This window comes from Sinorhizobium sojae CCBAU 05684 (assembly GCF_002288525.1).
In the GTDB taxonomy this organism is placed as follows: Bacteria; Pseudomonadota; Alphaproteobacteria; order Rhizobiales; family Rhizobiaceae; genus Sinorhizobium; species Sinorhizobium sojae.
This window is the reverse complement of the sequence record NZ_CP023067.1, coordinates 1-56,900: the sequence shown is the minus strand read 5'-3', so window position 1 is coordinate 56,900 and position 56,900 is coordinate 1. Positions and strand designations below refer to the sequence as shown.

Below are 56,900 nucleotides of genomic sequence, written 5' to 3'. Positions count from 1 at the left end.
TTTCCGCCCGGGCGCAAGGAAATTGCCGATGGCGGGTCGGACCGGACCTCGACAGACTCCCGCCGAGGCGCGATTTTTCTTTGTTCTCGTTTTGATCTGGCTATCGGAAACGAATCTGTTAGGCTGCGGCCATGGAGCCCATCGCCTTTTCCTTCGACCAGCCGCTGTTTCAACTCGGCGCCCTGCCCGTCGCCGCGGGACATCTTATCACCGCTGCCGCCTTGCTGATGGCACTCCTCGCGATCATGGCCGCGCGCCGTAACCGGGCGCTTCGTGCAGACGAGCGCGCCGAGCAGATAACGGCCCTTCTTGCGGCACAGACGGAGATGCAGGGGCGGATCGCAGCCATGACGGACGTCTTCGGCGCCCGACAGGCCGAGCTCAACCAATCGCTCAGCCAGCGGATCGACGGGATGACGCACCGGATCGGCGCCTCGATCAGCGAGCAGACCAAGGCAACACACGAGAATCTCCGGCGGCTGCAGGAGCGGTTGGCCGTCATCGACAGCGCCCAGAACAACATCCAGGCGCTCGCCAAGGACATGGCCGGGCTGCAGAGCATCCTTTCCAACAAGCAGACGCGCGGTGCCTTCGGCCAGTCGCGCATGGAGGCGATCGTCGCGGATGGACTGCCGATCGGCGCCTACACCTTTCAGGCGACGCTCTCCAACGGGGGCCGGCCGGACTGCGTCATCCGCATGCCGAACGACCAGCCGCCGCTCGTCATCGACGCCAAATTCCCGCTGGAGGCCTGGAACGCCATGCGCGATGCCGCGAGCGCCGAACGGCGCCAGCAGGCCGCGCAGGCCTTCCGCCGTGACATGGAGGTTCATATCCGCGATATCGCCGGAAAATACCTGCTCTCCGGCGAAACGCAGGAGACCGCGTTTCTCTTCGTCCCGTCCGAATCGATCTTCGCCGAGATCCACGAGCATTTCGAGGCAATCGTACAGAAGGCGCATCGCCAGCGCGTCGTCATCGTCTCGCCATCGCTGCTGCTCCTTGCGATCCAGGTTATCCAGGCGATCCTGAAGGACGCACGCATGCGCGAGCAGGCGCATCTGATCCAGGGCGAGGTCGTCCGCCTGATGGAGGATCTGTCGCGCCTCGACGAGCGCGTGCGCAAGCTCCAGGGACACTTCGCCATGGCGCAGAAGGATATCGACGATATCCTCGTCTCCTCCGACAAGCTGACGCGCCGCGGCGCGAAGATCGAGACGCTGGAACTGGAAACGGTACCCCCACCCGAGCGCAGCAGCAAGGGAGAAGGGCTGAGCGAGCGGTCCATCGACGGCCGCATCGGTCAATTGAAGCTCAGAGTGGTTGACGAGGACTGACGCGCTCGGGCACTCTCCGGCAAAATCAGCAACCGACGGGCACACCCACATGATCACTATCCTTGGGTCCATCAACATGGACCTGATCGCCACGACCGCGCGCCTCCCGAAGCCCGGCGAAACCGTTGCCGGGACCGGCTTTGCCACCGCCGCCGGCGGCAAGGGCGCCAACCAGGCGCTGGCTGCCCGCCGCGCCGGCGCTTCCGTGCGAATGGCCGGTGCCGTCGGCTCGGACAGCTTCGCCGAAGGCGCGCTTGCGCTGCTCAAGGAGGCGGGCACCGATCTCGATCTTGTGAAGACGGCCGAGGCGCCGACCGGTACCGCACACATCATCGTCGGCGGCGATGGCGAGAATGTCATCGTCGTCGTCGCGAGTGCCAATGCCGCCGTCAGCGACGCCGACGCCATTGCCGCCGTCGAGTCGATGTCGCCCGGCGACACGCTGATGTTGCAACTCGAAATACCGGCTGCCTCCGTGGAGAAGGCACTTACTGAGGCCCGGCGCCGCGGCATCCGCTCCGTGATCAACATTGCGCCGCTGACGCCAGACGCGGCCCGTTTGGGCCGCATGGCCGATATTGTCATCGCAAACGAAACCGAGTTCGAATTGCTGGCCGGCAGGAGCGGCATCGCAGGCGCCGAGCGGGACGAGGCGATGAAGGCTCTGCACACGGAGACCGGGCAGACCGTGATCGTCACGCTGGGCGCCGACGGCGTCGTGGCGATCCACGATGGCGAGGTCCATCGCGCCAAGGGGCTGGCGATCGAGCCCATCGACACGGTCGGCGCCGGCGACACCTTCTGCGGCTATCTCGCCGCAAGCCTCGATGCGGGGCTCTCCTTCCCCGAAGCGCTTCGCCGCGCCGCCGTAGCCGGGTCGCTTGCCTGCCAGAAGCCAGGCGCGCAACCGTCCATCCCGCACGCCTCCGAGGTGGCGGCCCGCCTCTGACGGAGCCGCGCCAATATACCGCCATTCGCAATCCGGATAGGCTCTGTCGCGACAAGGACTCCTGCACCCCGGATATCCTCGAAAGGGCCAGGAATCGGCCGATTTGTTGCCTCTATCTTAATCTTTGATCGTTTATCCAGATTACGAAGCGAGCCATTTTTGGCCCGGTTCCTTCATGCCGGTCGGCATCACGCGCTCCATGATGGAGTTTCACCCTACAGTTCGGACTGTCGCGCCGCATCGCAAGCTGCGGACTCTCAGTGCGTGAGGATTTAATGATCAAGTTCCATGCCAAATCGCTGGCGACCAAGCTGATTGCCGTGACGGGCGGCACAATTGCCCTGGTGCTGCTTGCGTCGAATTTCGTTCTCATTTCCCAGACCCAGGACCGCGTCGAGACGCTGGTCTTTGACGGCGCGCAGGCGGAAGCACGCGCCATTGCTTCCGACATCGCCGGCAGCGTCGGCGAGCTCGCCGCGGCGGCGCGGACGATGTCAGGCGTGCTCGGGCGCGCCCACGCGGGAAAGGCCGTCGACCGCGCTGGCGCCATCAACCTTCTGAAGGCAAACCTGGACCAGCATGAATTCGCCTTCGGCAGCTGGTTTGCCGAGGAGATCAAGGCCTTCGACGGGCGTCAGCAGGAAGTCGCCAACAGCAAGGAACTCGGCGCCAACGCAGACGGCGTCTTCACGCCCTACTGGTCGAAGAACCGCGACGGCCAGGCGCAATTTTCGACCTTCGGCGCCGACTATGCTGCCGAATGGTACGCTCTGGCCGCGAAGAGTGGCAAGGGCGCGATCACGCAACCTTATCTCGCCGAGGGCACCGACGTACCGACGACGATGACGTCGATCGCCTATCCGGTGATGTCAGACGGCAGGATGATCGGTGTCTCGGGCGTCGACATTTCGCTCGCTTCGCTCGCCGACCGGCTCGGCAAGCTCAAGCCTTTCGGGTCGGGCCGCGTATACCTGCTTTCGCAGAGCGGAAAATGGCTCGCCGCGCCGATTCCCGAATTGCTCATGAAGGATTATGAGGGCGAAGGCGCCGAGATGATCGAGAATGCCCTCTCGTCAGACGCCTCCGGCACGATCAGGAACCTGAGCTATGACGGAAACGAACCCTTCGATCGCGTCGTCTATCCCTTCAAGCTACCCAATGTGAACGCCAGCTGGGTCGTGCTCGTGGACGTGCCTCGGGCCGTCATCAACGCCCCGGTCAACGACCAGACCTATATGATGATCGGTGGCGGCCTCGTCGTCCTCCTCGCCGTGCTCACGGGCCTCTATGTCGCCGTGCGCCGTTTCGTGCAGAATCCGCTCTCCGGGCTCGTGCGCGACGTAGAGACGCTCGGAAACGGTGATTATGGAAATCCGATCTCCGGCCAGGACCGCACCGACGAAACCGGCGCCGTGGCCAAGGCGCTCGAAGGCTTCCGCCACCAGCTTGCCGACAACACACGCCTGGAAAGCGAAGCCCGGCACGAACGCGAGCAGGCGGAGCGCGAACGCAGCCGCTCGGAGAGCGAGCGAGCCGAAACCAGCGCGCTCCAGCGCGACATCGTCGCACGCCTCGGCAAGGGCCTCTCGCATCTCGCATCCGGCGATCTCGCCTTTCGGATCTTGGATGAATTCCCCGGTGAATACGCGCAGCTCAAACGCGACTTCAACGCGACCATGGAGAGCCTCGAAGAGACGATCCGCACCGTCAACCAGTCCGTCGTCAACATCGGCGGCGGTACCGGCGAAATTTCGAGCGCCGCGAACGATCTCTCGCAGCGGACCGAACAGCAGGCAGCAAGTCTCGAGGAAACCGCAGCCGCCCTCGACGAGCTGACTTCGCAGGTCAATGCCAGCGCCGAAAACGCGAAGGTCGCCGCGAAATCCGTCGAACTCGCCAGCAGCGATGCCGAACAGTCGGGCGAAGTCGTGCAAAAGGCGATCGCTGCAATGCATGGCATCGAGCAATCCTCGCATGAAGTCAGCCGCATCATCGGCGTCATCGACGAGATTGCTTTCCAGACCAATCTCCTGGCGCTCAATGCCGGAGTCGAAGCCGCTCGCGCCGGCGAGGCGGGCAAGGGCTTTGCGGTCGTGGCGCAGGAAGTCCGCGAGCTCGCCCAGCGCTCCGCAAATGCCGCCAAGGAGATCAAGACGCTGATCAACACCTCGGCGGGCCAGGTGCGCGAGGGTGTCGATCTGGTCGGCAAGGCGGGCGGCGCGCTCGAAAAGATCGCAGAGCAGGTGGTCGAAATCAACGGGCTGATCCGCCAGATCTCGAGCTCCGCCTCCGAGCAGGCGGTCGGGCTCAAGGAGATCAACTCGGCCGTCAACCAGATGGACCAGGTGACGCAGCAGAACGCCGCCATGGTCGAGGAGACGACGGCGGCCAGCGTGGCGCTGAACGACGAGGCCCGCGCGCTCAGCGCTCTCGTCTCCCGCTTCCACCTGGCGGAGCAGGAGCCGGCGCAGGTCGCCGCCGATCGGCTGCGGGGCACCGCCGAGCGCATGCGGTCAGCCGAAGGTTCTGCTTCCCGTCCCCATTCCGCCGCAGACAACCGCCCGCAGCAAGGTAGTGGCTACTCCGCCCCGAGGCAGCGCACGCCGGTCCGGACCATCGGCGCCAACGCCCTGGCGGACAACAACTGGGAAGAGTTCTGACCAAAACAGGAGAAACAGCAAACGGCGCCCATTGGCGCCGTTTGCATATTCGGGGCCATCGCCCCGGGGAATACTCAGATACGCGCCAGACGATCTGTGAGCAGATCGAAGAAGCCCTCGTCGTCGATGTGCCGCATGACCCTGGCATTATGCTCGCGACCGGTGACCTGCCACCAGTCGACGACAGTCATGCCGGTGGTCAGCGCCGAAGTCGTTTCGATCTCCACATTGCAGTCGCGACCGGTGAAGAGCTCTGGCCGCAACAGATAGGCGATCACAGTCGGGTCATGCAGCGGCCCACCATCGGTGCCGTATTTCTCGATATCGAAGCGCTCGAAGAACTCCAGCATCTCCGCCAGCGCAACCGCCGCCGGGCTGCCGATGGCGCGGATCTTCTCGACACGGACCTGATGCGTGAGGACGCGGTGCGTCACGTCGAGCGGCATCATCACGATCGGGATGCCGGAACGGAAGACGATTTCGGCGGCTTCCGGATCGACAAAGACGTTGAATTCGGCCGCCGGCGTGATGTTGCCGCCCTCGAAAAAGCCGCCCCCCATCATCACCAGTTCCCGTACCCGCGGGGCAATCTCCGGCGCCTTAGTGAGGGCGAGCGCAATGTTGGTGAGCGGACCAAGCGTGCAAAGCGTCACTGCGCCCGGCGCCTCGGCCTTGAGCGTCGCAATGATGAAATCGACGGCGTGCTGGTCCTGAAGCGCTATTGTCGGCTCGCTCAGATCGGGGCCGTCGAGCCCGGTCTTGCCATGGACGTGCTCGGCGGTGACGAGCGGGCGCGCCACCGGCCTGTCAGCCCCGGCGAAGACCCTCACGTCCGTCCTGCCGCAAAGCTCGCAGACGATCCGGGCGTTGCGCGCCGTCAGCGTGAGCGGGACATTGCCTGCGACGGTGGTGATGCCGAGGACGTCGATCTCTTCCGGGCTGCCGAAGGCGAGCATGATCGCGGCCGCATCATCCTGCCCCGGATCCGTGTCGATGATGATCTTTCGCGCGTTTGACACTTGTCTCACTCCTGCCATCTCGATCCTGCGGGTTTGCCGCCAAACCCACAACCACGGCGCGGCTCGAGGCCCGCGTCTGGAGGACTATGATTTGCGTGCGCGGCGGAGGCAAGCCGCTTGCACTCGTTGCGCACAGCTACCATATTGCTTGGCAGGATGCTGCTTGGCAGGTCCTAAAGATGGTCGCTTGAGCTCGCAAGGACTTGAGGAATGAGCAGGATTACGCCTTTTACGAGCCCGCTCCTGGTGGGCTTCGACAGCATGGAAAAGACCCTTGAGCGCATCGCCAAGGCGAACGACGGTTACCCTCCCTACAATATCGAGCGCATTCACGGCGACGGCACGGCCGGCTCACCGGAACGCTTGCGCATCACACTCGCCGTCGCCGGCTTTTCCGAGGACGACCTAGACGTAACGACCGAGGAAAACCAGCTCGTCATCCGCGGTCGCCAGATAGAAACCGGCGAGAGGGATTATCTCCATCGCGGCATCGCAGCCCGCCAGTTCCAGCGCACCTTCGTCCTTGCCGACGGTATGCAGGTCCTCGGTGCGGAATTGCGCAACGGGCTTCTATCTGTCGATCTCGTGCGGCCCGAACCGGTCAAAATGGTAAAGAAAATTAACATTTCGGTCCCAGAATAGGATAACCGGCGGGTATTTCCCGCGCCGGCGACCACGGAGCACGACCATGGGACTGAAAACCATCAGCACATCGCTGTCCAAGAACGACCTCGCGCATCTCGGCGCAGGCGAAGTTGGCTATATCCGCAAGATGCGTTCGGAGGAGGTCTCCCGCTGTTTCCCGGAAGCGCCTGAAATGGGCCCCGGCATCGATCTCTGGGCCCTGTTTGCGGCCGACGGAACGCCGATCCTCTTGACCGACAATCGTTCCAGCACCTTTTTCAAAGCAGCGGAAGACGATCTGCGCACCGTAAGCCTGCATTGATTGCTGGCCCCTGTGCCGAAGCTGTGAATTGCCCTTCATCTGGTCGCGGCATCGCCCCTCATCCCGCCGCCGCGATCTTCTCCCCGCAGGCGGGGAGAGGGGCCGTGCCGCGGCCGTTCACATGCTCGCGGGCGTAGACTCTAAAGCGCCGCGCGTCTTATCAGACGCGCAAAGATTCGCTGTAGCACTTTGAATTGCTACCTGTCTTTGTCCTTAAACCGGGTCGATTTGAGGAGACATGCAGTAGCCGCAAATTGCGCCTGTGTCCCCTCTCCCCGCTTGCGGGGAGAGGGCTAGGGTGAGGGCAATGCGACCTGCGCTAAATACGCCGGAAAGTCAGATAGGCGGACTTGCGGCCCTCCCGGCGGGCCTTGGCCTCGTAGCGCGTGCTCGGCCAGCCCGGGAATGGCGACAGCCAATCGGCCGCATTTTCCGCCGTCCATTCGAAGGCTGCGTGATCGCGGCAATGGATGAGGGTCCAGTTGACGTAGCTGTCGATGTCCGAGGCGAAACAGAAGAGGCCGCCGGGTCTCAGCGCGCGGGCGATACGGTCAAGATTGACCGTCGAGACGAAACGCCGCTTCCAGTGCTTCCGCTTCGGCCAGGGATCGGGATAGAGCAGATCGATCTGGTCCAGACAGGCGGCCGGCAGCCAGTCGAGCACCTGGGTCGCATCGTCGTCGTAAAGCCGGATATTGCTGATCCCCCGCGTTTGAATCTGGCCGAGCAGCTTTGCCATGGAATTGACGAAGGGCTCCACGCCGATGAAGCCCGTGGACGGATCCTCCGCGGCGCGATGCACGAGGTGCTCGCCGCCGCCGAAGCCGATCTCCAGACGGATCCGCTCGACCGGCACGGGGAAGAGCTCGGACAGAGTGGCAGGCGCCGGACGGCCCACGTCGAGCTTCAGAACCGGCAGAAGGGTTTCCAGATTCGTGGCCTGGCGCTCTCGCAAGGGCTTGCCCTTGCGGCGGCCGTAGAAGGCCTCCGTTGCTCTGGCGCGGCGCGGTTCAGTCATGTCGTCGTTCCATTCCAACAGTCAGGGCGGATGCCCGTTTGCGAGCATCCGCCCCGATTTAGCAGAACCACGCATCCGAATCGATCCGTGGCCCGATGCTTTCCCTTGAGGGTGATTCCTGCCGACCGCTGGCAGGTCAGGCGGCGCGGCCGTTGACCGCCGCAGCGTCGAGCGCGATCGCTTCCTTGAGCGGCTTCACGAGATCGAGCTTTTCCCAGGAGAAGGAGCCGTCGCGGCCGGCCTTGCGTCCGAAATGGCCGTAAGCGGCCGTCTTGGCATAGATCGGACGGTTGAGATCGAGGTGGCGGCGAATGCCAGTGGGGGAGAGGTCCATAGTCTTGCGGATCGCCCTTTCGACTTGGTCTTCGGAGACCTTGCCCGTGCCGTGCAGGTCGACATAGATCGACAGCGGCTGCGCGACACCGATCGCGTAGGAGAGCTGGATGGTGCAACGTTCGGACAGGCCGGCCGCCACCACGTTCTTGGCGAGGTAGCGAGCTGCATAGGCAGCCGAGCGGTCGACCTTGGTCGTGTCCTTGCCGGAAAAGGCGCCGCCACCATGGGGCGCGGCACCGCCATAGGTATCGACGATGATCTTCCGGCCGGTAAGACCCGCATCGCCGTCCGGCCCACCAATGACGAACTTGCCGGTTGGATTGATGTACCAGGTGCAGTCGTCGGCGATCTTCAGGTCGGCGAGCGCTTCGAGGATATATGGCTCGACGACGGCGCGAACCTTGGCCGAATCCCAGCTCTCGTCGAGATGCTGCGTCGAAAGCACGATTGAGGTGACCTCCGCCGGCTTGCCGTCGATATAACGGACGGTCACCTGACTCTTGGCGTCCGGGCCGAGCTTGGCGACTTCGCCGTCGCCCTTTTTGCGCGCGGCGGCGAGCAGGTTCAGGATGCGATGCGAATAGTAGATGGGAGCCGGCATGAGTTCGGCCGTCTCGCGGCAGGCATAGCCGAACATGATGCCCTGGTCGCCGGCCCCCTCCTCGCCCTGCTTGTCGGCGGCACTATCGACGCCCTGGGCTATATGCGCGGACTGGAAATGCAGGAGCACGTCGATCTTGGCCGTCTTCCAGTGGAAGCCGTCCTGCTCATAGCCGATATCACGAATGGCCTTGCGGGCGGCGGACTTGAACTTCGACGGGTTGATCACGTCGTTGCCGTTCTTGTCCTTTTTCAGGAGGCTCGGCGGGAGGCGGACTTCGCCGGCAATAACGACACGGTTGGTCGTCGCCAGCGTCTCGCAGGCAATGCGCACACTCCAGGGGTCGACTCCGGACTTCGCCGCTTCGCGGTAGACCAGATCGACGATCTCGTCGGAAATGCGGTCACACACTTTGTCCGGATGACCTTCGGCTACGGATTCACTCGTGAACAGGTAGTTTGCGCGCATGCGGGAAGTCCCCTCAGTGAAAGAAGCGTCCCGAACTGTTAGTGGTTTTGCCGCCGAAAAACAAGCGAACAACGACATAAATATATGTTTATATCGGCATCACAATCTCTGGCGAGGCTGGCGTCAGGGTGCTGGCACGGAACGCGCCGACCGCATGAAAAAAGCGGCCCGGGGCCGCTTTTTCAAGTTTACTCAAAGGGTTTGCCTCAATCGCTCTCCGCCTCCGCGGCCAGCGCCTTGACGAGATCCACCAACTTGCGTCGGACCTTCGGGTCGGAAATCCTGACGAAGGCGCGATTGAGCTGCAGCCCTTCGGAGGACGACAGGAAATCGACCACATAGTTGGAACTGGACGGCTCCCCCGTTCCGGAATGTACGCCGGTTCCCTCCCCCGGGGCATCCTCGAAGAAAAACGAGACCGGGACATTGAGGATCGTGGCGATGTTCTGCAGGCGGCTGGCGCCGACGCGGTTCGTGCCCTTTTCGTATTTCTGGATCTGTTGAAAGGTGATCCCCAGACTCTCGCCGAGCTTCTCCTGGCTCATGCCAAGCATCGTCCGGCGAAGGCGAATCCGGCTGCCGACATGAATGTCGATCGGATTCGGCTTCTTCTTATTTTCGACCATTTTCGCGTTCCTAAACACGCTGTTTCATTGAGCCACAACCTCTCATTGCTTATCCTTGCATCAGAAGCACGCTGCCCGCGAAGGCAGCGCTATAGCGGCAGGTGGAGGTTGATGGTAAAAACCACTATGCAATTTTAGGGGTTTTTGGTCAATTCTTCCGATGACTGAAACTTCTGCGAGAAAAAAACGCAATCAAAAAGAGAATTCCCGTCGCAACCCAGAAAATCCGGCCGCGCGTAATAGCATCAGTCGCCGTGAGCATTTTTCCCGGTAGGGTAGTATCTACAACTCCCTTGTAATTGTATCCCAATCCTACCACTAAAACACCGCGTGCATCAATCATTGCTGATATACCGCTATTGGCGGAGCGGATCATCGGCGTCCCACTTTCGACGGTACGGAGCTGCGCCTGGTGAAAATGCTGGCGGGGACCGGGCGTATCGCCGAACCAGGCATCATTGGTAACGTTCAAGAGCGCGTCGGCCAGATGGCCGTTGCCGTCGATCTCGTCGGCAAAGATCGCTTCATAGCAGATCAGCGGATATATCGTCCCGCCCCCCGGCAGCGTCAGCAGCGGACGCGTTCGCGCCGCCGAAAAGCCGCCGGGCATCGAGGCGGCGACGGAACTCAGGCCCCAGGACGAAAGCAATTGCTCAAACGGCAGATATTCGCCGAAGGGTACCAGGTGAACCTTGTCGGCAGCGCCGACGATCTGGCCGCGGTCGTCGATGACATAGATCGAATTGTAATAGCGCGGCGGCAGGCCGGCGCCCGCATCCTCGGCGCGAACAGCGCCGGTGATGAGGATCTGCCCCTCACCGAGAACCTCGGCGATGCGAGTCAGCGCGTCGGGATTGTCCGTCAGGATGAAGGGGATCGATGTTTCCGGCCAGACCACGATGTCCGGCCTTTTAGCGCCCTCCTCCCCCGGCGCGGCGGTCAGCGCGAGATGCTCCTCGAAAACTGCGGCGCGCTCGCGGTCGTCGAGCTTCTTCGCCTGGTCGATGACCGGTTGAACCAGCCGCACCGTCGATGGCGGTTCCGTCGCCGCCGGTGCCGGCAGGGTCAGCCTGTAGTAGCCGAAGCCGATATGCGCGGCGAAGAGTGCGATGGCGGCGGCAAGACCGATGCGTGCTCCCTTGCCCGTACCGACGAGGGCGGGGGCCGCAAACACGAAGACGGCCAGCATATTGATCGTTGCGAGGTTCACGACACTTGCCGATTGCATCATCAGCGGCATCGGTATCGCCGCATAGCCAATCGCATTCCAGGGAAAGCCGGTGAAGAGGAAACTGCGCAGCCATTCCGCAAGGCCAAAGCCGAGAGCAAGCGCGGCAATACGGCCGACACCGTCGGACCAGAGACAGCGGGCCACGAGCACGGCGAAGGCATAGAAGAGCGCGAGAAAAGCAGGGAGTCCTATGACCGCCAGCGGCAGCGCCCAGGCGAAGACATCCGCCTCCACGAGAAGGGCGTTTCCGAGCCACCATAAACCACCAAGAAAATAGCCGAAGCCAAAGCTCCAGCCGATCGAAACGGCCGGCAGCAGGCGCCGGACGAGGCTCTCGTTCGGATCGGGGGCCACGCCATCGATCAACCAGACCAGAATTGGGAAAGACAGGAAGGCCGCCGCAAAGATCCCGAAAGGCGCTTGGGCGAACATTGCCACAAGGCCGGCGAGAAAGCCGACAAATGCTCTGGATACTCCGGAAAGGAGGATGATTTTACCTGCCAGTCGTTCCATTGACACTCCAATCGGCGGCCGGAAAAGCCGCACGGGAAGAACCGAATCGATCGGCGGCAGTTTTCCAAAAAAACGGCGGCTTGTCCCGCCACAGCGGCCGCTATCCTGTCAGACGTAGCAATTGCGCCGATGACTTCGCGTGGCGGTTGAGATAAGATTGATACGGGTTAACCACAGTTGCCAAATATGCTGGAGCGCAGCTATCGGTTTTCCCATTCTTGCGTACCATGTCGTCATCAGGCGTTCGACTCCGCCTGCGGCGATCAGTCTTGGGCGCCGGGACCGGGTATGTTGAGTGACAAAGGAGTCACAATGTTTGATTCCCGCGAAAAGATCGCACTTTTCATCGATGGCGCCAACCTTTACGCAGCGTCGAAGAGCCTGGGCTTCGACATCGATTACCGCAAATTGCTGAGCGCATTCCAGAAGCGCGCCTACCTGCTGCGCGCCTATTACTACACGGCGTTGATCGAAGACCTTGAGTTTTCCTCTATCCGCCCCTTGATCGATTGGCTCGACTACAATGGCTATACGGTCGTCACCAAACCGGCCAAGGAATTCACCGATGCCCACGGTCGGCGCAAGATCAAGGGCAATATGGATATAGAACTCGCGATCGACGCCATGGAACAATCCGAGGTCGCCGACCATATTGTGATCTTCTCCGGCGACGGCGACCTCACCACGCTCGTCGAGGCCCTGCAGCGCAAGGGACGCAAGGTCTCCGTAGTTTCGACCATGTCGACCCAGCCGCCGATGGTTGCCGACGACCTGCGCCGTCAGGCGGACCATTTCATCGACCTGATCACGCTCCGCGGCGAGATCGATCGGCACCCGCCGGAATATGCACCCCAGCCGGCCAAACAGAAGGACGAAGACGTCAGCCATTGACCCGGGAAGTCGCGCAGCGGTGGCGCGCACGCATGTGCGTTGAGCCCCATGCTCCGGCAGGCCGAGACATTTTCGCAATCTCAGGCGGCGATCACTCCACGGGAGGTGGAGGCTGCACGCCGGTCTGACCGCCGCCAATTGGCGTGAACGTCTCCGGCACGCCCTCCCTCTCGGTCTTGACCAGTCGCCGACGGGCCGCCGGTCGCTTGCGCATGATGCGCACGCGCTTCACGCGGCGCGGATCCGCGTCGAGGATCTGGAACTCGAAGCCGGGAATAGCCTGCACCACCTCGCCGCGAACGGGAATCCGGCCGAGCGATGCGAAGACGAGGCCGCCAAGCGTATCGACATCCTCGATCTGCTCGCGCACGTCGAAGTCCGGGCCGATCGCCTTCGCGATCTCCTCCAGCTCGACACGGGCATCGGCCAGGTAGACGTCGTCCGAGGTGCTGGCGAACATCACCTCCTCATCGTCATGCTCGTCCTCGATGTCGCCGACCACCATTTCGACGATGTCCTCGAGCGAGACGAGGCCGTCGGTGCCGCCATATTCGTCGATGACGAGAGCCATCTGGATGCGTGCGGCCTGCATACGCTGCATCAGGTCCGAGGCGAGCATCGAGGGCGGCACGAAGAGGAGTTGACGTATGATGCCGGCCTCTTCGACCGTCTTGTTCAGGTCGACGCGAGACAGGTCGAAGCCGAGCCTCGGCTGACGCGGCGCCCTTTCGCCCTTTTCGCCAGCCGTGGCGGCCGACGCCTTGCCGTTGCGGCGGCGATTGCGGGCCTGCTTCGTCACATAGGCGAGAAGGTCGCGGATATGGACCATGCCGCGCGGGTCGTCGAGACCCTCGCTGTAGACCGGCATGCGCGAGCGACCGGATTCCTCGAAGAGGACCATGAGCTCGCCGATGGTGATGCTCTGGTCCACCGCTTCGATATCGGCGCGCGGCACCATGACGTCCTCGACGCGCACCTCCCGAAAGCGGAGGATGTTGTTGAGCATCGCCCGCTCCTCAGGCGAGAACACCGTGTTGCTCGCGGCGTCGATCATCAACGCATCTGCGAGATCCTCTCGCAGGCTCGACACGTTTGCTCCGCGCAGCAGCCGTGCAGCTCGGCCCCAGAAGGATGTTGTGGATTTACTGCCCTCTGGTCGGGCGGCGGTACTACTGCCCGCCTCGGGCTCGCTGGAGGCTTCCGCCTCCTCATTCGCAACCGTGACCGGCTGTGTCTTGAAGTCGTTCATCGTTCCAACTGTCATCGCGGGGATCGGTCCCCGTAAGGGTCAGATAGGCCAAGACGCGCCAAAATGCGAGTCTCCAGGCCCTCCATTTTTTCTGCTTCGTCGTCCTGGATGTGATCATACCCGAAAAGATGCAGGAATCCATGGACGAGAAGATGGGTCAAATGTTCCTCGAAGGGCTTTCCCAACTCGGCCGCTTCGTGCTTCAACGTTTCATGGGCGACGACGATGTCGCCGAGCATCGGCCCCGGCATCTTGCCCGGAGCGAGCGGAAAGGCAGGAAACGACAAGACATTGGTCGGCTTGTCCTGCTTGCGCCATTCCGCGTTTATCGCCCTGATCGACACATCATCGGTAAAGACCAGCGACAATTCCGGCGCTAAGGCGGGGAATGGCTGCCCCTCTTCCGTTGCCAGAAAATCCGCTGCTGACTCGAGGACGCCTGTCGAAAACGACTGCAGTTCGTCCTCCGACGGCCAGTCTCCTTCCTCGACGCTGATCTGAATATGCAAAGCCGTCATGGTCGCCCGCGATCGTCAGCGATCGCTTTGCTCACTTTCGTCATGGACGGCCGTATGGCTTTCATAGGCCCTTACGATGCGTGCCACCATCGGATGGCGCACGACGTCCGCATCCTTGAAGCGGATGACCGAAACGCCTTCGACGCCCTTCAGGATCTGCAGCGCCTCGACGAGGCCCGACTTCACACCGCGCGGAAGGTCGACCTGGCTCGGATCGCCGGTCACGATCATCCGGCCATTCTCGCCGAGGCGGGTCAAGAACATCTTCATCTGCATCGAGGTCGTGTTCTGCGCCTCGTCGAGGATGACGGCGGCATTGGCGAGGGTGCGGCCGCGCATGAAGGCGAGCGGCGCGATCTCGATGACGCCGGCCGATATTGCCCGCTCTACCTTGTCGCCGGGCATCATATCGTAAAGGGCGTCGTAGAGCGGCCTCAGATAGGGATCGACCTTCTCCTTCATGTCACCTGGCAGGAAGCCCAGTCGCTCGCCCGCCTCGACCGCGGGCCGCGACAGGATGATGCGATCGATCGCCCCACGCTCAAGAAGCTGAGCGGCATGCGCGACGGCGAGATAGGTTTTGCCGGTGCCGGCGGGACCGACGCCGAAGACGAGCTCAGAGCGGTCCATGGCGCGAATATAGGCATCTTGCATCGGCGTACGCGCGGCGATCGTCTTCTTGCGCGTCGAAATCTGCGCCATGGTCAGCTTGGCCTTGCGCTCCATCGTCGGCAATTGCAGCTGGTCATCCGCCGCAACCGCCATTCGAATCGCGCCCTCGACATCGGATGTCTCGATGGCGGCGCCGCTTTGCAGCCGTCCGTAGAGGTAATCGAGCGCGCGCCGCGCCTGGTTCGTCGCCACGACATCGCCGGAGATGGCAACGGAATTCCCCCGCGGCCTTGCATGGATGCGCAGCCGCTCCTCAAGCAATTTCAGATTCTGGTCGAATTGGCCGAAGAGTTCACTGGCGAACCGGTTGTTCTCGAACGTAAGCACGAAGTGATTGGCGTCTGTCGCGGATGTCTTCGATTGGCGCGATGAGGATGAAATCATCTCGTGTCCGTTCAAGCGGTTCGGGCTCCTCGCTCTTGATCTGCAGCACCACGCCTGGACGGCAGCGCGCAGACTCTTTTAACACTTTACCGGCGTAAAAGCTCCCATTGAACTCCATTGCCGGGCACCGCGCTATTCGATCATCTCGGCAAACAGGCTGTTGGAGCCGGCCTTGGTGATTCGTACCCTGATAATGTCACCGATTTGCGATTGCTTTGCATCAACATTCACGGGCTGCAGCCAGGGCGAGCGTCCGACAAGCTGGCCGGCCAGGCGCCCCGGCTTTTCCAGAAGCAGATCGATCTCCCTTCCGACACAGACGGCGGCGAAGTCGCGCTGCTGCTGCGTAAGCAAAATCTGCAATTTTTCCAAGCGCTTGGCCTTCACATCCTCGGGAACCTGATTCTTGAGTTCCGCGCCCGGCGTGCCTGGGCGGCTCGAATATTTGAACGAGAAAGCCTGTGCATAACCGACGCCCTCGACAAGGCGCATCGTGTCCTCGAAGTCCTCGTCGGTCTCGCCCGGGAAGCCGACGATGAAATCGCCGGAGAGCGCGAGGTCCGGTTGCGCGGCGCGGATGCGCTCGACAAGGGCGAGATATTCGGCGGCCGTATGGCGCCGATTCATTGCCTTGAGGATCCGGTCGGACCCGGACTGGACGGGCAGGTGCAGGTAGGGCATCAGCTTCGCCATGGAACGATGTGCCTCGATCAGGCTGTCGTCCATGTCGCGCGGATGGCTCGTGGTATAGCGCAGGCGCGCAAGCCCCTCGATTTCTCCAAGGCTCCTCAGAAGGTCGCCAAGCCCCCAGTCGCGGCCGTCCGGGCCCGTTCCGTGCCAGGCATTGACGTTCTGGCCGAGCAGGGTGATCTCGCGGACGCCGCCCTCCACTAGCTTTTCCGCTTCGGCAAGGATCTGGGCCACCGGCCGCGACACCTCTGCGCCGCGGGTATAGGGCACCACGCAGAAGGTGCAGAACTTGTCGCAGCCCTCCTGCACCGTCAGGAAGGCGGTGACGCCGCGGGCGCGGGTCCTTGCCTTGTCGGGCTGGGGCAGATGTTCGAACTTGTCCTCGATGGCGTATTCCGTCTCGACGACGCGTTCGCCGCTACGCGCCCGCTTCAGCGCCTCGGGCAAGCGATGATAGGTCTGAGGGCCGATGACGAGATCGACGGCCGGCGCACGGCGAAGGATCTCGTCGCCTTCGGCCTGGGCAACGCAGCCGGCGACGCCGATGACCATTTCGCGGCCTTCGCTCGCCCGCGCCTTCTTGAGTTCGCGCAATCGCCCCAGTTCGGAATAGACCTTTTCAGCGGCTTTCTCGCGGATATGGCAGGTATTGAGCAGGACGAAATCCGCCTCTTCCACCGCGTCGGTCGCGACATAACCGTCACGCGAGAGCGCATCCGACATGCGGTCGGAATCATAGACGTTCATCTGGCAGCCATAGGTCTTGACGAAGACCTTGCGCACCGGAACGTGGTCGTCGCCCGCAACGGGCGCTGTGGTCAGAAGGGCGGATTCCTGGGACATGCGCGGTTCTTTAGTTCAAAGCGGCCGAAAATTGAAGCATTTTCGGGTGTGGCAACTGCGCCGTGGCTTGGCAGTACGGCAATCGCAGGGGACCGCGGCCGCGCTGCAAGAGCGTTTATCGCATTGGTCCGAAAATCGTACCCGATTTTCGGAAAGCTCGATGCGCAGACTCCTCGATACGCAGATTCAAAGACTTTTGCGCGTCTGAAATGACGCGCGGCGCTGTAATGCATGTCGCCCAAAAAGTGTGCAGCGGTTTTGGGGGCAACGACATGCACAAAACAAGGACCTAAAGCGCGTCGCACGTGTACGTTTGATCGCGGCGCGTTTTAGGCGGCGTCCTGCGCGCGGCTTGCCGATCGTCCCCTCAACCGGTCCGACAACATGCGGCGGATCCGCTGCTCGACGGTGCGGCTCACTTCCTTGCGGTTGGACCGTCGGTCGTAGTCCACGGCCTCGCCGAAATCCACTTCGACATCGAGCGCCCCCTCCCGAAGAACGCCGAGGAGATGAGGGATCAGCCCGATGTCGCCCGGCCAAGCCGCAATCGGCCGATAGTAGCGTCCCATTGGCATGCCGTGAATGCCCGTATAGGAAATCGCCACCGGCTGGACATGGACCATGCCGGTCGGAGATTGCGGCACCGCAGAGGCTGCGGCCCCGAACAGCGACGTCTTGATCTCGAGCAGGCGGTTGCCGTCCGATGTCGTGCCTTCGGGAAAGAGCACCACAACCTCGCCATCGGCGAGGCGGCGGCCGATCTCATTCGCCTGCTGGCCGGCCGAACGCTTCTGCTCGCGCTCGATGAAGACGGAGGCCTGCAGGCGGGCCAGAAGACCGAAGACGGGCCAATCCTTGACCTCGGATTTGGCGACGAAGACGACGTCGGCGATCGACGAAAGTACGAGGATGTCCTTCCAGGAGACATGATTGGAGCTGAGGAGCAGCGGGCGGCGGCGCTCCAAGGACCCGTGCACCCGCACCCGGATGCCGAGCAGACGGCAGGCGATGCGATGCCAGACACCCGGCAGAAAGCGGCGCGGCATCAGGTCGAACCGAACGCATACCAGTTGAACCGGCATCAGGACGACGGAGACGACGAGGAGCAGGATGCCGTAGAATGCGACCCGTAGCCAGTTGACCATCCGTGAACTTTCCGACCGCCGGCCCGCGGCATCGCGGCGCCCATACGAAATCTGCCTCGGCCTGCATCCGATCCACGGACGTGGGCTGGGATCGCCGTCGCAGGGAACTAGCGAAGATCGAGCCGCATGACAAGCGCGGCGGTGCGCGCGCCGGCAGGCCCTTGGTAATAGGCACGGCGCTCGCCGACTTTCGCGAAACCGAGCTTGTGGTAAAGCCCAATCGCCGCCTCGTTCGTTTCGTCGACTTCGAGGAAGAGCGCCTCGGCTCCCTTGACGAGCGCCTCGCGCATCACGGCCTGCATCAGCCGCCAGCCGAGACCGGACCGGGCAAAGCGCGGGTCGACACCGATCGTCAGGACTTCCGCCTCGCCGGCGGCGGCACGCGACAGAACGAAGCCGCCGAAGGAGGGGCGGAAGCCGGCGCTCGTCTGGCGTGCCGCGAAACCGAAGACCGTGTCCTGCGTGAGAAGCGCGTGAATTTCGCCATCGGTCCAGGGCGCGGCAAAACGGTGACGATGAAGCGTCGCCGCTGCCTCAAGATCAGCCTCCTCCAGGGGAAAGATATCGAATTCGGCGCGGCGGGTGAAATAGTCGGTAAAACTCATCGTCGTCGATTCTGCGCATCCGGCTCCACGGCGCGGTACGTCGTCGCCGACGCACCGAATTCGCCGTCACTTCAACATTGCCTCTATCCCGCAATGGCCCGTGTCACCGCGAACCCCGATTGAGGTTTCGCGTCCGGGCCGCGCAGATAAAGCGGCCTCGGCTTGGCCGAAGCTGGATCGGCCGCAGCACCCAATCGGGCGACGACGGCGATGTCGATCATGTCCGACTTGTGGCTTACCTCGCCCGCCATGACGGGAGCGGTGACGAGATGCGCGGCGGTACCACAGACGACGCCGGCGAAGCCGGAGAACCGCTCGCGCGCCAAGCCCACCGGCAGGGGTTCTGCCGGGGCCTCCGGCTGACCAAGCGCATCGAAGGACTGGACATAGACCTCGTCGCGCTTCGCATCGACCGCTGCAAGCACCGGCCGGCCAGGGTCACTCCTTCGGGCGCTCTCGGCAATGACCTGGAGCGTGGTGACGCCGACTGCCGGCTTGCTGAGTGCAAGTGCCAGTCCGCGTGCGGCCGCAACGCCGACGCGGATGCCGGTGAAGGAGCCGGGACCAATGGTCACCGCGATCCGGTCGATATCCTCGAGCCGCCTGCCCGAGGCGCGCAAGGCCTCGTCGACGAAGGCCATCAGGCGCTCCGCATGGCCGCGCCCAATATCCTCTTCCGCCCGCGCCAGAACCACTCCGGCGACGCTGTCATAGACGGCAGCCGCGCAGCCCGTCCCGGACGTATCAATTGCAAGAACAAGCATCTTGAGCCGACATGCCTCCCCGCGCCCCTCGCCGAACCGTGGTAAGGGCGCCCTCTTCCCCGCCGGGGCGGCTCGACCGTAAAGCAGCGGGCCTCGCCGGTGGTACTCCCGAGATCGCATGAGAGCGGGCGGCTCGCCGCGACCGATGTTTGGAAGGAGAGCGGCCCGTCAGCGGAACCGCTCGATCCCATACCGTCCGTCTGAACTCGATCAGACGGCTTCGACCGACTCGACCTCCGGCACGAAATGGCGCAGCAGGTTCTGCACGCCGTGGCGGAGCGTCGCCGTCGATGACGGGCAACCGGAGCAGGCGCCCTTCATGTTGAGGAACACGGTACCGTCCTTGAAGCCGCGGAAGGTGATGTCGCCGCCGTCCTGGGCGACGGCCGGGCGCACGCGCGTCTCAAGCAGTTCCTTGATCGTTGCAACGATCGCCTCGTCACTCTCCTCGTAGAACTCGCCTTCCTCATCGGTCTCTTCGGCGCGACCCGCGCCGGACATGACCGGCTGGCCGGACATGAAATGCTCCATGATCGAGCCCAGGATAGCAGGCTTCAGGTGCTGCCACTCCTGCGCCTCCTTGCTGACCGTGATGAAGTCATAACCAAAATAGACGCCGGTTACGCCAGGAATCGAGAAAAGCCGCGCCGCAAGCGGCGATCCGGCGCGCGCATCCTCTTCGCTGCGGAATTCCGCCGTACCGCTCTCCATCACGACCTTGCCCGGCAGGAACTTGAGAGTGGCCGGATTCGGTGTGGCTTCCGTCTGAATGAACATTTCCGTCTCCATTGCGGCCGGGAGCGGTCCTCGACCGGCTCTTTAGAATAGTTCAAAAATATAGGAGCTTCGGCGCAGCGCCGCAAGCGCCACCGACCGCAATCCGTCAGCTCAACGCGTCGATTTCCTCATCGGTCAGAAGATCGGGAATGACCGTCACCGGAATCGGGAAGGCGGCCGCCTTTCCTGCAATGGACGACACCAGCGGCCCCGGACCCTCCTTCGCCGAGCCGGCCGCCAGCACCAGGATGGCGATATCCCTGTCCTCTTCGATGAGCGCATGGATCTCCTCCGTGGCACTGCCCTCGCGGATGACGATTTCCGGCTCGATGCCGATCGTTTCTCGCACGTTCTGGGCGACCTTGGCGAGCGTCGCCTCGGCCTCCTCGCGCGCCTCCGCCCGCATGATCTCCTCCACGCCCAACCATTGCTGGAAGTCGCCATCGGCGATGACGTAGAGCAGCACTAGGCCGCCATTGGAATTCTTCGCGCGCATACCGGCATAATGCACGGCGCGACTGCATTCGGGCGTGTCGTCGATCACCGCCATGAATTTGCGGCGATGACCTTCCAGTCTTGAGAGTCGGGTCGAAACCATGCGGCGAACATTACATCGCCGCACGCCGCCTGCAAGATCTCATTTTCGCCGGTTACTGCAAAAAGCCGATGATCTCGCGAACTTCGCGCATCGTCTTTTCTGCCCGCGCCCGTGCGCGCTCGCCGCCCTTGCGCAAAATCGCGTCGATATGGGTCGTGTCGTCCATCAGGCGGCGCATTTCGCCGGTGATCGGCGCGAGCACACCGACGGCGAGATCGACGAGCGCCGGCTTGAAGACCGAAAATTGTTGCCCGGCGAACTCGGCAAGAACCTCTTCCTTCGTTCTGTCGGAAAGCGCCGCGTAAATCCCGACTAGATTCTCAGCCTCCGGACGCCCGTTCAGCCCCTCCACTTCGCTCGGCAGCGCGTCCGGGTCGGTCTTCGCCTTGCGAATCTTCTTGGCGATCGTTTCCGGATCGTCCAACAGGTTGATACGCGACAGATCGGAGGGGTCGGATTTCGACATTTTCTTGGTGCCGTCGCGCAACGACATGACGCGCGGCGCCGGGCCGCCGATCAAGGGCTCGACCGGGGGGAAATAGGCGTGGATCGGCTCCTCGCCGACGAGGATGTCGACGCCGTAGCCGCCACGGCGGATGTGATCCATGAAGTCGATGTTGAACTTCTGGGCGATGTCGCGGGTCAGCTCCAGGTGCTGCTTCTGGTCGTCGCCGACCGGAACATGGGTCGCGCGATAGACGAGGATATCGGCCGCCATCAGGCTCGGATAGGCAAGCAGGCCGAGCGAGGCGTTTTCGCGATCCTTGCCAGCCTTGTCCTTGAACTGAGTCATCCGGTTCATCCAGCCGATCCGGGCGACGCAGTTGAAGATCCAGGCGAGCTCCGCATGCTGCGGCACAGCCGACTGGTTGAAGACGATGTGCTTCTCGGGATCGATGCCGGAAGCGATGAAGGCGGCGGCGATCGAGCGGATCTGACCGGGCAGGTCCTCATGTACGAGCTGCGCGGTGATCGAGTGGAGATCGACCACGCAATAGATGCAATCGTGGCTCTCCTGAAGCGCGACGAACTTGCGGATCGCGCCCAGATAATTGCCGAGATGCAGATTTCCGGTCGGTTGAACGCCGGAAAATACGAGCGGCTTGAATTCGTTCATGTCGTCCCCAATCGGGCTTGTGGAGGGCCAGTTGATACCCGCCGCGCTTATGCACGGCACGCCCGATGCAATCAAGAGGCTGAAATGCGCCGTGACGTCACGCCGGCTGCAGCAGGTCCCAGCGATTGCCGAACGGATCCGCGAACACGGCGACCGTGCCGTAGGGCTCGTGTCGCGGCCCCTCCAGGAATGTGACCCCTGCGGCCAGCATCGCGACGTGGTCGCGGGCGAAATCGTCGGTGAACAGAAAGAACCCGATGCGGCCGCCGGTCTGATTGCCGACTGCCGCTTGCTGCCGTTCGCCCTCGGCCCTGGCGAGCAGCAAAGCCGTTTCCCTCGCTCCCTTCGGACGAACCAGCACCCAGCGCTTGCCGCCGCCGAGGTCGGTATCCTCAATCAGCTCGAAACCCAACCGGCCACAATAGAAGACGATGCCCTCGTCATAGTCGGGCACGAGAATGGCAATACGCGCGACGGTCTGCTTCACGACGCGTCCGGACCTTCGCCCGCGGCCGACTGCGGCGCCGCGGCCCTGCGCCTCAGGTTGCGGCGGATCATGCCGAGACTCGCGCCACCGAGGCCGAAGGCCAAGGCGAAATAGATCGCCATTGCGGCAAGCACGAGGCCGCAGACGGTCGCCGCGCGCATTGGGAGGGATGCGGCGGAGGAAAGCGGAAAGGCCAGCCAGCCGATCGCGTGATGCAGGGCCAGCGCCATGATCGCGGCTGCTGCCACGAGGCGGGGGATTCGGGTGAGAAGAGGAATGTCGCGGCCCCAATGCCCGCGCCAGACGAGCGTCGAAAAGAGCAGCAGCGCGTTCGCCCAGCCGGCGGCGATCTCGGCGATCGCAATGCCGCTTGCCCCGAGCGACGGAAAGAGCGTCAAGGCGAGAGATACGTTCACTGCCACGGATATGGCGGCAAAGATCATGGGCGTACGCGTATCCTCTCGCGCGAAAAAGCCGGGAATGAAGGCTTTGATCAGCACGAAAGCCGGCAGTCCGAGGCCGTAGATCGCCAGGATTTGCCCGACGATGACGGTCGATTCCGGCGAAAACCTGCCGCGCTCGAAGAGCAGCCGGACGATCGGCTCCGACATGACGAGCAGCGCCGCCGCCGCCGGCAGCGTCAGGAACAGCGTGAATTCGACGGAACGGTTCTGCAGGTTCGAGGCTTCGTTGAGGTTACCGGCGCGTAGCGCGCGCGCAAGCTCCGGCAGAAGCACTGTCGCGACCGCGATGCCGACGACGCCGAGCGGAAGCTGGTAGATGCGATCGGCGTAGACGAGCGACGAAACGGCACCCGCCTTTCCCGAGGCGATATTGGTGTTGATCAAGAGGTTGATCTGGGTGATGCCGCCGGTGATCGCCGCCGGCAGCGCGAGCACCAGCAGCCGCTTGACGTTTGCCGTCAGCCGCGGACGCCGGAATCCGATCCGCATCCCGGCATTGCGCACGGCAAACCAGACGATCGCGAACTGAACCAGCCCCGCCGCCATCACGCCCCAGGAAAGACCATAGCCGACGGCAATGGCGTCATGACCGCTGTACCAGGCAAAGGCGAGGACGCCGATCAGGATGAAGTTCAAGAACACCGGCGCGATCGCGGCGGCGAAATAGCGGTGCAGCGAATTGAGCATGCCCGCCATCATCGCGCCGAGCGACATGCAGGCAAGATAGGGGAACATGATGGTCGCGAAGGTGACGGTGCTTGCGAATTTCGCCGGATCGTCGGCGAAACCCGGTGCGATCAGTTCGCGCACAATGAAGGGCATCGCCAGTTCCATGGCGATTGTCAGAAGCAGGAGCATGGTGAACAGCACGCCGAAGACTTCTTCGGCGAAGCGCCTGGCGCCATCCATGCCGCGGGCCTCGATCTCCTTGGCGAAGAGCGGCACGAAGGCCGAATTGAAGGCCCCCTCGGCAAAGAGCCGGCGAAAAGTGTTCGGCAGCCGGAAGGCGGTATTGAAGGCGTCGGCCACCGGCCCGGTGCCCAGCAGCGCCGCCATAAAGGTTTCGCGTACGAAGCCGAAGACGCGGCTACCGAGCGTTGCGCCGCCAACAGTTGCGAACTTTTTGACCAGGCTCATGTTTCGGCTTTTGTCGCTTTGGATGCTTGAGACGGGCGTGCAACGGGGGCCGGCGCAATGATGCCGGAAGGCATCTGCGCCCGCGCCTCGTCCACCTCGCCCGCCAGCACGGCCTTGAGGCGGGCGGCAATATTGATCTGCCGGCTCTCGCTGGTGATTTTGTGGCCGACCAGGTCGGTTACGTAGAAAGTGTCGATCACCTTTTCGCCGAAGGTGGTGATATGGGCCGAGGCAATATCGAGGGAGAGGTCGGAAAGCACGGCCGTGACTTCCGACAAGAGGCCCGGGCGGTCGAGGCCTTCGACCTCGATGACCGTGAACTTGTTCGACAGCGTATTGCTGATCGTCACCTCCGGCGTCACCGTGAAGGCCCTGTTGCGCTTCTTGGTCCGGGTGCGGCTGGCGATGACTTCCGGCAGGCGCTTGCGGCCCGCGAGCACATCCTCGATCAGCTTGCCGATGCTCGCAGCACGGCGCGTCTCGTCATCGTCCACACGGAACTCGCGGTTGACGAGGATGGTGTCCAGCGCCCGGCCATCCGAGGTCGTGAAGATCTGCGCATCGACGATATTGGCGCCGGCAGCGGCACAGGCCCCCGCGATGACCGTCAGCAGGCGCGGATGGTCCGGCGAGAGCACCGTGATTTCAGTGATCGCGTGGAACTGGTGGGTGCGGACCATGGTCGCCAGCGTCTTGCCGGCACGGTCCGCCTCGCGGATGAACTCGGCGTGGCGGACCTGGTCCGAAAGGTCGACGGTGAGGAGGTAGGGCTGGTAGTGCAGCCGGACATAGCCGTCCCGTTCCTTGCGCGGCCAGTCCTTGAGCGCTTCCGACAACTGATGGGCGGCATGCTTGGCGCGCTCCTTGCGCGACAGTTCCGAGAAGCCGCCGGAAAGCAGAAGCTCGGTTTCGTAATAGAGCGTGCGCAGCAATTGACCCTTCCAGCCGTTCCAAACGCCCGGTCCGACGGCTCGGATATCGCAAACCGTCAGGATCAGCAGCATTCTCAGCCGGTCGAGCGATTGCACCCGGTCAGCGAAATCGACGATGGTCTTGCGGTCGTTCAAGTCACGGGTCTGCGCGACCATCGACATGGTCAGATGTTCTTCGACCAGCCAGACCACCGTCTCCGTCTGTTTTGGCGAAAGCCCCAGCCGCGGGCAGAGCTTGCGGGCCACCTTCGCACCGGCGGTCGAGTGATCCTCCGGACGGCCCTTGGCGATGTCGTGCAGCAGCACCGCGACGTAGAGCGCCTCACGGTCTTCTACGCCCGGCATCAGCGTGGCCGCAAGCGGATGCCCCTGTTCCTCCAGGCCGCGTTCTATGCGCGAGAGAACATCGACCGTGCGCAGGAGATGCTCGTCCACGGTGTAGTGATGATACATGTTGAACTGCATCATCGAGACGATCTTGCCGAAATCGGGAATGAAACGGCCGAGTACGCCCGCCTCATTCATGCGACGCAACATCAGCTCCGGGTCGCGCCGGGACGTCAGGATCGACAGGAAGAGCCGGTTCGCTTCCTCGCTTTCGCGCAGTTGCGGCGTGATCAGGCTCAGCGAACGCGTGACCTGCTTGAGCGCATTGGGATGGAATTCCAGCCCGTTGATGTCGGCGATGTGGAACAGGCGCAGGAGATTGACGGGATCCCGCTTGAAAACGTCGGGGCTCGCAAGCGCGATGCGTCCCCCGTCATCGACGAAGTCGAGTGTGCCGGCGATCTTGCGAATGCGGTTCTTGAACCGGCTGATGACGCCGGAAATTCCCGGCGCGTCCTTCGCCTGCTGATCTTCGAGTGCCGCGCAGAAGATGCGGGTGAGATCACCGACGTCCTTTGCGACGAGGAAGTAATGCTTCATGAAGCGCTCGACCGCGGTCAGGCCGGGATGGTCGTGATAGCCCAACGCCTCGGCAATCTCGCGCTGGATGTCGAAGGAGAGTCGCTCCTCCGCCTTTCCCGTGAGGAAATGCATGTGGCACCGCACCGCCCAGAGGAAATCCTCCGACTTCTGGAACAGCTTGTATTCCTGCTTCGACAGGACCCCGAGCTTGACGAGATCGGCCGGATCCTTGACCCGGTAGAAATATTTGGCGATCCAGAACAGCGTGTGCAGGTCGCGCAAGCCGCCCTTGCCTTCCTTGACGTTCGGCTCGACGAGGTAGCGGGTGTCGCCCGCCTTGCGATGGCGCTCGTCGCGTTCGGCGAGCTTTGCGGCGATGAATTCGGGGCCCGTATTGCGGATGATCTCGTGATCGAAGCGCGCCTCGAGATCGCTGGCCAGTGATTGCGAGCCGCAAATATAGCGGCATTCGAGAATCGCCGTGCGAATCGTCATGTCGGCGCGCGACAACCGGATGCATTCCTCGATCGTCCGGGTCGCATGGCCGACTTTGAATCCGAGATCCCAGAGCACGTAGAGAATGAACTCGATCGCGGGCTCCGCCCAAACGGCCTTCTTGGCGGGCAGAAGGAAGAGAAGATCGATGTCGGATCCCGGCGCCAGCGTACCGCGCCCGTAGCCGCCGACGGCAGCGACGGCGATGCGGGCAGCGTCCGGCGCCTTGGCAGCGTCGAACACCTCGTTCAGCGCGAAATCGTGCAAAACGGTGATCAGCTGGTCCTGCAGCCACGAGATTCGCTCGGCGCATTTGATGCCGGCGCCATCGGCGGCAAGCAGTTCCCGTGCCTTGGCGCGGCCTTCAGTGTTGGCCTGCCTGAAGGCTGCGAGCAGGGCCTGGCGCATCGGCTGACGCTGCTCGGCATGGGCCGATGCGATGAAACTGCACTTCGCCCGAAGCGCCGCTATATCGAGAATTTCGGGAAAAGAAGTTGCGTGGCTGGCCATGAAGTGCCGAGAGGCGTCCTGTCCGACTGAATATGTGGTTCGCTCCATGCGCAAGCGCTCCTGCATGGGTTCGGATCGGGATGTCGCCGAGGCCGGAAATATGCAGCTTTTCAAGCACTACCGCGTGCTTTCGAAGAAAGTCACGCGGCGCTGTATAGCCTTTTTGCCGGTCGATGGACAGGAAAATCATCCCGCACCGGCAAGCCCGGTTCAACGGCTGGCGAGCTCCTTTTTCAACGCATAGAGCGCCTCGAGCGCCTCACGTGGCGTCATGTCGTCCGGGTTGAGAGAGCGCAAGGAGTCCTCGACCTTGGATGGCCCGGCAGCCTTTGCCACCTCTTCCCGTCGCACCGCGACCTGGAAGAGCGGCAGGTCGTCGATCAGCTGGCTTGCCGGGTTCTTGCGATCCGCGTCTTCGAGCTTGGCAAGCACGTCGCGCGCCCGCGAGACGACCGACGCCGGCAAGCCGGCAAGCCGGGCGACCTGGATGCCGTAGGACCGATCGGCGGCACCGGGGCCGACTTCGTGCAGGAAGATGACGTCGCCGTCCCACTCCTTGACCCGCATCGTTGCATTGGACAGGCGCCCCAGCTTTTCGGAGAGCACCGTCAATTCATGGAAATGGGTAGCAAACAGGCCGCGACAGCGATTGACCTCGTGCAGATGTTCGACCGCCGCCCAGGCAATCGACAGTCCGTCGAAAGTCGCCGTGCCGCGGCCGATCTCATCGAGGATCACCAGCGAGCGATCGGTCGCCTGGTTGAGGATCGCCGCCGTCTCAACCATTTCGACCATGAAGGTCGAGCGACCGCGGGCGAGGTCGTCCGAGGCGCCGACGCGGGAGAATAGCCGGTCGACGACGCCGATATGCGCGGCGGCCGCCGGCACGAAGGAGCCCATCTGCGCCATGATAGCAATCAACGCGTTCTGGCGCAGGAAGGTCGACTTACCCCCCATGTTCGGGCCGGTGAGCAGCCAGATCGCACCGGTCTTCTCGCCGTCCGGCGGCGACAGGTCGCAGCCATTGGCGACGAACGGGTTTGCCGCCTGGCGCCGCAGCGCCTGCTCGACGACCGGATGACGGCCGCCTTCGATGGCGAACATCCGAGACCGGTCGACGGCCGGTCGGACATAGTTCTGCTCCTCGGCGAGCACGGCGAGAGCGGCAGAGACGTCGATGGCGGCCAGCGCCAGCGCCGCCGCCTTGAGGGCCTCAGCATGGGCGACCACCGCGCGCGTCATTGCCTCGAAGGCCTCGAGCTCGATCGCCAGCGCCCGGTCGGCGGCGTTGGCGATCTTGGTTTCGAGATCGGCGAGCTCGGTGGTGGTAAAGCGCATGGCATTCGCCATGGTCTGGCGGTGAATGAAACGGGCTTTTCCCGCATCCGTGTCGGTCATTGCACCGGCATTGCCGGCGGTCACCTCAATGAAATAACCGAGCACGTTGTTGTGCTTGATCTTTAGCGACTTGACGCCCGTCTCCTCGCAATATCTGAGCTGCAGACCAGCAATGACGCGGCGCGACTGGTCGCGCAGCGCCCGCATCTCGTCCAGTTCGGCATTCGCGCCCTCGCGCAGGAACCCGCCGTCCCGCTTCAGGAGCGGCAGTTCCTCGGCAAGCATTGCATCGAGACAGGCGAGCAATTCCCCCGGCAGGGCGGCGATCGCCCCTCGCGCCTCGTCGAGCTCAACCGAGAGCTCGGCGCGCGCGAGCAGTGCGGACAGGGCCTTCGCGGCGCGCAAGCCCGCCTGGATGGCGCCGAGGTCGCGCGGGCCGCCGCGACCGAGGGCGAGCCGCGACAGGGCGCGCGGCATGTCGGGGGCGCGCCGCAGGGCATCGCGGACATCCATGGCAAGGCTTGGCTGATCGACGAGGATCTCGACCGAATCCAGCCGTTGATTGATCCGATCTGGATCGGTCAGAGGCGACATCAGCCGCTCGGCGAGCAGCCGTGCGCCGCCGCTGGTTACGGTCCGGTCCAGCGCTTTCAGGAGGCTTCCTTCGCGGGCACCGGAAAGCGTCTTCGCCAGTTCGAGATTTGCGCGCGTGGCCGGATCGATGAACAAGGTCGAAGCAACGCTTTCCCTCTCCGGAATACCGAGCGCCGGACGCTCGGCGAGCTGCGTCTTCTCGACATAGGAGATGGCCGCCGAGGCTGCCGCAAGTTCGGCTCGCGAAAAGCTGCCGAACCCGTCGAGGGTCTTGACGCCGTAATAGCGGGCGATGCGGCTCTCCGCCGTCGCGCTGTCGAAGAGCACGGCCGGCTGGGGTACGGCGACGCGGCCGAGCACCTCGAAAACCGCACGCAGCTCCGGATCGTGGAAGACGGTGTCAGGCAGGATCAGTTCGCGCGGCTCGATGCGCAATATGTCGGCAAGCAGGCGGCTCTCCGCCGTCTCGGCCAGGCGGAAGATGCCGGTCGAAATGTCGATCCAGGCGAGCGCATAGGCCGGTTCAGAGCCGCTTCTGATTCGGGCCAGCGCCATCAGGTAATTCGTTTCCGACGGCGAAAGAAGCTTTTCTTCGGTGATCGTTCCCGGCGTCACCAGGCGCACCACGTCGCGGCGCACGACCGACTTGCTGCCGCGCTTCTTCGCTTCCGCCGGATCCTCCACCTGTTCGCAAACCGCGACCCGGAAGCCGAGAGCGATCAGCTTCTGCAGATAGTCGTCGGCGGCATGCACGGGCACGCCGCACATGGGGATGACCTGGCCCATGTGCAGGCCGCGCTTGGTGAGCGTGATGCCGAGCGCACGCGCAGCCTCGACCGCGTCCTGGAAGAACAACTCGTAGAAATCGCCCATGCGATAGAACAGGAGCGAATCCGGATTGTTCGCCTTGATCTCGATGTACTGCTCCATCATCGGCGTGGCTGAGGAGCGGCTCTCTTCGCTCGCCAGATCGGACACAGAGAATATCTCACCCGTTTGGCTCGATGGATCGGTCAGCAAATTCATGATTGTTCCAAAAAAAGAGATGTCACACTATCCGCAAGGATTTATAGACGACAACACCAAAGAGGCTGACCAGGAGGGTCGCCCACAGGAGGTTGAGGAAACATGCCGGCTACCGACAAGTCCGATCGCGCGATGACGAGCGTTACCGCCCAGGAGGCGCTCGATTTTCACTCCCAGGGGCGCCCCGGAAAGCTGGAGATCTCTCCGACGAAGCCGATGGCGACCCAGCGCGACCTGTCGCTCGCCTACTCGCCAGGCGTGGCCGTTCCGGTCAAGGCGATCGCCGAGGATCCGCAGACGGCCTACGACTATACCGCGCGCGGCAACATGGTTGCGGTGATTTCCAACGGCACGGCAATCCTCGGCCTCGGCAATCTCGGCGCGCTCGCCTCCAAGCCGGTCATGGAGGGCAAGTCCGTCCTCTTCAAGCGCTTCGCCGACGTCGATTCGATCGATCTCGAGGTCGACACGGAAAATGTCGATGAATTCGTCAACTGCGTGCGCTTCCTCGGCCCTTCGTTCGGCGGCATCAATCTCGAGGATATCAAGGCGCCGGACTGCTTCATCATCGAGCAGCGGCTGCGCGAGGTGATGGATATCCCGGTCTTCCACGATGACCAGCACGGCACCGCGATCATCGCCGCCGCCGGCCTCATCAACGCGCTGACATTGACCGGCCGGGACTTCAAGACGACGAAGCTCGTCTGCAACGGGGCGGGCGCCGCGGCAATCGCCTGCATCGAACTCATCAAGGCAATGGGTTTCGCCCCGAACAACATCATTCTCTGTGACACCAAGGGCACGATCTACAAGGGCCGGACCGACGGCATGAACCAGTGGAAATCGGCGCATGCGGTCGAGACCAAGGCGCGGACGCTGGCCGAGGCGGTCAAGGGGGCCGATGTTTTCTTCGGCCTTTCGGCAAAGGGCGCGCTTTCGCCGGAAATGGTGCGCTCGATGGCGGAGAAGCCGATCATCTTCGCGATGGCCAACCCAGATCCGGAAATCACGCCGGAAGAAGTCGCCCAAATTCGTGACGACGCCATCGTTGCGACGGGTCGGTCGGATTATCCCAACCAGGTCAACAATGTCCTCGGCTTTCCCTATATTTTCCGGGGCGCGCTCGACGTGCGCGCCTCGACGATCAACGATGCGATGAAGATCGCCGCGGCGGAAGCGCTCGCGCGCCTTGCCAAGGAGGACGTGCCGGACGATGTCGCCGCAGCATACCAGGGCAATCGGCCGCGCTTCGGACCGCAATACATCATCCCGGTGCCCTTCGACCCGCGCCTCATTTCGGCCATCCCGATGGCGGTCGCGAAGGCGGCCATGGAAACGGGCGTCGCCCGCAAGCCGATCGCGGATATGGACGCCTACGGACAGCAGCTCTCCGCCCGACGCGATCCGATCGCCTCGACCCTGCAGCGCATCTACGAACGCGTCCGCCGCCAGCCTAAGCGCATCGTCTTTGCCGAAGGCGAGGAAGTGCAGATGATGCGCTCGGCCATCGCCTATGCCAACCAGCAGCTGGGCACCGCCATCCTGCTCGGGCGCGAAGAGCAGATGCGCGAAACCGCCGAACGGGAAGGCATCGACCTCGACCGGCCCGGCATTCAAATCGTCAATGCCCGGCTGTCGAAGCGCGTCGGCGCCTATACGGACTTCCTCTATGCGAGACTGCAGCGCAAGGGCTACCTTTTTCGCGACGTGCAGCGGTTGATCAACAACGACCGCAACCATTTTGCCGCCTCGATGGTGGCGCTCGACGACGCGGACGGTATGGTCACCGGATTGACGCGCAATTATTCGACGGCGCTCGAGGACGTGCGCCGCTGCATCGACGCCAAGCCCGGCCACCGGGTCATCGGCGTATCGATCGCGCTCTGCCGAGGCCGCACGGTGCTCGTTGCAGACACGGCGGTGCACGATATGCCGACTGCCGAGGAACTGGCGGACATCGCCGAGGAGGCCGCCGGGCTCGCCAAGCGACTGGGCTACATGCCCCGCGTCGCCATGCTCGCCTATTCGACCTTCGGCCACCCCTCCGGCGAGCGCTCCGAACGGGTGCGCGAGGCCGTGAAGATCCTCGACAGGCGCCGCGTCGATTTCGAATATGACGGCGAGATGGCGGCCGACGTCGCGCTCAACGGCCGGGTGATGGAGCAATATCCGTTCTGCCGCCTCTCCGGCACCGCCAACGTGCTGGTGATGCCCGCCTTTCACTCGGCCTCCATCTCGACCAAGATGCTCCAGGAACTCGGCGGCTCGACCGTTATCGGCCCGCTGCTCGTCGGCCTCGACAAGTCCGTGCAGATCGTATCGATGTCGGCAAAAGATTCGGACGTCGTCAATATGGCGGCGATCGCGGCTTATAACGCCGGCACGTGAACTGGATCGTTTCGGGACGATACCGCAGCTGTCTCAAGACGATCCGAGCGATTGCACAGTAACGGCACAGCCTACCCCCAAAAATAAGAGCCCACTTCGGCCGCAACGGAAGTGGGCTCAATATATCATGGGAGGTCCGCTTCTTACGTTATGAAAATGAGAGGGAATTCATCGCGACTCCGCCCCTCGAGTCGAGTCTTGCGATCTTTCCCTTCTGTTTTACACTTTCGCTTTATGAAATTCGGCCCAACCACGGGGATACACTTCCCTCTTTCGAGGTTGAAAGTCAAATACATCCTTAACAACTGGTTAATACTATTTCTGCTTCGTAGAAAACCGACCGGAGATAGCCGGTTGCGCGGAGGCTGTGATTTGCTGATCGCTCTCGCCATTCGCCCGGAGCCGAACACGTAAATCCGCAGAAAATACGTCAGGAGGCAAAGCGTCCCGCGTCAGCGCCATAGTAATTGAGATAACGGCCAGAAATATTGCTGATCGGCAGAACGATCAGTACATCCGTCGTGCGGAAGGCGTGATCGACCACCGCACCGTCGCCGACCATGGCGCCGAGCCGCATATAGCCCTTGATGAGCGGCGGCAGGGCCGCCAGTGCCTTCTTCGGATTGATCGCCTCGGACGGCATCAGGTCCATCGTGCGGTGAAGCTCGGGCCGCGCGGCGACCGCCCAATCGTCCCGGGCGAGAACATTGTGGTGCAGGAAGGAAAGGGCAAGCGCGTGCTCCTCGGGAACGGCGCCCGGAAAGGAGCCGCAGCCGAACATCGCATCGACGCCATGCCTCAGCGCATAGGCCCAATTGCCCTGCCAGAGCAGCTCGACCGTACGCCTGGTGCGATATTCCGGCAGGACGCAGGAGCGGCCGAGTTCCATGAAGCGTTTGCCGGGGTGGCGCGCGAGCAGCGTGTCGATCGCGAACTCCGAAGCGGAATAGAAACCGCCGGTCCGCTCGGCGACATCCTGGCGCAGCAGGCGATAGGTGCCGACGATCTGCTCTTCCGGATCGCCTTCGATCGAAGTGTCGAGCACGAGCAGATGATCGCAGACCGCGTCCCAGCTATCCACATCGCGCTTGTGCAAGTCGGCTTCCGGTGCGACCTGCGCCTTCATCTCCTCGACGAAGACCCTGTAGCGCACCGCCTGTGCCGCATCGACCTCGGAGGCGGAGCGAGCAAGCCTCGTCTCGAGATTGGCGATGCGACCGAGGACGTCCGTCGTCGGGACGGCAATCGTCTTGCGGAGGCAAGCTTGCGAAGTCTCTACCACGCCTGTCGATTCCAAAAGCTCGATCGTCATTCCGTGTCACCCCGAATCGTCAGTTTCTGCCGGGCTTAGAACACGTTTGTGCAACAAGATAGTGACACAGGGTTGGTGGGCAAGCCCTAGGCGGCCTCGTGTTGGCAGGCCGACGCTTCGTCCACTTAACTCCTTGTATCGAGGCGGGTCCTGATTGGAAACCCGCGTGACACCTTCGGACCCTGCTTAGGCCTTGCCGGCCTCGATGAGCCGTGCGACTTCGGCGAGGACCCGCTCCGGTTCGGCGGGCTTCGTCAGCACCGCGTCGGCACCCGCGGCGATGAGGCTCTTGTGAAGATCGCCGCGGCCGTCGGACGTCAGCACAAGGACGGGAAGCCGACGCAGGTCCTCGAAAGCGGCTCCTTCGCGTAGCTGTCTCAGAGTGGCAGAGAGATCGCCGCCCGGCATGTTGAGATCCGTGACGACGAGCGCTGGCCTCTTGGCACCGGGCTCATGCAGAGCGGCTTCAAGCGCCGGAAAATCCGCGACGTGCTGCACGGCATGGCCATTGCGCGTGAGGATCGTTCGCAGCATCAATGCATTGACCGGATCGTCCTCGGCCAGGATGACGTGCTGGTTGGCTTTAGGAGCCTCGGCCGTCGCCGGCGTTTCCCGGAGCACCGGCCTGTTGTCGGTGATCGCGTCCCGGCTTTCGATCCCCCTCAGGCGACCGAGCAGCACCTCCACCAGCGATTTTTCGCGCAACGGCCGAATCAGCCATGCCTCGTAGCCGCCCAGGCGATGCACCGGATGGCTGCTGCGCTCTTCCGGATTGATGAGGTATATTCTTCGCAGCCTGAGGCGATCGAGCGCCGGCTGAAGCGAAAGCAGTTCTCGGAATGCATCCGCCCGGCGATGGTCGACGATTACGGCGGTCAATGACAGGCGATTGTCGAGCACGTTCGCAACGACGACTCGGGCTGCATCGAGCGTCGGGGCGCGATGACATGAACCGCCGAGCGTTTCGATGGTCGCGGCAAGCGCAGCCGATGCCGGGCCTTGGGGAGCCATGACCAGGACATGCGCGCCGGCGAGCACGCCGTTCCGGATCGGCGAGGAGGGCTCGGCGCCTTCCATCGGGAAGCGCAACTCGAATCGACTTCCCTTTCCGGCTGCGCTCGATGCCGTCAGGCAGCCCCCGAACGCTTCCATGATCCGCCGCGAGATCGCCAGGCCGAGACCGGTTCCCTTGGCGCGCTGGGCCTCGTCGCCGGCCTGCTCGAACTCCTCGAAAACGCGGGCAACCTCGTCCTCCGACATGCCCGGCCCGCTATCGTCGATCCGGACTCGCAGCATGCCTTCGGCCATGTCCGCAGAGACGAAAACGCCGCCGGTTTGCGTGAATTTCACGGCATTGCCGACGACGTTGAAGAGCACCTGTCGCAGCCGCGCCGCGTCAAAGATCATCGAGGCGGGCACGTCCGACGCAACGGTCGCGCCGATCTCGATGCCTTTCTCATGCGCCCGGTGGGAAAGCATTTCCACGACGTTTTCGATCACCAGGCGGAGATCGTGGCGGGATGGGTGCAACTGGAACCGCCCGGCGGAAAGCGAGGAGAAGTCGATCAGGTCCTCGACCAGTTGCACCAGCGCATGGCCGGATTGCTGCATGTCGGCAAGATAGTTTCTCTGCTCGGCCGAAAGTTCCGTCTGGCCGAGCAGGTGGCTCATGCCGAGAATGCCGGACAGCGGGGTGCGGATCTCATGCGTTACGGTGGCAAGCAGTCGCGATTTCGCCTGGCTCGCCTCCTCGGCGCGGTGGCGCGCCTCCTCCCTTTCGCGCGCCGTCCTCGCTTCCTCCGTCACGTCGCGGGCAATGCTGTGTCGCAACAGCCGCCCCCGGCCCGGCTCGCGCACGATCACGTCATGCCAGTCGTAGAGACGCTCCCCGTCCGCCGCTGTCAGGCGCACGAGAAAATGATCGGGATCCGGCTTCGGCTCGAAGGTCAGGCCAAGGGAGGCGCAGGTGTGTCCTTTCACATCGGGGCGCTGCAGGACCTGATGAAAAACGCCATTCGCCTGCACAATCCTGCCGTCCATGCCGCGGACGATGGCGATATCTCCGAGTGCGTCATGGATGGTCGAAAGCAAGGCCGGGGTTTCCGGCACGCCAGTCTCGTTCCACGCCGCCATTTCCCATCGGGGCTCGTTTTCGCGGGAAAGCAGCAGGAAGGCGCCAGACAGACCGCCGATGGCCGCAATCGCCGGCAAGAGATGAAGATTGACGCTGAGGCCGATCGTGAGAACGGCAAGTGCGGCCAACACACCTGCGCAGGCGCAGAGAATGCGAATGGCGGACGGCGCGCCGCCACGGGCCGTGATCCTGATCCGCTGTTCAAATCGTGAAGGATTGCTCATGCCTCAACCTAGCAGCGCAAGACTTCCGAATGGCTTCAGCGCATCGCTAAAGTTTTAGCGAGCGGTCTCTTTTCGCCTGCAGCAGCTCGTCAAGAATGATCGCGCCAGCACCGATGGTGATAAAGCTGTCCGCGAGGTTGAAGACGGCGAAAGACCAGCTGTCCGTGTGGAACAGGATATAGTCGATGACATAGCCGAACAGCAGCCGGTCCACCAGATTGCCGAGCGCGCCGGCAATGATCATCGCGTAGCCGAGATGGGCGAAGAAGCGATCCTTCGGCGTACGACGCCAAAGCCAAAGGACGAAGGCGACGACGGCCAGGCGCATGCCGACGATGAACCAACCCTCCATGCCGGAAAGCATCGAAAAGGCGACACCGTAATTGTAGGTGCGGTAAAGCGCGAGCAGCGGCATGACCGGCACCGCCTGCTGAAAGGGGAGGAAGGCCTCGACCAAATATTTGAGCAGCTGGTCGGCGGCAACCGCAATGACGATGAAGAGCGTGATCGGCAAAGGCCGGGAAAACAGGGTTTGGTGTCCGCTCATCATGCTCCGTCCAGGGATAGGAGGTGCCGGCGCGCCTCGAACAGCATGATGCCGGTGGCAATGGCGAGATTGAGCGAATCCGCGCGCCCCGCCTGCGGAATCCGGGCGAGTGCGCCGGCCTCGCGCGCAAGCTCCACCGGCAGGCCTGCCTGCTCGTTGCCCATCAGCAGGACGACCGGCCTCGACCGATAGTCGATCGTGCGGTAATCGACCGAGCCTGCGAGATGCGTCGCCACGACGCGGACACCCGCCGACTTCTGCCACTTGACGAAGTCCTCCGCGCTCGCCCGCGTGATCGGCATGGCGAAAACAGAGCCCATCGTCGCGCGCACGGTTTCGAGAGAAAACGGATCGGTGGTCTCGCCCACCAATATGACGCCGGAAGCACCGGCGGCGTCCGCGGTGCGGATGATCGTGCCGAGATTGCCGGGATCGCGCACGCGGTCGAGGGCCACGTAGGTCTCGCCTTCCTGCGGCTGGATGTCCTTCAGAGCCCGGTAGCGCTGCTCGAAGATGCCGACCACCATCTGCGGATTGTCGCGCCGGGTGATCGTTGAAATCACCTTCTCGCTCACTTCGAGGACAAGCCCGCCCTTTGCGACGGTCCTGGCCGCAACCTGCTCGACCTGTGGCTTGCCCTTGGCTGCCTTGGCGTAGACGAGCGTCTTGATCTTCCAGCCGAGATCGAGTGCGTCGATCACCAGCTTCAGCCCTTCCGCCATGAAGGCATGCGTCTCGTCGCGATGCTTCTTGTGCGAAAGCGCCCGGATATCTTTGATGACCGGGTTAACGAGGCTTGTGACCTCCTTCACCTGGCCGACACGCTGGCCGTGATCGTTTCTCTCTTTGTTCATTTCGGTACCCAGCGGCTGAAGAGCGACGTGGAAAGCGCCCTGCCTGGGCTCGCGCCATCGAGGCCGCCCTCGCGGATGATGAGCTCGCCCGATTCCACCCGGCCGCCGCGCCCACGCATCGTCTCGCGCATCAGTTCGTGGATCGAATAGAAGCTTGCCCGAATCGAATAGGCCGTCAGCACGAGACCGCGCGCCCCGTCGGAGAGTATCTCCCGGCAGATGTCCAGCATTGCAGGCAGGTGGTCGAAGAGCTGCCAGACCTCGCCATTCGGGCCGCGGCCGAACTTCGGCGGGTCGGTCAGGACGATGTCGTAGCGGCTGCCGCGGCGCTCCTCGCGCTGGATGAACTTCATCGCGTCGTCGCAGATCCAGCGGATCGGCAGCCTTTCGGCGCGCGCCACCGCCTGGTTTTCCCGTGCCCAGCCGATCGCTTTTTTGGAGGCGTCGACATGGGTGACCTCCGCGCCCGCCTTGGCGGCGACCAGCGAGGCTACCCCGGTATAGCCGAAGAGATTGAGAACCTTCAGCGGTCGGTCGGCCGAGGCCACCTGGTCCCGCACCCAGGACCAATGGGCAAGTTGTTCTGGAAAGACACCGACATGCCGGAACGAGGTGAAACGGCCGAGGAAATCCGTATCGAGAAGCTGCATCGGCCAGGTTTCCCCGAGCACCTCGCGGGGAAAGCGCCAGCGCCCCATGCCGTCCTCGTCCGTGTCGCCGGTGAAGATGGCATCCGCCTCGTTCCACACGGCCGCAGGCAATGACTTTGGCCACAGCGCCTGTGCCTCCGGTCGGACGATGCGATAGGGACCGTACTGCTCGAGCTTTTCCCCGTTGCCGCTGTCGATCAGGTGATAACCGGCAGCCGCCGCGGTCTCTAGTATAAGCGGCACGGTTTCGGCCGGCTTGTCGCCTTGTCTCGACTTGACCGGACGCGCGGGCTGCGCCTCCGGCCGCCCCGCCTTTTCCAGCAGAGCCTTTCCGGCCGGCGGTCCACCCGCCTTGCCCTTCGGACCGGCGTTCCTCGCGGGCGGATGTCGCAGTTCCTGGCGACCGCCGCGCGCCTCGGCCCCCCGGCCCTTTGCCGCGGTGACCGAAGCGTTCTTTGATCTCCGATCCTTTTCCTTCACGCGCTTACCCTTGAACCCTATTCAACTACCCGGCGCATCCGCTTATCGGGCGCGCGACATGCTCGTTGGTGCAATAGCACCGGGAAATGCTCTTGGCAAAGCCGTTTCCGATTTGCGAAGATCGCGTGAAAGCGGGACGAGGTAAGGCGTGTTCAACTTTCCACCCCTGCCCCGCGAGCAAAAAGGGAGGCGATGGTCATGGAGATGACAGGAGAGGAACGTATTGCGGCCAGCCGCGAGACCGTGTGGCGAGGCTTGAACGACCCGGATATTCTGAAGCGGTGCATTCCGGGCTGCCAGTCGCTCGAAATGAAATCGCCGACGGAACTCGCCGCCATCGTCAAAGTCAAAATCGGCCCCGTCTCGGCGACGTTCAATGGCCATGTCACGCTCTCCAATCTGAACCCGCCCCTGAGCTATAGGATATCAGGCGAAGGCAAGGGCGGCATGGCCGGCTTTGCTAAGGGGGGTGCCGATGTCACGCTCAATGAGGAAAACGACGAGACGGTGCTGCGTTATGACGTCAAGGCCGAGGTCGGCGGCAAGCTCGCCCAACTCGGATCGCGGCTGATCGATTCGACAGCCAAGAAACTCGCGCAGCAGTTCTTCACGAATCTCAACGTGGCCGTCAGCGACCCGAGCGAAGCGGCGGGCTGACGCGCCACAGCCATGCAGCAGTTCAAAATGTACAGCGGGGCGGCGCTCAGTTCTGCGGCGCCGGCAGCGTCGTCTGCGCCAGTTTTTCGGCCTCGCTGCGCTGCTTTTCGGCCTCTCTATGCCACTTTTGGGCCTCATTGGCCTCGTTGCGCGCGCGACGGCGGTGTTTCCCCTGGGTGAACCAGGTGACGGCGGCCCCGAGGATCAGACCGACAATGGCGGCGAGAAACAGGAACACGAAAAAGGGAGCTGAGACGGAAAGCACGCTGTCGGCCGGATCGAACGGATTGAGTGCCAAGGTCACAGTCTGGCGGTTGGCGACGCTCAGGATGACGAGAATGACCCCCAAAGGCACGAAAACGACGATGTTGATGAGTTTCTTGAGCATTCACCCGCTCCGACTCGATTGCGATTAGATGGAGCATGCCGGCGGACCGCGGCACGCAGTTTTGCCTCAGCCCCGCTTCTTGAGCGCTGCTTAACACGCAAGACGCGCAGGATCGCTCGTCAAGCCTCGTCCTTGCCGTTCATTCCGGGGTTGAGCCGCTCGCGCAGCTCCTTGCCGGTCTTGAAGAAGGGCACCCACTTTTCCTCGACGAAAACGGCATCGCCGGTGCGCGGGTTGCGGCCCGAACGGGACGGGCGGTTCTTGACCGAGAAAGCGCCGAAGCCGCGCAGCTCGACGCGGTTGCCGGCGGCAAGCGCATCCGTGATCTCGTCGAGGACCGCATTGACGATGTTTTCGACGTCGCGATGATAGAGATGCGGATTGCGCGCAGCCACAATCTGCACCAGTTCTGACTTGATCACTGTCGCCCCCTTCGTCTTTTTGCTTGTTCTGTCCGATTGGTGCCGTTCGAAGGCCCGGTCCAACCTGCGGGATACAGCCCCCCTCGCGCAGGCCAGCATATTTCGCCTTCCTCATTGAGCTTCAACCTGCCAAACCGAAACAAGACCGTCAAGAAACAACTTGTCTCCGCCGAGCTTTTCGAGGCCGTTCATCGCCGGAAAAGCCTCATATCCCAATATCTTGAGGAGATCGGTGGCGAGTCCCGCGAGCCCGAACGAGAAGGTGCCGCCCGGCGCTCGCCAATCGACGACGGGCAGATCCTCCGACACCTTGCGCTCGGCCAGGAAGGCCCTGATCTCTTCATCCCCGCCGATCTCGTCGACAAGCTTGTACTCAAGCGCCTGCCGGCCCGTGAATATGCGGCCATCCGCAAGCGCGAACGCTTCCGGTCGCGACAGCTGGCGCCGTTCGGCGACCAGATCGACGAACCAGTCGTAGCTGTCGTTGATCATCCTCTGGATCATCGCCCTCGCCTCGTCGCTCGGCGGATGGAACGGAGACGGTTCGGCCTTGAGCGGACGTGATTTGATCGACTCCAGCGATACGCCGAGCTTGTCCATCAGCTCCATGATCTGCGGATATTGGAAGATGACGCCGATCGAGCCGGTGATCGAGGTCTCGCCGGCGACTATACGATCGCCGGCGAGCGCGATCATGTAGCCGGCGGAAGCGGCCAGCGTCCTGAGATCGGAGACCACCGGCTTTTTGGCCGCGACCTTGCGGATGGCCCGGTAGATCACTTCACCGCCATAGGTGGTGCCGCCCGGCGATGAAATCGTGACGATCAGGGCCTTGGCGGATTTGCTGTCGGCGATCCTCTCGAGACGCTCGACCAGTTCCCGGTCGTCCTGGATGACGCCCGTTATGGTAACGCGTGCCACGTGGTCGCGGGCGCGCCCCCCCGTCTCGCCCAGACCGGAATAGGTAAACAGCGCAAAGCCGACGAACAGAAGAACGATGGCGGTCGCCCAGCGCCAGAAGCTCAGCTTTCGTCGCAGGCGGCGGCGATCGGCGATGGCGAGTTCGTCCATATCTATCTCCCGATTTCCTCTGCAAGGGTTCTGTCAGTTTCCTCAGTAACATGCTATCTGCGCGAACCGCGACAGGCTAGATGCCTGCTGTCGGCGGCACTTGCAAGCCCGGCCGGCGCTTCGCGCGGCGTTTCAAAGTTTTTGTCGCTCCATTGCCGGACAGCAACAAAAGAACCATATTCGCCGTGACTTACGACACTGAATAAAAGCGGGTCACTGGGGCATTGCCGAGACCCAATGGAGTTTGACGGCCTTTCATGCTGAACGAAGCGCGATTTCCCGAAATCTTCGGCAATTCGGGCGCAGCCACCGGCGATGCCTATGCATCGGCGGCGCGGCACTCCGCGCGTGTGCGGCGACTGAAGATCGTTCTGCCGCTCCTCGCCGGTGCCATCGCCCTGATCTTCATGGCGGTTTCCTTCGTGCGCGCTTTTCTGCCCGAGGAATTGACGCTCGATACCGCAACGATAGAGGACGGCAAGATCGTCATGCAGAATCCGGCGATCTCCGGCCGTAACAAGCAGGGCATCAGCTATTCGATGAAGGCTCAGCGCGCGCTCCAGGACATCGAGAACCCGGATCTCATCACGCTCCAGAACATTCACGCCGCCATGCCGGTCAACGACACGCTGATCGCGACCGTCGACGCGAGAAGCGGCATATACGACCGGGGCGCGAACACGCTCGACATGAACGCACCCTTCACCATTTCCCTGAATAATGGCGTCAATGCCGATTTCCAGTCGGCCTATCTGGACATCAATGCCGGTGAGATGGAATCGAAACGGCCGATCGCGATCAGCATGAACGGTGGATCGATCATTGCGCAGACGCTGAGAATGACAGATAAGGGTCGTATCGTAACATTCGAGGGCATGGTACGGGTCAACGTCGAACCCAGCGCCATCCGCAAGAACGCAAATAAATAGGACCGGGTGCTCCCATGTCGGCGAGATCTACCGTTTTCTTCAAGCTTTCCGCCGGTCTCGCGGCTGCCGCCATCGGCGCCTTGGCGATCGTCTCCGGCGCAGCTGCCCAGGCCACGTCCAGCCAGATGCGGGGCATGCAGCTGTCCAACGACCAGCCGATCCAGATCGAGAGTGACAAGCTCGAGATCAAGGATCCGGAGAGCAAGGCGATCTTTACCGGCAATGTGAAGGTCGTTCAGGGCACGACGACACTGCAGGCCGGCAGCATGACCGTTTTCTACAAGGCTGAAGGCGGTGCCACTGTCACGAGCGGCAATGCCGATATAGACCGGATCGAGGTGAGCGACCGCGTATTTCTCAGTTCCGGCACGCAGCAGGCGACGGGCGACAGCGGCTCTGTCAACCTCACGACGCAAGAACTGGTGCTCAAGGGCGATCGAGTGGTGCTGTCTGAGGGTAAGAACGTCTTCGTCGGCTGCCAGCTGAACGTGCAGATGGATACGGGTGAGGCTCAGCTCGAGGCCTGCGGAGGCCGCGTGCAGATTCAGCTCGACCCGCAGTCCCGCAAGCAGAATTGATATAGACCCGCTCGTGCAGTTCCCCTTTTTTCACAAACGCAAACGGGCAAAGAAGCCGTCGGCGGCAACCGTAGCTGCGCGGACGGTCGATAAGGCGCGCTATGAGGGCACACTGATCGCCCGCGGCCTGACCAAGTCCTATCGCTCGCGCCGTGTCGTCAACGGCGTTTCGCTCGTCGTGCGCCGCGGCGAGGCGGTTGGTCTGCTCGGGCCAAACGGCGCTGGCAAGACCACGTGCTTCTACATGATAACCGGGCTCGTACCCGTCGACGAAGGCTCGATCGAGATCAACGGCAATAACGTCACGAGCATGCCGATGTATCGCCGCGCGCGCCTTGGCGTCGGCTACCTGCCGCAGGAGGCTTCGATCTTTCGCGGGCTGACGGTCGAGGAGAACATCCGCGCCGTGCTCGAGGTCCATGACAAGAATGTCGACCGCCGCGAGGAGAAGCTCGACGAACTACTTGGTGAATTTTCGATCACGCACCTGCGCAAATCGCCGGCGATTGCGCTTTCCGGCGGCGAAAGGCGGCGCCTGGAAATCGCCCGCGCGCTTGCGACGGATCCGACCTTCATGCTGCTCGACGAGCCCTTCGCCGGCGTCGATCCGATTTCGGTCGCCGACATCCAGGCCCTTGTGCGCCATCTCACCTCGCGCGGCATCGGCGTTCTCATCACCGACCACAATGTGCGGGAAACGCTTGGGCTGATCGACCGCGCTTACATCATCCATGCGGGCGAAGTGCTGACGCATGGCCGGGCCAACGACATCGTCACCAATCCGGACGTGCGCAGGCTGTATCTCGGCGACAATTTCAGCCTCTGATCCCCGCGGACGACGATTTCGGCCGCCCTAGGCGCCGCGGCGCTTGACCAAATCCAAGTATTAAGCAATTTTTGGGCCAAACGATAATGGCCCGTCCGGAGAAGACATGGGCCCTGGAAAATTGACGGGAGCAGCGCGTCAGCATGGCCTTGTCCGCCAGCCTACATTTGCGGCAGTCTCAGTCGCTGGTCATGACGCCGCAACTGATGCAGTCGATCCAACTGCTTCAGATGACGCATCTTGAGCTGACGCAATTCATCGCCCAGGAAGTCGAGAAGAATCCGCTGCTTGAATTTCAGGCCGGCGAGGAAGCGCTCGTCGACCAGGACCGCGGCGAGGCCGCGTCGCCTGCCGCCGACCGCTCTGACGGTTTCGAAGAAGAAGCAACGGGCCAGGCAGACCTCTACGACAGCGCCACCTCACGCTCGAGCGAGAGGCTCAGCGTCGAGCTCGACTCCGATTTCGCCAATGTTTTTCCAGACGACACGGTGGCGCAGCGCGCCGACGCTCCGGAACTGCTCGGCCAATGGAAATCGATGCCAGGGGCGGGCGACGGCGACAATGGCGAAGGATACGACCTTGACGATTTCGTCGCGGGCCGGGCGACTTTGCGGCAAACCCTCCTCGAACAGCTTCCTTTTGCGCTGAGCGCGCCCGGCGACCGCCTGATCGCCCAGCATCTCATCGACCAGCTCGACGAAGCGGGCTATCTGCATGCCGATCTGGCAGAGACTGCGACGAGGCTCGGCGCAATGACAGAGGACGTTACACGCGTCCTTCTTGCGCTACAGCAACTGGACCCGCCCGGCGTCTTCGCGCGTTCGCTCAGCGAATGCCTTGCCATCCAATTGCGGGCGCGCAACCGTCTCGATCCGGCCATGGAAGCGCTGATCGCCAATCTCGAACTTCTGGCGCGCCGCGACTTCGCAAGCCTCAAGAAGCTCTGCGGGGTCGACGAGGAGGATCTCGTCGACATGCTCGCCGAAATCCGCAAACTCGACCCGAAGCCGGGCACGGGCTTCGAGACGGGCATCACCGAAGCGATCATCCCTGATGTCGTCGTGCGCGCCTCCCCTGACGGCGGCTGGCTGGTCGAACTCAATCCCGACGCATTACCGCGCGTTCTCGTAAATCACGACTATTTTGCCAAAATCTCGCGCGGAAGCCTGAAAAACAGCGCCGAACAGGCCTTTCTCAGCGAATGCCTGCAGAACGCTAATTGGCTGACGCGCAGCCTCGACCAGCGAGCGCGGACGATCATAAAGGTGGCGAGCGAGATCGTTCGGCAGCAGGACTCTTTCCTTCTGAACGGCGTCGATCACCTGCGGCCGATGAACCTCAGGATAGTCGCCGACGCAATCAAGATGCATGAATCGACGGTGAGTCGCGTCACCTCGAACAAGTACGTGCTGACTCCGCGCGGCCTGTTCGAATTGAAGTATTTCTTCACCGTCTCCATCGGTTCGGCGGAAAACGGCGACGCCCACTCGGCGGAGTCGGTTCGCCATCGCATCCGCACAATGATCAACGAGGAAAGCGCCGACGCCGTGCTTTCGGACGACGATATCGTCGATCTGCTCAAGAAGACCGGCGTGGACATCGCGCGCCGGACCGTTGCCAAATATCGCGAGTCGATGAATATCCCCTCTTCCGTGCAGCGGCGGCGCGAAAAGCGCGCGCTCGCCAAGGCCGCCGGCTTCTGACCCGTGCATTACGCACTACATTCGGCGCCAAATCGTACTCAAAAGTAATCAGTCATTTGCAACCGACACATGGAACCGCAAGCGCTCCTTCACCGTTTATTTTCGCGGTCGCGATTGACTCCCTGCGTCGCAGCGGATATGAGGCCGCCGCAATTTCCGGAGAACACCAACCGCACTCCGGAAAGCCCATCGTGCTCGCTGAAATGCTTGGATGACGAAGACGGTTGGAATAGACTGGATACGCAATTCACGAACGAGAGAGGAAACTCCATGAGTGTGCGTGTATCCGGAAAACATATGGAAATAGGCGATTCGTTTCGCTCGCGCATTGGCGAGCAGATACGCCAGGCCGTCACCAAATATTTCGACGGAGGATATTCGAGCCAGGTCACTGTGGAAAAATCCGGGTCGCGCTTCAGCGCCGACTGCAAACTTCATCTCGATACAGGCGTGATATTGCAGGCGAACGGCCAGGCGAACGAGCCACAGGCGGCTTTCGATGCGGCTTCGGAGCGCATCGAAAAACGGCTTCGCCGCTACAAGCGTAAGCTCAAGGATCACCACAACGGCAACGGCCAGGCAGAGATTGCCTATCGGGTGATGGACTCGGTGCCGTTTGAAGACGAGGAAGTTCCCGAGGACTACGCGCCGACGATCGTTGCCGAAAGCATGAAGCAACTGAGAACGATGACCGTCGCTAATGCCGTCATGGCACTCGATATGACGGACGAACCGGTGCTGATGTTCCGCAGCCCCGGAAAGGAAGACCTGAATATCGTCTATCGCAGGAACGATGGAAATATTGGCTGGATCGACGCAGCCAATATCAAGGCATGAGCAGGGCGGGACGGCCGGGCGAACCGGCCTTCCCGCCGAAAGCGCCGACGGTGTGGTGGAAAAGAGTTACTTTTCTGTGAATGGGACCCGCCGGGACAAAGATGGTTAGAGCCATTGCTGCACATTTGTGATGAAGTTGCCTGGCTCTACCGGCGAATGAGGACAGAAGAATGGCATTGGCAGGCTTGCTGCATCAAAATGCGATCATCCCGGCCATGAGGGCCAACTCGAAAAAGCAACTCCTCCAGGAATTGGCGGCCAAAGCATCCAAACTCACCGGTCTTCCCGAGCGGGAAATTTTCGATGTAATCCTGCAGCGGGAGCGGCTCGGCTCTACGGGCGTGGGCAACGGCATCGCCATTCCGCATGGAAAGCTTGCCGATCTCTCCTCGCTCGTCGGCATTTTCGCCCGGCTCGAGACGCCGGTCGATTTCGAGGCGCTCGACGACCAGCCCGTCGATCTCGTGTTCCTGCTGCTTGCGCCGGAGGGCGCCGGCGCCGACCACCTGAAGGCGCTATCGCGCATTGCACGCGTGCTGCGCGACCATGACATGGTCACACGGCTGCGGGCGAGCGATTCCGCAAGCGCCATCTACACGCTTCTCAACGAGGACACGACCTCGCACGCCGCCTGAGGCCGCCACGGGCAAAGCCTGTACCGCGACCAACACGCTCCCGTTGGCGGCAATAGCGGCAAATCTCTTCCCGACGTTCCGCAATTGGATGAGGCGGGCTGAGCGCGCATCGCCCTGACATGGCTCTCCCGAGGCACTGCGACGCATGAGACGAAAAGCGCCGCGCATCCGGGATGCGCGGCGCTTCGAAGTCTTGAAGTCTGGCCCTTCAGCCGCGCTCTTTCCAGCACGCGTTGCAGCGTCATGCGTCCTTCGTTAGGCCGCCGGCGTCTCGTTTTCGCTCGGAGCCACCTTCGGACCGCCCTTGGCGACGCCGACCATTGCGGGACGGAGCACGCGTTCGCCGATCGTGTAGCCCGCCTGGACGACCTGCACGACGGTGTTGTTCGGAACCTCGGTATTGGGGACCTCGAACATCGCCTGGTGGAAATTCGGATCGAACTTCTGCCCGGTGGGATCGAGCCTCTTCACGCCATGGCGCTCAAGCGCGGCCAGCATGGAGCGCTCGGTCATCTCGACGCCCTCGATCAGCGCGGCAAGGCCCGCATCCGCCGATTCCCTTGCATCCGCGGGAATGGCGTCGAGGGCGCGGCGGAGATTGTCGGACACGGCCAGCATGTCGCGCGCGAAGCCCGCGACAGAATAGGACTTGGCATCCCTGACATCACGCTCGGTTCGCCTGCGCAGATTGTCCATCTCGGCGGCAAGACGAAGATACTTGTCACGTAGCTCCGCATTCTCCGCCTTGGCGAGCTCCAGCGGATCTGGCGCGGCCGCTGCTTCCGGTTTTTCCGTCGCTTCCGGCTCAGCGGCCTTCACGTTTTCATCCGGCGCCTCGGCCCCAGATCCGTACTTGTTCGTTTCGTCGGTCATGACGTTCTCCGAATTTCTTCTCTTGTCATCTCTTCGGCATCATCAAACCAGCGGAAATCGCTCTGCTTGAACGTTCTGAAACGCTGCATGATTTGTCCTCAAATCAAGAATCCGTCTAAGGATGATGCAGTGGGTTCGAAGCCGATATCGAGGTTTGAGCCCGAAAAATCAAGGGTCCAATTGGCTGATCGAGCAACGCACAGGTTCAGCGAGACAGCCGCGACATCAGTTGCGCCGTGTAATCCACCATGGGGACGATGCGCGAATAGTTGAGCCTTGTCGGCCCGATAACGCCGACCGCGCCGACGATGCGGTCGTCTCCGTCGCGATAGGGCGCGACGATCAGCGACGATCCGGAAAGCGAGAAAAGCTTGTTCTCCGAGCCTATGAAGATGCGCACGCCCGGACCGCTTTCGGCGAGCTCGAGCAGTTCGATCAGGCTGTCCTTCTTTTCGAGGTCGTCGAACAGCATGCGCAGCCGGTCGATGTCCTCGCCGCCTTCCACACCCTCGAGCAGATTGGCACGCCCGCGCACGATGAGGCGCGCCGGCTTACCGTCACCCTCGCTGCCCGACCAGATCGCCAGCCCGCGTTCGACCAGATCCTGCGACAGCGCATCGAGCTCGCCGCGCACCGTCTCCTTGAGCTTTTCCAACTGCGATCGCAATTCGGGGATGGTCTGGCCGGCAAGATGGGCATTGACGAAGTTTGCGGCTTCGGTGAGTTGCGCGCTCGTGATCCCGGCCGGCAGTTCAACGATCCGGTTCTCCACCTGGTCGTGCTCGCCGACGAGGACGGCGAGCGCCTTGGTCGGCGCCAGGCGGATGAATTCGACGTGCTTCAGCACCGGATCGCTCTTCGTCGTGATCACGAGCCCAGCGCCGCGGGACATGCCGGAGAGCATCTGGCTCGCTTCCGTAAGCAGGCTCTCCACCGGCTGGTCGCGGTCGCCCGGGCGCACCTGCCGCTCGATCGAGGCTTGGTCTTCCGGGGAGAGCCTGCCGACCTGCATGAAGGCATCGACGAAGAAGCGTAAGCCCGTCTGGGTCGGCAGCCGTCCGGCGCTGACATGAGGCGAATAGATGAGTCCGAGATCCTCGAGATCGCTCATGACGTTGCGCACGGAAGCCGGCGAGAGCGACATCGGCAGAAGCCGCGACAGATTGCGTGAACCGAGCGGTTCGCCGCTTTCGAGATAAGTCTCCACGATGCGGCGGAAAATCTCGCCGGAGCGTTCGTCCAGCGTCGATGCGATCCCCTTCTTTTCAGGGTTGCGCTGTACCATGTCACTCCGTGTAGCAGTCATTGGTTTCCGTGCGAATATAGTGATGCTCCGATCCGATGGCAAAAGGGAAAAATCGCCTCGCTTCCCCGACATCAACCGGTTCCCTTTGACCGCGCCATGATCTAGAAGGCTGAGCAAGGTAGTACAGGAGCAAGAGATGCGGCCATCCGGCAGACGAACCGACCAAATGCGCAAGGTTTCCTTCGAGCGCAATTTTTCCAAGCATGCGGAGGGCTCGTGCCTCGTGCGTTTCGGCGACACGCATGTCCTGTGTACGGCAAGCCTCGAAGATAAGGTTCCCGCCTGGTTGCGCAATGGCGGCAAGGGGTGGATCACGGCGGAATACGGCATGCTGCCGCGGGCGACCGGCGAGCGCATGAAGCGCGAAGCGGCGGCCGGCAAGCAGAGCGGCCGCACGCAGGAGATCCAGCGCCTGATCGGCCGGTCGCTTCGCGCGGTGGTCGACCTGCCGGCCCTTGGCGAGCGCCAGATTTCGATCGACTGCGACGTTATCCAAGCGGATGGCGGCACGCGGACTGCTTCGATCACCGGCGCCTGGATCGCGCTGCACGACTGTCTGAGGTGGATGGAAGCGCGCAACATGATCAAGGTGGAGAAGGTTCTGAAGGACCATGTCGCCGCCATATCCTGCGGCATCTTCGCCAACCAGCCGGTCATCGATCTCGATTACATCGAGGACTCGGCTGCCGAAACCGACGCCAATTTCGTGATGACCGGCGGCGGCGGCCTGGTCGAGATCCAGGGAACGGCCGAGGGCAAGCCCTTCACCGAGGAAGAGTTCGCTACTCTGATGCGGCTTGCAAAAGACGGCATTGCCGAGCTCGTAGGGCTGCAGAAACAGGCGATCGCCGGCTGAGGATCAGGTCCAGCGCCTCGCGTCTTATCAGACGCGGAAAGGTCGCTGTAGCACTTTGAATTGCTGCATGTCGTGCTTAAATCGAGGTCGATTTAGGGAGACATGCAATAGCCGTGCATTGATGAGGAGGCGTGTCATTGGCTCCAGCGCTCGAAGGTATTCTCGAAACCGCACTCTACGCAGACGATCTCGACAGCGCGGAGGCCTTCTACGGTACCATCCTCGGGCTTGAGCGCATCACCCGTGTCGGCAACCGCCATGTGTTCTTCCGCTGCGGCGACGGAGTGCTCTTGATCTTCAATCCGACGGAGACCGTAAAGCCGCCCGCCGAGGGCGCGCTTCCCGTGCCGCCGCACGGCGCGAAGGGCAACGGCCACATGTGCTTCCGTGTCGCGCCGCAAGCGCTCGACGCCTGGAAGGCGACGCTCGAGTCAGTCGGTATCGCAATCGAAGCGGATATCCGCTGGCCGAACGGCGCTCGCTCATTTTATTTCCGCGATCCGGCCGGCAATAGCCTCGAATGCGCGGAACCTGGCCTCTGGGCCAGAAATTGACCCGAACGGAAGTGAACAGCATGCGCAAACTGGTTGACAAGACCCTTGTGGTCGCGAGCCACAATGCCGGCAAGATCCGCGAAATCCGCGATTTGATCGGTCCCCTCGGCTTCGAGGCGAAATCGGCAGCCGACCTCAATTTCGTCGAGCCCAAGGAAACCGGCACGACGTTCGAGGAAAATGCGACGATCAAGGCACTCGCCTCGGCGAAAGCCTCGGGCCTGCCGGCGCTGTCGGACGATTCCGGCCTCGTCATCGACTCCCTTGGCGGGGCGCCCGGCGTCTATACCGCCAATTGGGCCGAACGCGAAGACGGCAGCCGCGACTTTGCAATGGCGATGGAGAAAGTCGAGAAGGCGCTTCGGGAAAAAGGTGCGACAGAGCCCGAAAGCCGCACAGCGCGCTTCGTATCCGTGCTCTGCCTGGCCTGGCCGGACGGACATGTCGAGCTCTTCCGCGGTGAGGTGGAGGGCCGTGTCGTCTGGCCGCCCCGCGGGGCGAGCGGCTTCGGCTATGATCCGGTCTTCCAGCCGAAGGGCTTCGATACCACCTTCGGGGAGATGAGCGCGGAAGAGAAGCACGGCTGGAATCCGGGCGACGCCGAGGCATTGTCGCACCGCGCCCGCGCCTTCAAGCTATTTGCCGAGACCTGCCTCGGCGCCTGAGATGAAAACGATGCAAGCGGCTCCGCTCTCGGCGATCGGTGATGGCATGGACCCGGGATTCGGCGTCTATGTGCACTGGCCGTTTTGCGCGGCCAAATGCCCTTATTGCGACTTCAACAGCCATGTCCGCCACCAGCCGGTGGACCAGCAGCGCTTCGTCGCCGCCTTCCTTGAGGAAATGGCGGCTGTTCGAGCGCTTTCCGGTCCCAGGACCGTGACCAGCATCTTCATGGGCGGCGGCACGCCGTCATTGATGGAGCCGGCGACGGTCCAGGCGATCCTCGATGGCGTCGCCCGCAATTGGCACATGCCGGACGGCATCGAGATCACCATGGAAGCCAACCCTTCGAGCGTCGAGGCAACCCGCTTCCACGGCTATCGGGCGGCCGGCGTCAACCGCGTCTCGCTCGGCGTCCAGGCGCTGAACGACCGCGACCTGAAATTCCTCGGGCGGCTGCACAATGTCGAGGATGCGCTGAAGGCGGTAAGGCTCGCGCGCGAGATCTTCCCGCGCATGTCCTTCGACCTGATCTATGCTCGACCGAACCAGACGGTCACGGACTGGGAGCGCGAATTGAAGGAGGCCGTCTCCTACGCCGTCGATCACCTTTCGCTCTATCAGCTCACCATCGAGGAGGGCACACCCTTCTTCGGACTGCACAAGGCGGGCAAGCTGATCGTCCCGGACGGCGAGCAATCGGCCGTGCTTTACGAGGCGACGCAGGAGATCACTGCAGCGATCGGGATGCCGGCCTACGAGGTCTCCAACCATGCGCGGCCGGGCGCGGAAAGCCGCCACAATCTCACCTACTGGCGCTACGGTGACTATGCTGGAATCGGCCCCGGCGCTCATGGACGCCTCGCCGTCGGCACCGAAAAGATGGCGACGGCAACGGAGCGCAATCCCGAAGAATGGCTGAGGCGTGTCGAAGGACACGGCGACGGCATCGCCGAACGGGAACTGCTTGACCACGACGCGCAGGCCGACGAGTTGCTGCTCATGGGACTGAGGCTCCGGGAAGGCGTCGATCTCGCCCGCTGGCAGATGCTTTCCGGGCGGGATCCGGATCCCGCCCGCGAGCGGTTCCTGATCGAGCACGGCTTTATCGAGCGGCTCGGCAATTCGCGCCTGCGCTGCACACCGGCCGGCATGCTGATCCTGGATGCCGTGGTCGCCGACCTCGCCTGCTGACGGGGGGATCAGTGGTCCTTTTTCACCGGCGCGACGATGGCCCAACTGACGCCGAAGGGATCGCGAAGCTGGCCGTAATAGTCGCCCCAGAAGGCGATCTCCAGGGGCATCGTCACTTCCGCGCCGGCGGCAACTGCACGCTTCCACCAGAAATTGCCATCGTCGACGACGAGATGGAGGACGAAGCCTTCCGGCGGTTTCCAGGGATAGCCGTATTCCGGCAAGGGGTCATTCAGCATCAGCGCCCCGCCATTGATCGTCAGGTGGCAGTGGATAAGGCGCTTGCCGTCCCCGGCATATTTGCGGCCCTCCTCCCTGGCGCCGAAGGCGCGGCCATAGAATTCGGCGGCGGCATTCGCGTCCTGCGCAGTGAGATAGGCGATGACGCCGGCCATAGGCGGTTTCGAAGGCGCGTCCCATTCGACCGCGGAGCCTGGGTCGAGATCGACCGCCGCCTTCAGACTTCCGTCCATGTAGAACGGAACGGACTCGTGCTGATGTGCGATCTTCCACGCCCCATCAATGCGCTTAAGGCCCAGCGTCTGTCGGTACCAGAGCGTGGATTTTCCCCCGTCCCGGCTCTCGCCGGAAAGATGGGCCAGGCCCAAGGCAAAGGCGACATCGCCGCTCTCGACGATCTCGAGGTCCTGAAATTGATAGCCGAGCGGCCCGCTCCAGGTGGCAAACCAGCGCTCGAGCCCCTCGGCGCCTGTTTCCGGTGCCTTAAGCGGCGGCGCCAGCGAATAGATGAGGCAATCCTCGCTGCAATGGGCGAGAACGCAAACTGCATCCTTGCGGCAGATCGCCGACACCCAATCGTCGATGACCGCGCGAATCTCCGCGATGGCGGTTCTGCTCCCGATATCGGACATGGTTCTTCTCCTCGTCCTGATGAAAGCCGGAGTCGTGGCGAGCCGGCCCGGCCTCAAACTCTCGCAACGAGGGCCGCAAGCTGGTCGGCGCATTGACCCCAGCCCTCATGAAAGCCCATTTTTTCGTGCGCCTCCCGATCCGCAGCGCTCCAGTGGCGGGCACGGGCCGTGTAGCGGGTCTTGCCGCCTTCGTCCTCGAAGGTGAGGATCGCCGTCATGAAGGGCTTTTCAGAAGGCTTCCAGGCTTCCGTATAGGCGTCGGTGATGACGAGCTTCTCATTCGGCACGACCTCGAGATAGACGCCCTGATTGGGGTAGAGCTCGCCCTCCGGGGAGCGCATGACGAAACGGTTGGTGCCGCCCGGTCTGACATCGAGCTCCGCTTCCGTGATCGTCCACGGCAGGGGTGCGAACCACTGCTTCAAGAGATCGGCGTCGGTGAAGGCGCGATAGACCTTGTCGCGCGGCGCGTCGATCAACCGGATCAGCACCAGTTCGCGTTCGTCGGCGGGCTTCATGTCGGTCGCGGCAGTCATTTTCTATTCCTCCGGGCTGGTTTCGATCCAAGGACGAATGGACAGGCCGGCCCCCCGACAGGGGTGTGTGAATTTTATCGTTCTTTCTCCCGCCAGGGCGCTTACAGCGCGGCGCGTCCCACGGACGCGAAAGGGTCGCGGTAGAATTGCTGCTTTTTTCCTAAATCGGGAACGATTTACGGAGACATGCAGTGGCCGCATCGTCCGCCAAGTGGTCGAGCTGCTTGCGGATATAGGCAGCCTCGGCGGCATTGGTGGCAAGCGCAATCGCGCGGTCGAAGGCGACGCGAGCCTCGCGGTTTCGCCCTAATTGCTTGAGCAGCGCACCATGAAGGCCATGAAAATAGAAATAGCCGGAGAGCCTCTCAGCCAGAGGCTCGACCATCGTAAGTGCCGCCTCGGCACCCTCGCGCTTCGACACGGCGACCGCACGGTTGAGCGTGATAACCGGCGACGGCTGCAGCCGTTCGAGCGCCTGGTAGAGCAGATCGATCTCCTCCCAATCGGTCAGCTCCGGCCGCTCGGCGCGGGCATGGACGGCTGCGATCGCCGCCTGGATCTGGTACGGTCCGGGGCGGCGATGGCGCATCGCCTTGTCGATCATCGCCAGTGCTTCCGCGATCATCTGCCTGTTCCAGAGCCGACGGTCCTGGTCCTCCAGAAGAACGAGGGAACCATCGGCATCGAAGCGGGCGCGGCCACGCGAATGCTGAAGAAGAAGCAGCGCCGTTAGTCCCATGATCTCCGGCTCGGCGGGAAACAGCCGGAGCAGCAATCGCGACAATCGGATAGCCTCGTCGCAGAGATCGGCGGAGACCCCGTCCGGGCCGTTCATCGCCGAATAGCCTTCATTGAAGACGAGATAGATCATCGTTGCCACGGCCGCGAGCCGCTCGGCGCGGTCGGCGGCATCCGGCGTTTCGAAGGGAATGCCCGCGGCCGCGACACGCGCCTTGGCGCGGGTGATGCGCTGCTCCATCGCCGCCTCGCTGACGAGAAAGGCGCGGGCGATCTGTCTGACGGTAAGGCCGGAGACGATGCGAAGCGCAAGCGCGATCTGCTGGGTCGCCGGCAGGACCGGATTGCTGCAGACGAAGAGCAGCCGCAGGATGTCGTCGCGGTAGTGCGATCCGTCGAGGCGTTCGGCAAGCTCTTCTTCCCGGTCGCCGAGATCGGAGAGTTGCTCCTCCGGCGGTAATGCCGTCTCGCGCGCCTGGCGCCGGACCTTGTCGATGCCGCTGTTGCGGCCGACGAAGATCAGCCAGGCCGCCGGATCACGCGGCGGGCCATTCTTCGGCCAGGTCTTCAAGGCCCGGATGCACGCCTCCTGGAAGGCCTCCTCCGCAAAGTCGAGATTGCGGAAGTAGCGAAGCAGCGCCCCCATCGCCTGCGGGCGCGCGGAAGTGAGGGCGAGGTCGATCCAGGCCGTGTCCGTCATGATGGAAGCTCGCCGGGTTTGTAAAGAGCAAGGGGGCGGATCTCGTAGGAACCGGCGCTCGGATTGGCGCTACTCAAGTCGCGGGCGAAGGTGAGAGCCTCATCGAGCGACTCGCACTCGATCAAATAGAAGCCGAGCAGTTGCTCCTTGGTTTCGGCAAAGGGACCGTCCATCACGATCGTCTCGCCGGTCGTGTGGCGCAAGGTCGTCGCGGCCGTTGTCGGCAGCAGGCGCGCAACCGGCCCAAGCTTGCCGGCATCGACATACTTGCTCTGGACGGCGGTCAGATCGCGCATGACCCTGTCGTCCTCCTCCTTGCTCCAGGCACTGGTGACATTTTCATCGTTGTAGCAAAGCACCGCATAAAGCATCGAGAGTTCTCCGCTCTGGTCTGAAAGACGAATAGAACCCAGTGATAGCCGACAAGTGAGGTGAAAAAAAAGTCTGGAGCGCGCTCCGGGTGCAATTCCCTGCGAGACAGGTTGCCCCCGCCCCAAGCCCATGCCCAGCAAAAGGCCCGGCGAAACCGGGCCCTTGTAAATTGCGCTTACTTGTTGGAGCGGTATCCGCTCACATGCCCATGTTCTACTCGTTGATCAGCCGCTTCAAGAGTTCGATTTCGTGGCTGAGCTTCGTGTCGCCGGCAATCATCTCTTCGATCTTGCGCACCGCATGGAGCACGGTGGTGTGGTCGCGGCCACCGAAGCGGCGGCCGATCTCCGGGAAAGAGCGTGGCGTCAGCGTCTTCGACAGATACATGGCGATCTGACGCGGCTTGACGATCACGCGGGTGCGGCGGTTCGACACCAGTTCCTGGCGCGAAACATTGTAGTGCTTTGCGACGACGCGTTGAATGTCCTCGATGCGAACACGGCGCGGCTCGCCGGCATTGACCAAGTGACCGAGCAGTTCGTCGACGCGCTCGATCGAGAGCTGAGGCTCGAAGGAGCGGCGAAAGAGGAGCTGGTTGAAGGCGCCCTCGAGCTCGCGGCCGCTCGCGGTGATGTTGCGCGCGACGTGGCAGAGGATATCCTGGGGAATCTCGAGCGAGGCATCGTCCTGCCGCGCCGCCTCGAGGCGAAGCTTCAGCATCTCCAGCCGCATCTCGTAGTCCGGCCCTTCCATTTCGATCGCCACGCCACCCTGCAGGCGCGAGCGAACGCGGCTGTCGAGCGATTCCAGCTCCCACGGGGCCCGGTCGGCCGCCACGACCACCTGTTTGGCCGAGTCGAGCAGCATATTCAGGAGATGGCAGAATTCGTGCTGGATCGACTTGCCCTGCAGGAACTGCATGTCGTCGATGATCAGAAGATCAATGTTACGCAGCGATTCCTTTAGGGAAAGGGCGTCGTTGTCGCGGATCGCGGTTGCGAAACGCCACATGAAATATTCTGCCGTCAGGTAGACGACGCGCGGTGCGCGCGCGCTCTGCAGCGCCGCAAGCGCAATCGCCTGGAGGAGGTGCGTCTTGCCGAGACCAACGCTCGAATGGATGAACAGCGGATTGAAACGGACGGCACCGGCGCCGGCCTCCGCGATGGTGCGGGCGGCAGCAAGGGCAACCCGGTTCGACGCGCCCTCGACGAAACTGTCAAAACTGTAGCGTTGATCGAGGGGCGAACCGAAAAGCGGCGCCTGGGCGGACTTCGGCGCGGCGGCGACCGCCGCTGCGGCAGCGATGGCGACCGGCTGCGCCGACGCGGAACGACGGACCGGCGCCGGTGCCGGTTCGGCTGCGGCGGGCGCCGTTTCTTCATGAGCGGCCGAGCGCTGGCTGCGCGTTGCCGTGCGGACAAGAATTTCCACCTTCAGGATCTCGCCGTCTTCCTGCTTGAACAGGCTGGTGATGAGGTCGAGATAGCGGTTGTTGATCCAGGATTTAAGGAATGTCGTCGGCACCGACAGGCGCACGACGCTTTTCGATACGGAGTGAAGCTTGAGACGCCCAAACCAGCTGGCGAAGACGTCCGGACCGACCTGGGCTTTCAGACGCGCACTTACCCGCTCGAAGAGTGCGTCATGCCGCATGCCCTGTTTTTCCCCCGCCGCCTGAGACTGATTGCTTCCGGCCTGAATTCCTTCAGGTGCCGTCGCCAAATTCATCTGCATGTTGCCGCCTTCCAA

52 protein-coding genes are annotated in these 56,900 nt (G+C 62.8%); 18 read left to right on the top strand and 34 right to left on the bottom strand.

All coding sequences use genetic code 11. From position 1 onward, the window contains the following. The first annotated feature begins 131 nt into the window (after positions 1–131). The 3 genes from SJ05684_RS00270 (at position 132) to SJ05684_RS00260 (ending at position 4,946) form a co-directional block, all read left to right on the top strand. A complete protein-coding gene (locus SJ05684_RS00270; protein ID WP_034853818.1) occupies positions 132–1,337 on the top strand; it encodes a DNA recombination protein RmuC in 1,206 nt (401 codons plus the stop codon). Between the two features lie 49 nt (positions 1,338–1,386). Next, positions 1,387–2,286 (top strand): ribokinase, encoded by a 900-nt coding sequence (locus SJ05684_RS00265; RefSeq protein WP_034853816.1) that lies wholly within the window; start codon positions 1,387–1,389, stop codon positions 2,284–2,286. Between the two features lie 275 nt (positions 2,287–2,561). Beyond that, complete coding sequence (locus tag SJ05684_RS00260; RefSeq protein ID WP_034853814.1) at positions 2,562–4,946, top strand: methyl-accepting chemotaxis protein; 2,385 nt, start codon at positions 2,562–2,564, stop codon at positions 4,944–4,946. Between the two features lie 74 nt (positions 4,947–5,020). Here the strand turns inward: SJ05684_RS00260 and SJ05684_RS00255 are convergent, their stop codons facing one another. Next, positions 5,021–5,965: a nucleoside hydrolase gene (locus SJ05684_RS00255; protein ID WP_034853812.1), complete on the bottom strand. Its 945-nt coding sequence runs from the start codon at positions 5,963–5,965 to the stop codon at positions 5,021–5,023. Positions 5,966–6,175: 210 nt separating this feature from the next. Here SJ05684_RS00255 and SJ05684_RS00250 point away from each other — a divergent pair, with 210 nt between their 5' ends. Both SJ05684_RS00250 and SJ05684_RS00245 read left to right on the top strand, forming a co-directional pair. After that, positions 6,176–6,607 carry an Hsp20 family protein gene (locus SJ05684_RS00250; protein WP_034853811.1) on the top strand — a complete coding sequence of 144 codons (432 nt, stop codon included), beginning with the start codon at positions 6,176–6,178 and terminating at the stop codon, positions 6,605–6,607. A gap of 46 nt (positions 6,608–6,653) precedes the next feature. Next, the gene (locus SJ05684_RS00245) at positions 6,654–6,911 is read left to right on the top strand and encodes a BQ00720 family protein (RefSeq protein WP_034853809.1); all 258 of its coding nucleotides are present in this window, start codon (positions 6,654–6,656) and stop codon (positions 6,909–6,911) included. 319 nt (positions 6,912–7,230) lie between these two features. On the opposite strand, the gene trmB is transcribed toward SJ05684_RS00245, so the two are convergent. The 4 genes from trmB to lnt all read right to left on the bottom strand — a co-directional run bounded on the left by trmB (position 7,231) and on the right by lnt (position 11,704). Continuing rightward, the gene (gene trmB, locus SJ05684_RS00240; RefSeq protein ID WP_034853879.1) at positions 7,231–7,929 is read right to left on the bottom strand and encodes a tRNA (guanine(46)-N(7))-methyltransferase TrmB; all 699 of its coding nucleotides are present in this window, start codon (positions 7,927–7,929) and stop codon (positions 7,231–7,233) included. 136 nt (positions 7,930–8,065) lie between these two features. Then, on the bottom strand, positions 8,066–9,334 hold the full coding sequence (gene metK, locus SJ05684_RS00235; RefSeq protein WP_034853807.1) for a methionine adenosyltransferase: 1,269 nt from the start codon (positions 9,332–9,334) through the stop codon (positions 8,066–8,068). A gap of 206 nt (positions 9,335–9,540) precedes the next feature. After that, positions 9,541–9,960, bottom strand: coding sequence for a helix-turn-helix domain-containing protein (locus SJ05684_RS00230; protein ID WP_034853806.1), 420 nt, complete (start codon positions 9,958–9,960; stop codon positions 9,541–9,543). 148 nt (positions 9,961–10,108) lie between these two features. Further along, positions 10,109–11,704 carry an apolipoprotein N-acyltransferase gene (gene lnt / locus SJ05684_RS00225; RefSeq protein ID WP_095694179.1) on the bottom strand — a complete coding sequence of 532 codons (1,596 nt, stop codon included), beginning with the start codon at positions 11,702–11,704 and terminating at the stop codon, positions 10,109–10,111. A 312-nt stretch (positions 11,705–12,016) separates the two neighbouring features. Between lnt and SJ05684_RS00220 the strand changes: the two genes are divergently transcribed. Beyond that, complete coding sequence (locus SJ05684_RS00220) at positions 12,017–12,595, top strand: LabA-like NYN domain-containing protein (protein ID WP_034853794.1); 579 nt, start codon at positions 12,017–12,019, stop codon at positions 12,593–12,595. Between the two features lie 91 nt (positions 12,596–12,686). Here SJ05684_RS00220 and SJ05684_RS00215 read toward each other — a convergent pair whose 3' ends face one another. From SJ05684_RS00215 to mutS, 14 genes are all read right to left on the bottom strand, one after another. Further along, on the bottom strand, positions 12,687–13,844 hold the full coding sequence (locus tag SJ05684_RS00215; protein WP_095694178.1) for a hemolysin family protein: 1,158 nt from the start codon (positions 13,842–13,844) through the stop codon (positions 12,687–12,689). 11 nt (positions 13,845–13,855) lie between these two features. Further along, entirely contained in the window at positions 13,856–14,362 is a 507-nt protein-coding gene (gene ybeY / locus SJ05684_RS00210) for an rRNA maturation RNase YbeY (protein ID WP_034853790.1), read from the bottom strand. Between the two features lie 15 nt (positions 14,363–14,377). Further along, on the bottom strand, positions 14,378–15,433 hold the full coding sequence (locus tag SJ05684_RS00205; RefSeq protein ID WP_034853788.1) for a PhoH family protein: 1,056 nt from the start codon (positions 15,431–15,433) through the stop codon (positions 14,378–14,380). A 117-nt stretch (positions 15,434–15,550) separates the two neighbouring features. Next, complete coding sequence (miaB, locus tag SJ05684_RS00200) at positions 15,551–16,951, bottom strand: tRNA (N6-isopentenyl adenosine(37)-C2)-methylthiotransferase MiaB (protein ID WP_034853786.1); 1,401 nt, start codon at positions 16,949–16,951, stop codon at positions 15,551–15,553. A 329-nt stretch (positions 16,952–17,280) separates the two neighbouring features. Continuing rightward, positions 17,281–18,096: a lyso-ornithine lipid O-acyltransferase gene (gene olsA, locus SJ05684_RS00195; RefSeq protein WP_034853784.1), complete on the bottom strand. Its 816-nt coding sequence runs from the start codon at positions 18,094–18,096 to the stop codon at positions 17,281–17,283. Between the two features lie 107 nt (positions 18,097–18,203). Then, entirely contained in the window at positions 18,204–18,701 is a 498-nt protein-coding gene (locus SJ05684_RS00190; RefSeq protein WP_034853782.1) for a GNAT family N-acetyltransferase, read from the bottom strand. Positions 18,702–18,784: 83 nt separating this feature from the next. Then, a complete protein-coding gene (tsaB, locus tag SJ05684_RS00185; RefSeq protein ID WP_034853781.1) occupies positions 18,785–19,465 on the bottom strand; it encodes a tRNA (adenosine(37)-N6)-threonylcarbamoyltransferase complex dimerization subunit type 1 TsaB in 681 nt (226 codons plus the stop codon). A 210-nt stretch (positions 19,466–19,675) separates the two neighbouring features. Next, positions 19,676–20,242, bottom strand: coding sequence for a NifU family protein (locus SJ05684_RS00180; RefSeq protein ID WP_034853799.1), 567 nt, complete (start codon positions 20,240–20,242; stop codon positions 19,676–19,678). A 106-nt stretch (positions 20,243–20,348) separates the two neighbouring features. Further along, a complete protein-coding gene (locus SJ05684_RS00175; protein ID WP_034853779.1) occupies positions 20,349–20,840 on the bottom strand; it encodes a universal stress protein in 492 nt (163 codons plus the stop codon). Between the two features lie 52 nt (positions 20,841–20,892). Beyond that, positions 20,893–21,957, bottom strand: a complete 1,065-nt coding sequence (trpS, locus tag SJ05684_RS00170) for a tryptophan--tRNA ligase (protein WP_034853777.1) — start codon at positions 21,955–21,957, stop codon at positions 20,893–20,895. Positions 21,958–22,054: 97 nt separating this feature from the next. Continuing rightward, the gene (locus tag SJ05684_RS00165; RefSeq protein WP_034853775.1) at positions 22,055–22,444 is read right to left on the bottom strand and encodes a VOC family protein; all 390 of its coding nucleotides are present in this window, start codon (positions 22,442–22,444) and stop codon (positions 22,055–22,057) included. Beyond that, on the bottom strand, positions 22,441–24,045 hold the full coding sequence (gene murJ, locus SJ05684_RS00160) for a murein biosynthesis integral membrane protein MurJ (RefSeq protein ID WP_034853773.1): 1,605 nt from the start codon (positions 24,043–24,045) through the stop codon (positions 22,441–22,443). Before murJ ends, SJ05684_RS00165 begins: the two co-directional genes overlap by 4 nt. Next, entirely contained in the window at positions 24,042–26,891 is a 2,850-nt protein-coding gene (locus SJ05684_RS00155; protein ID WP_085939031.1) for a [protein-PII] uridylyltransferase, read from the bottom strand. The genes murJ and SJ05684_RS00155 overlap by 4 nt, the downstream gene beginning before the upstream one ends. Positions 26,892–27,101: 210 nt before the next feature. After that, on the bottom strand, positions 27,102–29,849 hold the full coding sequence (gene mutS, locus SJ05684_RS00145) for a DNA mismatch repair protein MutS (RefSeq protein WP_034853770.1): 2,748 nt from the start codon (positions 29,847–29,849) through the stop codon (positions 27,102–27,104). Between the two features lie 102 nt (positions 29,850–29,951). On the opposite strand from mutS, the gene SJ05684_RS00140 reads away from it, so the two are divergent. Continuing rightward, positions 29,952–32,237 (top strand): NADP-dependent malic enzyme, encoded by a 2,286-nt coding sequence (locus tag SJ05684_RS00140; protein WP_034853768.1) that lies wholly within the window; start codon positions 29,952–29,954, stop codon positions 32,235–32,237. 430 nt (positions 32,238–32,667) lie between these two features. Here the strand turns inward: SJ05684_RS00140 and olsB are convergent, their stop codons facing one another. The 5 genes from olsB to SJ05684_RS00115 all read right to left on the bottom strand — a co-directional run bounded on the left by olsB (position 32,668) and on the right by SJ05684_RS00115 (position 38,438). Continuing rightward, entirely contained in the window at positions 32,668–33,549 is an 882-nt protein-coding gene (olsB, locus tag SJ05684_RS00135) for a l-ornithine N(alpha)-acyltransferase (RefSeq protein WP_034853766.1), read from the bottom strand. Between the two features lie 186 nt (positions 33,550–33,735). Continuing rightward, a complete protein-coding gene (locus SJ05684_RS00130) occupies positions 33,736–35,907 on the bottom strand; it encodes a hybrid sensor histidine kinase/response regulator (RefSeq protein ID WP_034853764.1) in 2,172 nt (723 codons plus the stop codon). Between the two features lie 46 nt (positions 35,908–35,953). After that, on the bottom strand, positions 35,954–36,454 hold the full coding sequence (lspA, locus tag SJ05684_RS00125; RefSeq protein WP_034853762.1) for a signal peptidase II: 501 nt from the start codon (positions 36,452–36,454) through the stop codon (positions 35,954–35,956). Then, positions 36,454–37,308: a TrmH family RNA methyltransferase gene (locus tag SJ05684_RS00120; RefSeq protein ID WP_034853760.1), complete on the bottom strand. Its 855-nt coding sequence runs from the start codon at positions 37,306–37,308 to the stop codon at positions 36,454–36,456. Before SJ05684_RS00120 ends, lspA begins: the two co-directional genes overlap by 1 nt. Further along, on the bottom strand, positions 37,305–38,438 hold the full coding sequence (locus SJ05684_RS00115) for a class I SAM-dependent methyltransferase (RefSeq protein WP_034853758.1): 1,134 nt from the start codon (positions 38,436–38,438) through the stop codon (positions 37,305–37,307). Before SJ05684_RS00115 ends, SJ05684_RS00120 begins: the two co-directional genes overlap by 4 nt. A 198-nt stretch (positions 38,439–38,636) precedes the next feature. Between SJ05684_RS00115 and SJ05684_RS00110 the strand changes: the two genes are divergently transcribed. Beyond that, complete coding sequence (locus SJ05684_RS00110) at positions 38,637–39,095, top strand: SRPBCC family protein (protein ID WP_034853797.1); 459 nt, start codon at positions 38,637–38,639, stop codon at positions 39,093–39,095. 46 nt (positions 39,096–39,141) lie between these two features. Here the strand turns inward: SJ05684_RS00110 and SJ05684_RS00105 are convergent, their stop codons facing one another. From SJ05684_RS00105 to sppA, 3 genes are all read right to left on the bottom strand, one after another. Beyond that, positions 39,142–39,483: a LapA family protein gene (locus SJ05684_RS00105; RefSeq protein ID WP_034853757.1), complete on the bottom strand. Its 342-nt coding sequence runs from the start codon at positions 39,481–39,483 to the stop codon at positions 39,142–39,144. 119 nt (positions 39,484–39,602) lie between these two features. Next, positions 39,603–39,905, bottom strand: a complete 303-nt coding sequence (locus SJ05684_RS00100; RefSeq protein ID WP_034853796.1) for an integration host factor subunit beta — start codon at positions 39,903–39,905, stop codon at positions 39,603–39,605. A 111-nt stretch (positions 39,906–40,016) separates the two neighbouring features. Then, complete coding sequence (gene sppA / locus SJ05684_RS00095) at positions 40,017–40,976, bottom strand: signal peptide peptidase SppA (RefSeq protein ID WP_034853755.1); 960 nt, start codon at positions 40,974–40,976, stop codon at positions 40,017–40,019. Positions 40,977–41,233: 257 nt separating this feature from the next. On the opposite strand from sppA, the gene lptC reads away from it, so the two are divergent. The 6 genes from lptC to ptsN all read left to right on the top strand — a co-directional run bounded on the left by lptC (position 41,234) and on the right by ptsN (position 46,484). Next, a complete protein-coding gene (gene lptC / locus SJ05684_RS00090) occupies positions 41,234–41,905 on the top strand; it encodes an LPS export ABC transporter periplasmic protein LptC (protein WP_034853753.1) in 672 nt (223 codons plus the stop codon). A gap of 14 nt (positions 41,906–41,919) precedes the next feature. Continuing rightward, positions 41,920–42,483: an LptA/OstA family protein gene (locus SJ05684_RS00085; protein ID WP_034853751.1), complete on the top strand. Its 564-nt coding sequence runs from the start codon at positions 41,920–41,922 to the stop codon at positions 42,481–42,483. Between the two features lie 13 nt (positions 42,484–42,496). Continuing rightward, positions 42,497–43,309, top strand: a complete 813-nt coding sequence (lptB, locus tag SJ05684_RS00080; protein WP_034853750.1) for an LPS export ABC transporter ATP-binding protein — start codon at positions 42,497–42,499, stop codon at positions 43,307–43,309. Between the two features lie 143 nt (positions 43,310–43,452). After that, a complete protein-coding gene (rpoN, locus tag SJ05684_RS00075) occupies positions 43,453–45,012 on the top strand; it encodes an RNA polymerase factor sigma-54 (protein WP_034853748.1) in 1,560 nt (519 codons plus the stop codon). A 270-nt stretch (positions 45,013–45,282) separates the two neighbouring features. Then, the gene (gene hpf, locus SJ05684_RS00070; RefSeq protein ID WP_095694177.1) at positions 45,283–45,849 is read left to right on the top strand and encodes a ribosome hibernation-promoting factor, HPF/YfiA family; all 567 of its coding nucleotides are present in this window, start codon (positions 45,283–45,285) and stop codon (positions 45,847–45,849) included. Positions 45,850–46,019: 170 nt separating this feature from the next. Next, positions 46,020–46,484, top strand: a complete 465-nt coding sequence (gene ptsN / locus SJ05684_RS00065; RefSeq protein WP_034853725.1) for a PTS IIA-like nitrogen regulatory protein PtsN — start codon at positions 46,020–46,022, stop codon at positions 46,482–46,484. Positions 46,485–46,739: 255 nt separating this feature from the next. Here the strand turns inward: ptsN and grpE are convergent, their stop codons facing one another. Beyond that, positions 46,740–47,357: a nucleotide exchange factor GrpE gene (gene grpE / locus SJ05684_RS00060; protein ID WP_034853724.1), complete on the bottom strand. Its 618-nt coding sequence runs from the start codon at positions 47,355–47,357 to the stop codon at positions 46,740–46,742. 205 nt (positions 47,358–47,562) lie between these two features. Then, the gene (gene hrcA / locus SJ05684_RS00055; RefSeq protein ID WP_095694176.1) at positions 47,563–48,642 is read right to left on the bottom strand and encodes a heat-inducible transcriptional repressor HrcA; all 1,080 of its coding nucleotides are present in this window, start codon (positions 48,640–48,642) and stop codon (positions 47,563–47,565) included. 157 nt (positions 48,643–48,799) lie between these two features. Between hrcA and rph the strand changes: the two genes are divergently transcribed. From rph to hemW, 4 genes are all read left to right on the top strand, one after another. Continuing rightward, the gene (gene rph, locus SJ05684_RS00050) at positions 48,800–49,519 is read left to right on the top strand and encodes a ribonuclease PH (RefSeq protein WP_034853722.1); all 720 of its coding nucleotides are present in this window, start codon (positions 48,800–48,802) and stop codon (positions 49,517–49,519) included. Between the two features lie 137 nt (positions 49,520–49,656). After that, the gene (locus SJ05684_RS00040) at positions 49,657–50,073 is read left to right on the top strand and encodes a VOC family protein (protein WP_034853721.1); all 417 of its coding nucleotides are present in this window, start codon (positions 49,657–49,659) and stop codon (positions 50,071–50,073) included. Positions 50,074–50,093: 20 nt separating this feature from the next. Further along, positions 50,094–50,738 (top strand): RdgB/HAM1 family non-canonical purine NTP pyrophosphatase, encoded by a 645-nt coding sequence (gene rdgB / locus SJ05684_RS00035; protein ID WP_034853720.1) that lies wholly within the window; start codon positions 50,094–50,096, stop codon positions 50,736–50,738. Between the two features lie 10 nt (positions 50,739–50,748). Beyond that, entirely contained in the window at positions 50,749–51,930 is a 1,182-nt protein-coding gene (gene hemW, locus SJ05684_RS00030) for a radical SAM family heme chaperone HemW (RefSeq protein ID WP_034853743.1), read from the top strand. Between the two features lie 8 nt (positions 51,931–51,938). Here hemW and SJ05684_RS00025 read toward each other — a convergent pair whose 3' ends face one another. The 5 genes from SJ05684_RS00025 to dnaA all read right to left on the bottom strand — a co-directional run bounded on the left by SJ05684_RS00025 (position 51,939) and on the right by dnaA (position 56,804). Continuing rightward, on the bottom strand, positions 51,939–52,802 hold the full coding sequence (locus tag SJ05684_RS00025; protein ID WP_034853719.1) for a VOC family protein: 864 nt from the start codon (positions 52,800–52,802) through the stop codon (positions 51,939–51,941). 53 nt (positions 52,803–52,855) lie between these two features. Beyond that, the gene (locus SJ05684_RS00020; RefSeq protein ID WP_034853718.1) at positions 52,856–53,338 is read right to left on the bottom strand and encodes an SRPBCC family protein; all 483 of its coding nucleotides are present in this window, start codon (positions 53,336–53,338) and stop codon (positions 52,856–52,858) included. Between the two features lie 160 nt (positions 53,339–53,498). Beyond that, positions 53,499–54,776, bottom strand: coding sequence for an RNA polymerase sigma factor (locus tag SJ05684_RS00015; protein WP_034853717.1), 1,278 nt, complete (start codon positions 54,774–54,776; stop codon positions 53,499–53,501). Then, a complete protein-coding gene (locus SJ05684_RS00010; protein WP_034853716.1) occupies positions 54,773–55,147 on the bottom strand; it encodes a YciI family protein in 375 nt (124 codons plus the stop codon). Before SJ05684_RS00010 ends, SJ05684_RS00015 begins: the two co-directional genes overlap by 4 nt. Before the next feature lie 214 nt (positions 55,148–55,361). After that, on the bottom strand, positions 55,362–56,804 hold the full coding sequence (gene dnaA / locus SJ05684_RS00005) for a chromosomal replication initiator protein DnaA (protein WP_034853741.1): 1,443 nt from the start codon (positions 56,802–56,804) through the stop codon (positions 55,362–55,364). Between the last annotated feature and the right edge of the window lie 96 nt (positions 56,805–56,900).

Excerpts from the sequence above, each read along its gene's own strand:
- dnaA (WP_034853741.1), bottom strand. The coding sequence starts at position 56,804 with ATGCGGCATGACGCACTCTTCGAGCGGGTAAGTGCGCGTCTGAAAGCC.
- hemW (WP_034853743.1), top strand. The coding sequence starts at position 50,749 with ATGCAAGCGGCTCCGCTCTCGGCGATCGGTGATGGCATGGACCCGGGA.
- lptC (WP_034853753.1), top strand. The coding sequence starts at position 41,234 with ATGCTGAACGAAGCGCGATTTCCCGAAATCTTCGGCAATTCGGGCGCA.
- grpE (WP_034853724.1), bottom strand. The coding sequence starts at position 47,357 with ATGACCGACGAAACGAACAAGTACGGATCTGGGGCCGAGGCGCCGGAT.
- SJ05684_RS00175 (WP_034853779.1), bottom strand. The coding sequence starts at position 20,840 with ATGGTTTCGACCCGACTCTCAAGACTGGAAGGTCATCGCCGCAAATTC.
- SJ05684_RS00190 (WP_034853782.1), bottom strand. The coding sequence starts at position 18,701 with ATGAGTTTTACCGACTATTTCACCCGCCGCGCCGAATTCGATATCTTT.
- murJ (WP_034853773.1), bottom strand. The coding sequence starts at position 24,045 with ATGAGCCTGGTCAAAAAGTTCGCAACTGTTGGCGGCGCAACGCTCGGT.
- rph (WP_034853722.1), top strand. The coding sequence starts at position 48,800 with ATGCGGCCATCCGGCAGACGAACCGACCAAATGCGCAAGGTTTCCTTC.
- lspA (WP_034853762.1), bottom strand. The coding sequence starts at position 36,454 with ATGAGCGGACACCAAACCCTGTTTTCCCGGCCTTTGCCGATCACGCTC.
- sppA (WP_034853755.1), bottom strand. The coding sequence starts at position 40,976 with ATGGACGAACTCGCCATCGCCGATCGCCGCCGCCTGCGACGAAAGCTG.
- SJ05684_RS00260 (WP_034853814.1), top strand. The coding sequence starts at position 2,562 with ATGATCAAGTTCCATGCCAAATCGCTGGCGACCAAGCTGATTGCCGTG.
- SJ05684_RS00025 (WP_034853719.1), bottom strand. The coding sequence starts at position 52,802 with ATGTCCGATATCGGGAGCAGAACCGCCATCGCGGAGATTCGCGCGGTC.
- SJ05684_RS00110 (WP_034853797.1), top strand. The coding sequence starts at position 38,637 with ATGGAGATGACAGGAGAGGAACGTATTGCGGCCAGCCGCGAGACCGTG.
- SJ05684_RS00230 (WP_034853806.1), bottom strand. The coding sequence starts at position 9,960 with ATGGTCGAAAATAAGAAGAAGCCGAATCCGATCGACATTCATGTCGGC.
- SJ05684_RS00120 (WP_034853760.1), bottom strand. The coding sequence starts at position 37,308 with ATGAACAAAGAGAGAAACGATCACGGCCAGCGTGTCGGCCAGGTGAAG.
- miaB (WP_034853786.1), bottom strand. The coding sequence starts at position 16,951 with ATGTCCCAGGAATCCGCCCTTCTGACCACAGCGCCCGTTGCGGGCGAC.
- SJ05684_RS00180 (WP_034853799.1), bottom strand. The coding sequence starts at position 20,242 with ATGTTCATTCAGACGGAAGCCACACCGAATCCGGCCACTCTCAAGTTC.
- SJ05684_RS00140 (WP_034853768.1), top strand. The coding sequence starts at position 29,952 with ATGCCGGCTACCGACAAGTCCGATCGCGCGATGACGAGCGTTACCGCC.
- tsaB (WP_034853781.1), bottom strand. The coding sequence starts at position 19,465 with ATGCTTGTTCTTGCAATTGATACGTCCGGGACGGGCTGCGCGGCTGCC.
- trpS (WP_034853777.1), bottom strand. The coding sequence starts at position 21,957 with ATGAACGAATTCAAGCCGCTCGTATTTTCCGGCGTTCAACCGACCGGA.
- SJ05684_RS00270 (WP_034853818.1), top strand. The coding sequence starts at position 132 with ATGGAGCCCATCGCCTTTTCCTTCGACCAGCCGCTGTTTCAACTCGGC.
- olsA (WP_034853784.1), bottom strand. The coding sequence starts at position 18,096 with ATGGTCAACTGGCTACGGGTCGCATTCTACGGCATCCTGCTCCTCGTC.
- SJ05684_RS00085 (WP_034853751.1), top strand. The coding sequence starts at position 41,920 with ATGTCGGCGAGATCTACCGTTTTCTTCAAGCTTTCCGCCGGTCTCGCG.
- SJ05684_RS00245 (WP_034853809.1), top strand. The coding sequence starts at position 6,654 with ATGGGACTGAAAACCATCAGCACATCGCTGTCCAAGAACGACCTCGCG.
- SJ05684_RS00020 (WP_034853718.1), bottom strand. The coding sequence starts at position 53,338 with ATGACTGCCGCGACCGACATGAAGCCCGCCGACGAACGCGAACTGGTG.
- metK (WP_034853807.1), bottom strand. The coding sequence starts at position 9,334 with ATGCGCGCAAACTACCTGTTCACGAGTGAATCCGTAGCCGAAGGTCAT.
- ybeY (WP_034853790.1), bottom strand. The coding sequence starts at position 14,362 with ATGACGGCTTTGCATATTCAGATCAGCGTCGAGGAAGGAGACTGGCCG.
- trmB (WP_034853879.1), bottom strand. The coding sequence starts at position 7,929 with ATGACTGAACCGCGCCGCGCCAGAGCAACGGAGGCCTTCTACGGCCGC.
- SJ05684_RS00215 (WP_095694178.1), bottom strand. The coding sequence starts at position 13,844 with ATGAACGACTTCAAGACACAGCCGGTCACGGTTGCGAATGAGGAGGCG.
- SJ05684_RS00250 (WP_034853811.1), top strand. The coding sequence starts at position 6,176 with ATGAGCAGGATTACGCCTTTTACGAGCCCGCTCCTGGTGGGCTTCGAC.
- SJ05684_RS00265 (WP_034853816.1), top strand. The coding sequence starts at position 1,387 with ATGATCACTATCCTTGGGTCCATCAACATGGACCTGATCGCCACGACC.
- ptsN (WP_034853725.1), top strand. The coding sequence starts at position 46,020 with ATGGCATTGGCAGGCTTGCTGCATCAAAATGCGATCATCCCGGCCATG.
- rdgB (WP_034853720.1), top strand. The coding sequence starts at position 50,094 with ATGCGCAAACTGGTTGACAAGACCCTTGTGGTCGCGAGCCACAATGCC.
- hrcA (WP_095694176.1), bottom strand. The coding sequence starts at position 48,642 with ATGGTACAGCGCAACCCTGAAAAGAAGGGGATCGCATCGACGCTGGAC.
- SJ05684_RS00220 (WP_034853794.1), top strand. The coding sequence starts at position 12,017 with ATGTTTGATTCCCGCGAAAAGATCGCACTTTTCATCGATGGCGCCAAC.
- lnt (WP_095694179.1), bottom strand. The coding sequence starts at position 11,704 with ATGGAACGACTGGCAGGTAAAATCATCCTCCTTTCCGGAGTATCCAGA.
- mutS (WP_034853770.1), bottom strand. The coding sequence starts at position 29,849 with ATGAATTTGCTGACCGATCCATCGAGCCAAACGGGTGAGATATTCTCT.
- olsB (WP_034853766.1), bottom strand. The coding sequence starts at position 33,549 with ATGACGATCGAGCTTTTGGAATCGACAGGCGTGGTAGAGACTTCGCAA.
- SJ05684_RS00015 (WP_034853717.1), bottom strand. The coding sequence starts at position 54,776 with ATGACGGACACGGCCTGGATCGACCTCGCCCTCACTTCCGCGCGCCCG.
- hpf (WP_095694177.1), top strand. The coding sequence starts at position 45,283 with ATGAGTGTGCGTGTATCCGGAAAACATATGGAAATAGGCGATTCGTTT.
- SJ05684_RS00105 (WP_034853757.1), bottom strand. The coding sequence starts at position 39,483 with ATGCTCAAGAAACTCATCAACATCGTCGTTTTCGTGCCTTTGGGGGTC.
- SJ05684_RS00130 (WP_034853764.1), bottom strand. The coding sequence starts at position 35,907 with ATGAGCAATCCTTCACGATTTGAACAGCGGATCAGGATCACGGCCCGT.
- SJ05684_RS00155 (WP_085939031.1), bottom strand. The coding sequence starts at position 26,891 with ATGGCCAGCCACGCAACTTCTTTTCCCGAAATTCTCGATATAGCGGCG.
- SJ05684_RS00010 (WP_034853716.1), bottom strand. The coding sequence starts at position 55,147 with ATGCTTTATGCGGTGCTTTGCTACAACGATGAAAATGTCACCAGTGCC.
- rpoN (WP_034853748.1), top strand. The coding sequence starts at position 43,453 with ATGGCCTTGTCCGCCAGCCTACATTTGCGGCAGTCTCAGTCGCTGGTC.